Source organism: Peribacillus acanthi, assembly GCF_003073175.1.
Lineage (GTDB): Bacteria > Bacillota > Bacilli > Bacillales > DSM-1321 > Bacillus_BN > Bacillus_BN acanthi.
Window position 1 is genome coordinate 1 of record NZ_QBBX01000012.1, and the last position, 47,828, is coordinate 47,828.

A 47,828-nucleotide genomic window follows, 5' to 3' on the forward strand; every position below is an offset into this window, starting at 1 on the left:
ACTAATCATAATTATAGAACACCATAAAAAAATATCCTATACTTTCTTGAAATCATGTACAGATACTTGGCTTTTCATAACCAATGGTTGTACCAATCGCTCCACCTAGAAATGCCACTGTCCAAATCGTCCTTTCTGGTGTACGATATTGCCCTCGTTTAGCCTTTTGTTTATCCGAGTACATGATTACAATCCCAGCAATATTGATGACGATAAAATATAGTTCTAATAAGCCCATTTTTGCCTCCTACTAATGAGAAAACTTGACTAACGTCAAGCCAAGCTGCTTTCGATTGCCTAGTTACACTGATACTTTTATTTCTAACATTGGCCACTACGGATTACTTCTTTGCTGCCCATTTATAATTCATAAAGTGAAATCTAAAAAGCCATTCCCATAAATGGGAATGGCTCGATTTATTACTTATCGAATTGTTGTTTAGCAACTGTTGCTAATTCAGCGAAAGCTTTTGCATCAGCGATTGCTAATTCAGCTAACATTTTGCGGTTTACTTCGATACCAGCAAGCTTTAAGCCATGCATTAAACGGCTGTAAGAAAGACCGTTGATGCGAGCAGCTGCGTTGATACGAGTAATCCAAAGCTTACGGAAGTCGCGTTTCTTTTGGCGACGATCGCGGAAAGCATATTGTAATGATTTCATTACTTGTTGGTTAGCAACTTTATATAATGTATGTTTTGAACCGTAATAACCTTTAGCTAATTTGATAACTTTTTTACGACGTTTACGAGTAACAGTACCGCCTTTTACACGTGGCATGTTGTTTCCCTCCTATTTCTCAATTACTTAATATTGTCTAACATATGACGAATACGTTTGAAGTCACCTTTGCTTACAAGACCTGCTTTGCGAAGCTTACGCTTAGCTTTTGTAGATTTGTTAGCAAATAAATGGCTTGTGTATGCTTTTGAACGCTTTAGCTTACCAGATCCTGTCTTTTTGAAACGCTTTGCGGATCCGCGGTGAGTTTTCATTTTAGGCATCAGATGTTCCTCCTCATTACATGGTCATTGAATTACTTTTCGTTTTTCGGTGCTAAAACTAAGAACATGCTACGTCCGTCCATTTTAGGAGCCTGTTCAACAGTTGCAAGGTCGTTGCACTCTGCTGAGAAGCGATCCAATACGCGTTGACCGATTTCCTTATGGGTAATCGCACGTCCTTTAAATCGAATGGATGCTTTTACTTTGTCTCCTTTTTCAAGGAACTTACGAGCATTGCGAAGCTTTGTATTAAAGTCATGATCGTCAATAGAAGGGCTCAAGCGAACTTCTTTGATATTAATGATCTTTTGATTTTTGCGAGCTTCTTTGTCTTTCTTTTGTTGCTCAAAGCGGAACTTTCCGTAGTCCATAATTCTGGCTACAGGAGGCTTAGCAGTCGGAGCAACAAGAACAACATCAAGATTTACACGAGCGGCAATATCCAGAGCTTCGAACTTGGTCTTAATTCCTAATTGCTCACCGTTTTGGTCAATGAGACGAACCTCGCGGGCACGGATGCCCTCGTTTACCAACATGTCTTTGCTAATAGTTAGCCACCTCCAAGGTTTAATGGGCGAATACAACGTTTGGAAGGAATAGCGCATGACACTTTCGATTGCAATAAAAAAGTGTGGATGCACTCAACACCCACACTGAAAGATTAAATAACGAAAGTCAATAATCAAGTCATGAACCTGTTAACTGCATAAACGCGTCATTCAGGTGAGAAGCGGGTGCCTCTTCTTCCTCAAACTAGTATTCAATTCACCTTAGAAACTATACCATACTGTAAAACAATCTGTCAAACATCTGTTTTATCAGCAACAAAATTTATACTATCAAATCATCCGTTTAATTGCAATACTTTTTTTACATTCCCATTTTTATTCAATTCCGTATTTTACTCATGTAGTATTCATCTCTGTACATTCCGTCAATGAATAATGAATCACGTTTAGTGCCTTCGATTTCAAACCCCATTTTTTTATATAGTGATAAAGCTCGTTCGTTATGTGTCAAGACTGTCAGTTCTAGACGATGAATACCATTCTTGTCAGCCCATAGATCGGCTTCGTTAAACAATTGTCTTCCAATGCCAAGTCCTCTTTCACTCTCTTTTACACCAATAACAAAATAAGCTGAATGCCGATTTCGAGCAGTTGTATTCCCAAGAATGAACATATATCCCACCAATTCCCCGTGATTCTCCCCTACAAAAATTTGTGAATGGGTATCTTCCTGGAGTTTAGATTGATGCTTTCGAAAAGCTTCTTCTGATGTTTTTCGTTCCCCAGGTCCAAAAAGCATAAAGTTCGACATCTCCACAGTCTTCATCAAAGCCAATAATTCCCCTGCATCACTTATTCTGACTTCACGGATATCCATGATTTCTCCTCCATTTATAGAATGCGAAAGTGCCTGTTTAGCCCGCAATAACCGTGGGGTTGGAGTTGAAAAAACCGCTTCTTCCTCTCCACTGATTGCATTGGATTTCATCTCCTGGTCAAGACAGGTTCTTTCTCCAGCTATGATTCACTTTGTCCCCGTCAAGGGCATCATTGACTTCGTATGATTACCTTTTGGACTCTTTCCCTCCCAAAAAGGGAACCATTCACCTGCTATGATTACCTTTTGGATCATTTTGTCACCATCAAGGGCATCATTGGCTACGTATGATTACCTTTTGAACCCTTTCCCTTCCAAAAAGGGAACCATTCACCTGCTATGATTACCTTTTGGATCATTTTGTCCCCGTCAAGGGCATCATTGGCTACGTATGATACCTTTTGAACCCTATCCCTTCCAAAAAGGGAACCATTCACCTGCTATGATTACCTTTTGGATCATTTTGTCCCCGTCAAGGGCATCATTGGGTTCGTATGATTACCTTTTGGACTCTTTCCCTTCCAAAAAGGGAACCATTCACCTGCTATAATTACCTTTTGGATCATTTTGTCCCCATCAAGGGCACCATTGGCTACGTATGATTACCTTTTGGACTAAATCCCTTCCAAAAAGGGAACCATTCACCTAAAACGATTACCTTTTTGAACATAATTTCTCGTCAAAAGGTCCCCAACCGACCGCGGAAATCGAGTACACTAGCTGCAATAAACAGGCTAGTTAAACAGAGCCATTATATAAAGAGGCACTCTCAAAACTGAGGTGCCTCTTTAGATGAAAAATATTATTTTGAAACTTCTTCTTTGATTTTGTTTAAGAAATCAGCGAATGGCATTGTTTCAGAATTTTGTTCGCCATATTTTCTAACGTTTACAGCGTTTTCTTTAATTTCGTTATCCCCTACCACTAGCATGTAAGGGACCTTTTGCATTTGTGCTTCGCGAATCTTGTAGCCGATTTTTTCATTGCGGTGATCAAGGTCTACGCGAAGGCCCGCAGCTTGAAGCTGTTCTTTAACTTCTTTAGCATAGTCAAGGTGTACATCCGGAGAAACTGGGATGACTTGAACTTGAACAGGAGCAAGCCAAGTAGGGAATGCACCTTTGTACTCTTCAATTAAGAAGGCTACAAAACGTTCCATAGTAGAAACGACACCGCGGTGGATAACGACCGGACGATGAGGTTTACCATCCTCCCCAACATATGTTAAATCGAAGCGCTCTGGCAATAAGAAATCCAGTTGGACAGTCGATAAAGTTTCCTCTTTACCTAGTGCAGTTTTCACTTGAACGTCAAGTTTTGGACCGTAGAATGCCGCTTCGCCTTCTGCTTCAAAGTAATCCAAGCCCATTTCATCCATAGCTTCTTTTAGCATGCTTTGAGCTTTTTCCCACATTGCATCATCATCGTAATATTTTTCAGTATCCTGTGGATCACGATATGACAGACGGAAGGAATAGTCACTCATATTAAAATCTTTGTATACTTCAAGAACTAGGTTAACAACTCGTTTGAACTCTTCCTTAATTTGATCAGGTCTTACGAAAATATGAGCATCATTCAATGTCATACCACGTACACGCTGAAGTCCAGCTAGAGCTCCTGACATTTCATAACGGTGCATAGTTCCTAACTCAGCAATACGAATAGGTAATTCACGATAGCTATGAATGTCATTCTTATAAATCATCATATGATGTGGACAGTTCATAGGACGTAGAACTAACTGCTCGTTATCCATATCCATGACAGGGAACATGCCATCTTGATAGTGATCCCAATGCCCAGAAGTTTTATATAAATCTACGCTTCCCATAACAGGTGTATAAACGTGGTCATATCCTAGACGTGTTTCTTTATCTACGATGTAACGCTCAATCACTCGGCGGATAGTTGCACCTTTTGGAAGCCATAGTGGCAAGCCTTGACCAACCTTTTGGGAATTCATGAATAGGTTCAACTCTTTACCAAGCTTACGGTGATCACGTTCCTTCGCTTCTTCAAGAAGACGAAGGTGTTCAGCTAATTCTTCTTTCTTGAAGAATGCTGTTCCGTAAATACGTTGAAGCATTTTGTTATCGCTGTTGCCTCTCCAGTATGCACCGGCAATGCTTAACAATTTGAATTCTTTGATTTTTCCTGTGGATGGTACGTGGATTCCACGGCAAAGGTCAATGAAATCGCCTTGCTCATATAATGTTACTGTTTCATTTGCTGGAATCGCTTCAATCAATTCAAGCTTATACTCATCATCAAGCTCTTTGAAAAGTTGAACCGCTTCATCGCGAGAAACTTCTTTACGAATAACAGCAATGTTTTCGTTCACAATTTTTTTCATTTCTTTTTCAATCGCTGGCAGGTCCTCAGCCGAAATCGCTTCATCTAAATCGATATCGTAATAGAAGCCACCTTCGATGACTGGTCCAACCCCTAGTTTTACGTTCTTATACAGACGTTTAATCGCTTGAGCCATTAAATGCGCTGTACTGTGACGTAGGATTTCCAAAGCCTCTTTGGAATCTTGAGTGATGATTTCAATCGAAGAATCCTCTTCAATCGCTTTTGTTAAATCAAATAATTCACCGTTTACTTTACCGGCTAATGATTTCTTCTTTAATCCCGGACTGATACTAGCAGCTATATCTTCAGTCGTCGTGCCTTTAACATACTCCTTTACTGCTCCGTCAGGGAAAGTGATTTTGATCATTTCAGACACACAGACTCAACTCCTTCAATTTGTAAAAAAATGGATAATAAAATATAAAAAGCCCGCCCCTGTATAACAGGGACGAGCTTAATTATCAAAAGTAACCCGCGGTTCCACCCATGTTTTATTTTTCAAAAAAGAAAAATAACACTTAGAAACTGATAACGGCAGCATCCGTCAGCCAATACTCGAGATTCTTTCATAGCTGAAGTTCAAAGGTGGTAAGCAATCTGCCTGGATGGAAAGCTTGCAGCCTTGGCTTTCCTCTCTGTGAACCATACCCAGAATACCCATATCCTTATCATGACATTTCAATATAAATGTATTATGTAGGATATTATAGATGGTTATTCAAGGAAAATCAAGAGGGCAAAAGCGGAACTTTTTTTCTAAAGAACTCGGTCTTTTTCGTTTATTTTTTCGTATTGCATCGAATAAAATTGGGCTATCGTCTTGATGGATGCCCTTTCTTCAAAAATCCTCATTACCGTTTGTATCACTCCATGATCCGTCCGATCCGCATAGAGAAAAAGCCTTTCTGGAGCGATTGAAATCAATGGAGCTATTAAATTCGAGTCGATATACATTGGATTTTCCGCAAGGAGCTTCCGGTCTATTAGCTTGATAATCTCCCTTTTTTCCAATTTTTCAAATGTCTCTGAATAGAATTCCACGCTATCTTTATGTAAAACATGCAATACATTTGCCTTCGGTTTCTGTGAATGCATGAATTCCCTTAGAAAATGGATAAAGTTTTGATAATCTTGTTCAAGCTTATATTCATCTATGGCCATTTCAACAAATTCCAATAGCTTTTCATTTAGACCTTTGAGACGGAACTTCGAAAATGAGTGGAATGAAAAGGATGTATTTGCTTGTAGAATCGGATGCATACCATTCTTTACGACAACTTTTTCATTTTGCCAAAAACAATCCGGTGAATTTGTATTGTTCTGGCCTTCAATAATTGATATAGCAATATCCACAATATCAGCAATTTCTTCACTTTCTTGATAATAAAACTTCTCTCGGACTATTTGTTCAAGCCACTGTATCATCAGTTCATTTTTCATATAAGCAAACAAGCTATCACTAATCCATTCTAGCATTGGAAAAAAGTTCTGTTCTTCAATGAATAAATAAATGCTTTCTCCGTTTTCATACTTCATATATGTGTGAAGCTCCGCACTTAAAGGATGTGCAAAAGCATATTTCGTGATTGAAGCTGCTTCTTTCTCAGAAGCAAAATGAATGTATACCAACGATACCCCCCCTTGCCATGCTTCCTATTTCATATATATGGGATAAGCTATAAGAATAGAATTAGAAAACATACAAAACTCGCAGATTGGCAAGCCATCGTCCACTAGGAGGAACATTTTCACATCAAAAACCACTTTAACAATTGGATTCAGCGCTTCAAACTCCAAAATAAAAAACCACCTCTAAAGTGAATAGAGGCGGTTTGATTGTTAATCTCTTAAATTTTTCCCTTTTAACAACACCGGTTTTGCAAGAGTACGAATCCTTTCCATCAGCCTCTTAGCTTTCACTTGCTCAACTTCCCCTCTTTGTGAAGTTGTCATATGAGCCTCTAATCCTTGGAAATCGAAATTAGAGGTGAAAAAGGTCGGTAAGCTCTCAAGCATACGAAATTGAAGTATCGGTCCTAAAACTTCATCACGAGCCCAACTGGACATCGTTTCGGCACCAATATCATCTAACATTAAAATATTGGCTTTTTTAATCGTATCGATTTTATCATTCAATGAATGGTCTTGTATGGAAGCCTTCATCTCTCTGAAAAAGTCGGGGACATACACAATCATGGTAGGAATTTTTCTATCTGCCAGTTCATTGGCGATTCCTCCAAGTAAATAAGATTTTCCGACTCCAAAGCTACCGTGGATATACAATCCTTTCGCTTTCCTTCCTTGATCTAAATCCTCGATAAACTGCATCGCTTCAGCAACAGCAAATAGTCTTTCTTCCGTAACATTCGTGCTGTTAAAATCCGCCATTGAAGCGGATAGAATATCTTTTGGAACGTATAGGCTTTTGATAAAGCTTTCGTGACGCTTTCTATCATCTGCTGCCATTTTTCTTGGACAGCGATCATATTGAAGGTCAATTCTATTTCTTTGGATGATCAATTCCGGATGGTATCCTTCCATCATATTAACGCAACCTTCAAGACTAGGGCACTTTTCACAATTTTTACTTTGTGTACTGAACTCGTACAATTTAACTAGACTTTTATCTACCATTTCCTTAGTAACGGATGTGCTATGTTTGTTCAAGAAAACGGCAATATCAGGATCATTTAACACTTCATTTCTAATGCTCTCGTATCGTTCGTTAAACTGCGATGTATTCGTTAACTTACTTAGCCTTTTCGTTATTTTCTCCATAACAGGCTTCACCTCTTTTTAAGCCTTTTAATTTTTTCCTCTAGCTCTTTCCGCTTCTGTTCGAGCTCAGGAGATAATTCCTCTCCAGCAGAGGATGGTTCAGATATGTTGTTCTCGCTCATCCAATCTGGGATGTACTCTTGACGCACAACCTTTTTTTGTCTTGATGATTTGTCTTGCTTTGTTTTCTTTTCTTCTTGCCAAGAAAGATACTGTTGATTTTCTTTTTTTGCAAGATCCATAGCTTCTTTAACCGTTTTGATATTCTTTCTTGCCCAATGGCCTGCTATTTTATCTACATACCCTTTTGTCAATTTCATATCCGTTTTGATCATGACATATTCAATTAGGACATTGACAACACCTGGAGGAAGCTGCTGATTCATCATGATGCCTTCCACTATCGTGATATCTGATTTGGATGGTTCTGCACCGCCAGAAAGCTCTTTTAAACGTTTTAATGGCGAAACAGTCTCAAGATGGCGAATATGCTTTTCCTCTTCATTCTTAGGCTCTGAAGTCAAAGAATGAAGGTGAGGCGGCTGAACTCTTTCTGCTAAAGTAGGCAGGTCATCCTGATACTCAATTTGGTACCAATCTCTTGCATTTTTCCGTAACGCCTCTATATTGATTTCCTTGTTTTCATCCACTGAACGTAAAACCAGTCCCTGCATCTGCAATGGATTAATCCCATAAAGAAAGGCAATTTTTGCGATTGCTTCTTTTACCTTTGAACTGAAAGACTTTTTTGAAATAAACGTACTACTTAATCCAGCAAAGAATAAGCTGAAATCAAATGATTCCTCAAATCCGCTTGGTGATGAACCCTCTTGTCTACCGATATATTGATGAGAAGGTTCTGGACGAAGATCATCCTTGGATTCATCGGATACATACAGTGATTCCATTTGCCCCGAAATGAATACTTCTGAAAAGCTTTTCGTTACCGGTTCAAATTCCTTTTCATCCACAATCTTATCACTAAAGAATTCCTTTAGCTTTTGATAATGCTGCTTCCCCAATCTTTTATGCAAATAGATATTTAACATTCCATCTTGGAAAAATTCCTCGGGTGTCAATGGAGGCTGCAATTCATAGATAAAATGTTGATTATCTGAAGACTTCTTTCTCCAAACCTTCAATAAACCAATTCCCTCTAATTTCTTACGGGCTTCATAGATTTCACCTAAATTTAAACTCATAACATTCATTAATCCACGGTGGAAGGAATAGCCACTTGACCAAATTCTATTCTGTTCCAGTTCACTCCAAAAAGTGACATATAAGCTTAGCGGAATCGACCCAATTAATGGTTGATACAATAAAGCAATCACTTTCCGATCATAATCATGCAATAAACCATTTGAAGATATTTCATAGCTATCTACCGGCACTAATTCTTGCCAATGCTTAGACATATACTCAACCTTTCCCAAAAAACTACTGGCTAGCAAAAAAGAGCTAAAGCACCCTTTTAGCTCTTACTCACGCTCTCTATTGATTAAATCTTTCAGTTCTTCTATAAATACATTGATATCTTTAAATTGTCTGTATACCGATGCAAAGCGAACATAAGCCACTTCATCGACCTTTGCCAGTCTATCCATGACCATCTCACCAATTGCTTCACTCTTTATTTCAGAAATTCCCTGATTACGTAATTCCTTTTCCACTTCATGAGTTATGTCCTCTATCACTTTCAAAGGGACTGGACGTTTTTCACAAGCTTTAATTAGACCACGTAAAATCTTGTCACCGCTGAATTCTTCCCTTGTCCCTTCTTTTTTGACGACAATTAGAGGGGTTTCTTCAACTTTTTCAAAAGTGGTAAAGCGGAATCCACAAAGCTCGCACTCTCGTCTTCTTCTAGTAGAGCGTCCTTCATCTACAGGACGGGAATCTAATACACGAGTTCCATTATTTAAACAGCTTGGACATTTCATTTAATTTAATCAGCTCCGTTTAGTCATGCCCATTCGATTTTATTACTTACCATTATCTTATAAAAAAGGATGGGACAGCACAACTTAATTTCATTATTAATACAAAATATTGGCCATCATTTTATGACAGGAACTTTACCATCGATTTCTAAATAAAGGGAATGGATTAAATCAGCTAAAACATTATAGTTTCCCGTTATTCTTTTCATTTCAGTAGATACTGTAAAATCAAGTGCTGTTTCAAAAGGACGAACTGTTACTATGGACGCCACAACAAAAGCATTTACCGGAGTTTTTATCGTTGCAGATAATTCTCCATGCTCAGCAGAAACATTCCCTATCACAGCTCCTTTTTTCTTTAATACAGATTCAATTTCATGAAGAACTTTACGTAAGTCTGCTTTATAATAACGAGTTTTAAGTCGATCATCAGGATTATGGTCCCCTGTTTCAACTTGACTATCAAATCGTTTTAAAAATGAAGAGAAAAATCCCATTATTCTACCTCACAAAAAGATAAATTTCTTATATTTTAAACATATTAAGCCATTTATGTACAATACGTTATTAAAAATATCAATTTCCAAACAATAAAAAAAGAGGTGTAGCCTACACCTCTTGTGGTTTCACATATTATAATGCTTTTACTTGTGATTTATTGACTTGAACTGGACCCATACCACGTGGAAGCTCGATGTTTTCACGAGTTTGAGCACCAAGAGCTTCAGCAATGTAATCTGCAGCAATGTTAGGATCTAATTCCCCACACGTATAAACGTCAATGCTAGCATAACCGTGTTCTGGGAAGCTGTGAATAGTTAAGTGAGATTCAGAGATGATAACAACTCCACTAACACCTTGTGGCGCAAATTTATGGAACGCAACTTCGCGTACTTCAGCACCTGATTTAAGTGCAGCATCAACAAAAATTTGCTCAATTTTTACCACATCGTTTAACTTTTCAAAATCACAACCCCAAAGTTCTGAAATTACATGTCTACCCATAGTTTCCATGTTAATTTTCCCCCTTTAACATGATAAGATTTCCGTGATTTTTACAACAAAGAAATGGCGACTACCACGGGGGAAAGTTAGTCCGAAGAGGTCCTAACCCTTTAAGTAGTACCAATGCTGTCTTCCGAAGAAGTTCACGAATCATAGTATACTTCGTTTATTTTTGTTTTGCAATATACATTTACAAAAAAAATACAAGCTATATTAATCCATGACTTTTAAACCTTGATATTACTAGGATTCATTCCACAAAGACATTTTATTGTGTATGTGTGTATGGAATGAACAATACCATTATTATATCGAAAAAAATCCATTTGTGTGTTGAAAATATTTGGTAATTTCCACACTAGATTTGTTGAACTATTGTGACACACGAAAAAGAGGCTTGCCATTTTAGACAAGCCAAAGAGTAAGGGTAATTTTTAAAAAATACTATGATAATCAGTAACCAATTTTAGCTAAGTACTTCTGATTGTGTTAAAAGCTGTTCTGCAACGTATTTAGTCAAATCTACAACACGGCAAGAATAGCCCCACTCATTGTCGTACCAAGCTAAAACTTTCACTTTATTGTCTCCAATAACCATTGTGGACAATCCATCTATGATTGCTGAGTTTGGATTTGTGTTAAAGTCTACGGATACTAATGGTTCTTCTGTGTAATGAAGAATTCCATTTAGTGAACCATTTGCTGCTGTGATGAAAGCATCGTTAATGGATTCAGCTGTTACATCCGTTTTCAAATCTACAACCAAGTCCACTAAAGAAACGTTTGGAGTCGGTACACGTAAAGCCATTCCATGTAATTTCCCTTTAAGGTGTGGCAACACAAGTGATAATGCTTTTGCTGCACCCGTTGTTGTTGGGATAATACTTTGACCACATGCACGAGCTCTACGCAAATCTTTATGTGGGTTGTCTATATTTTTTTGATCATTTGTATATGCATGAACTGTAGTCATTAATCCGTTTTCAATACCGAATTGGTCATCTAGAACTTTTACTACAGGAGCTAAACAGTTTGTCGTACATGAAGCATTAGAGATGATGGAGTGATTTTGGATATCAAGATCTCCGTCATTTACACCCATAACGATTGTTACATCCTCATTCTTCCCTGGTGCTGTTAAGATTACTTTCTTAGCTCCAGCTTCTAAATGAAGGGCTGCTTTGTCTCTTGAGTTAAACTTCCCAGTCGCTTCAATTACAATATCGATACCCATTTCTTTCCAAGGAAGTTCTTTTGGATCACGTTGGCTAACTAATTGTATGCGCTTACCATTTACAACTAAAGCATTATCTTCAGGAATCACTTCACCTGCAAAAGTGCCATGATTAGTATCATATTTAATTAAATGTGCTAACGTTTCAGACGGATAGCTAGCATTAATTGCGACAATCTCCAATTGATCTTCAAGAATTGCCTTTCTAAATACCATTCTACCGATACGGCCAAATCCATTGATTGCAATTTTTGCTTTCATTTATGGGTACCCCCTGAATTAGTGTTATACTTTATTAACCTCTTGATGTAATTAGTATAACATATTCAAACATAATTGTGATGAGAAAAATGCGGATTTTAAAATGTTTAATAATTTTGAATTTACAATTTTATTATGGTTATTGGCTCTGTTAAATTTGCCTGTTGTTTCGTTCCAGACGTTTGCTTTCGGGAGGGGCGTTCGCTGAGCTTCCCCGTCGTTAGTGCTCCTGCGGGGTCTCGTCTGTAACGCTAATCTCCCAGGAGTCAATCGTCTTCTTCTTTAATCAACAAATCGCTAAAAACCACAATGGACTTTAACACAGCCTATAAATAAAAAAGCCTGCACGTAAATGCAAGCTTTCCAGTCCATAATTAATTTTATTATGCATCGTATCCCTAATTGCCGATAATGTCCCATTCCCTCAGAATGGATAGTAGTTGCCTTTTTGTTTCTTCGATCGTACCGTTGTTATTGATTACTGCATCCGATCTCTCAATCTTATCTTTTAATGGCCATTGAGATTTAATTCGATTCATGGCCTCAAATTCTGAGAAACCATTTCTTTTCATTAAACGTTCTAATTGAATTTTCTCATCTACATACACTAAAATGACCTTTTCAACCATATGAGTTAAATCGCTCTCAAACAATAACGGGATGTCCAAAAAAACAATCTTCTCTCCATTGAGGAAAGCAATTTCTTGTTGATCTTTCATATATTTGCGTACTGCAGGATGGACAATACTGTTCAAAATCTGTCTTTTTTCATCATCTTGAAACACAATGCTCCCAAGTTTTACACGTTCCAGCTCTCCAACTTCATTAACAATATCATTTCCAAATGCTTTTATGATTTTGGAAAGTGCAGGCTGGCCAGGCTGTACAACCATTTTAGCAGCGACATCTGCATCAATTACTACAAAACCTAAATGTTTGATCATTTCACTTACTGTACTCTTTCCACTGGCTATTCCGCCGGTTAACCCAATGACTCTACCCATTATTAACCTCTCATTTTGGTAATCTTTTCACCATTTCCATAATCCAATCGCGAACAACAAAATACCTGGCAAAAAGGACAATTTTGTTAGCCAGACTTTGGACGACAGTTGTTTTCCACATTTCAAACCCGCAACAATGAATAGTAAACTCATGACAGCAATAGAGGTTGCAAGAATATACGGTGAAAAATCCAACATTGCAGCTCCTATACCTGCTCCAAAGGCATCTAAGGATAGTGCAAATCCTAAAACAAACGCTTCAATCCCATTAATTGTCCCTGAACGATCAAAGTCCGCTGTTAGAGGCTTTCGTAATATATTTATTGCTACCCCAAGCGATTTAATCTCAAAAGTAAAAATGATTTTTTCGTTCGGCAATTCTTCTTCCTGCTTTTCAGGCCGAAAGAATTGAAACATGATCCAAAAACCAAGGACCATCAATATGGATCCTCCAACTCGTTCTGCTAAGTGTGGAGATAAAACACTTCCAAGAAATTGCCCTATGAACATAGCAAGAAGCAGGCTGATGGCTGAGCAACAGGAGATAATCAGAATGGACTTAAAAGGAATTTGTACTTTACGTAATCCATATGTGAATCCGACACTAAAGCTATCTAAGCTTACAGCAAAGGTTAGTGCCATGAGGGATAGAATATTTACCATGAACAAGCTCCTTCCTAACGATGACTACGATAGTATATGGAAGGAGCCCATCCAATGTTAATGAAACCTCATAATAGAAAAATAACAGAAATAGTGTGGCTTAATCCACCCTAGTTGAAAGTGGCTGGCAGATTGGACAAATATGTGTGCCTCTTCCACCGACCTTCAATTTCTCTAAAGGAGTTCCACAGTTCGTGCAATTCTCCCCTTTTCTGCCATAAACCAGTAATTGCTGTTGAAACATACCGATTTGCCCTTGTGAATTAAGGTAAGATCGAATCGTGCTACCGCCTTGTTTCACTGCTTCAGACAAAGTTTCCTTTATCTCATGAACTAATTTTTCATATTCAAAATCCGACAAAGTTGAAGCTATTTGCTCTGGATGAATCCTGGCCCGAAATAATGCTTCATCAACATAAATATTGCCGATTCCGACAACTTTTGTTTGATCCAACAAAGATGTTTTAATGGATCTCTTTGTATTTTTTAAAGTCTCTTTTAAGTATTGTGTGGTAAATTCCTCTGATAAAGGCTCCGGACCTAAATGCAAGAGTGGGAGACTATCAAATTCTTTCCCTTTTAAGAACAGGTGCATCGTACCGAACTTCCGAACGTCCTTATATCTTAGCTCTGTAGCGTCTTCGAAAGAAAAAATGACATGTGTATGCTTCTCAACCGAGTCTGCCTTTGAGAAAACTCCATATTTCCCTTCCATTCTCAAATGAGAAATGAGAGCGAACTTCGTCGTGTAAATGATAAGAAATTTTCCTCTACGTCCAATCTCAACGATTTCCTCTCCGACCAGTGCATCTTGGAATTGTTCAATTTCTGTCGGCTCTTTGATAATCTTTGGCCAAAGAACCTCCACTTTAGTAATCGTTTTTCCGATAACAAGATGTTCCAATGTTTTTCGGACCGTTTCAACCTCAGGAAGCTCAGGCATACCTATAACCCTCCATTCCTTAATATTTATTTTGCATCGTACCAGGAAGGACCATAGGAATAATCCACTTTCAATGGTACTTTCAGTTCAAGAGCGCTTTCCATTTCCTCAGGTACGATAATCTTTAAAATTTCAATTTCTTCCTCTGGTGCTTCAAAAATCAATTCATCATGAACGGTTAATAGTAATCGTGCTTTTAAACCTTCTTTCTTTAAACGGTCATTCATTCCTATCATAGCTTGCTTGATGATGTCAGCCGCACTACCTTGTATTGGAGTATTCATTGCAGTGCGTTCTGCAAAGCTGCGTATATTGAAATTCCGACTTGTGATTTCAGGCAAGTATCTTCTCCTATGCAGCAATGTAGAAACATATCCTTTTTGCTTAGCATCTTGAATAATGTCAGACATATACTCTTTTACTCCAGGGAAACTCTCTAAGTACCTCTCAATGAAAGTAGCCGCTTCCTTCCGGGTAATTCCCAAGCTTTGGGATAGTCCATAATCACTGATTCCGTACACAATTCCGAAATTGACCGCTTTTGCTTGACGTCTCATGTTCGACGTCACTTCATCCTTTTCGACATGGAAAACGTCCATGGCTGTTTTTGTATGGATGTCCATATCGCTTTGGAAGGCTTCAATTAATCCCTTGTCTTCTGCAATATGTGCCAAGACACGCAACTCAATTTGTGAATAATCTGCTGCAAAAATGAGCCAGCCCTCTTCAGAAGGGACAAAAGCCTGACGAATTTTACGACCTTCCTCAAGACGAATTGGTATGTTTTGAAGATTGGGATCGATGGAACTTAAGCGCCCAGTTTGAGTTAGCGCTTGATTGAATCGAGTATGAACTTTCCCAGTGTCTCGGTCTATAACCTTCAATAATCCTTCAATATAGGTGGATTGCAATTTTCCAATCTGACGATAATCCAGGATTTGTCGGACAATCTCATGCTTGTCCTCTAACTGCTCCAATACATCTGCGGAAGTGGAATATCCTGTTTTGGTTTTCTTAACAACTGGAAGCTTCAACTTATCAAATAAGATTGCCCCCAGTTGCTTCGGTGAATTAATATTGAAATTCTCACCTGCTAATTCATGGATTCGCTCTTCCATTTCCTTTAATCGTTCCGTCATCATTTTCCCCATATCCTGGAGATATTCGACGTCTACCTTTACCCCTTGATGTTCCATTTCCGCAAGTATTAAAGAAAGTGGCATCTCTAGTTCTTTTAATAAACTATATTGGTTGTTATCCAAAAGGGTAGCACTCATTACTTCTTCAAGCCTATATAAAGCATCTGCTTTTCTACCAAGGAACTCGCCTAATTCACTTTCTTCAGGCACAGATTGTTTCGCACCTTTTCCGTAAAAGCTTTCATCTGACGGAAGGTGTAAATTTAGTTGCTGCTTTGCAATGGCAGATACATCATCACCTGATTCAGAAGGGTTCAATATGTAGGACGCGATAAAGATATCAAAATCGATTCCTTGAAGATCCATACCATGTCGCTTTAATGCAACCCAGGACTTCTTCGCATCGTAAACTGCTTTTTTTCTAGAAGGGTCTTCAATCCATTTTTTGAACAAGTCGGATTTTAAGGCCACTTCTGTTGGAATATAATAAATTCCAGTTTCATTGGCTATGGAAAAACCGATAATATTTTCACGATGATAATTTTCGTTTAACATTTCAATATAGAAGGCATTTTCATTAGCGAAAAATCCTTCCTCAACTGAAGTAACGTACTGTACTGTAATATCTTCCATTTGGTCGGACATGTCACTATCATCACTGTAATCCAATTTATCAAGTAAAGAATTGAATCCTAGCTCTTTATATAGAGGAGCTACCTTAGCTGGTTCAAAGCCACTATATGAGATTGCATCTAAACTAATATCAATAGGTGCTTCTCGAGTAATAGTTGCTAATTGTTTACTCAATACAGCCATTTCTTTATGTTCTTCAAGCTTCTCCTTTAACTTATTCCCAGAAACGTTTGGAATGTTCTCTAAGAGAGCCTCTAATGTTCCAAATTGATGAAGGAGCTTAAGTGCGGTTTTCTCCCCGACACCTGGAACACCTGGGATATTATCAGATGAATCTCCCATTAACCCCTTCATGTCGATGATTTGCTCCGGTGTGATCCCATATTTTTCTTGTATATGGTCTGGAGTATATTCTTCTATGTCTGTGATACCTTTCCGAGTTATACATACTGTAGTCTTTGGTGAAGAAAGCTGTGTCAAATCTTTGTCTCCAGAAATGACTTTTACTTCAAATCCTTCCTTTTCAGCCTCCAAAGATAAGGTACCGATAATATCATCTGCTTCATAATTTTCCAATTCATATCTTGAAATGCCATAGGCGTCAAGAAGTTCACGAATGAAAGGAAATTGCTCTGAGAGCTCTGGTGGAGTTTTTTGTCTGCCACCTTTGTATTCTTTAAAAGTTGCATGACGAAAAGTGGTCTTTCCTGCGTCGAATGCCACTAATACGTGAGTCGGTTTCTCATCTTCTAAAATTTTTGACAACATCATGGTAAAACCATAAATCGCATTCGTATGTATCCCTTTATCATTGTTCAAAAGTGGCAAAGCAAAAAAAGCACGGTATGCAATACTATTCCCATCTATTAAAACGACTTTTTTGGTCAAGTTGAACCCTCCTTGTGAACTTACTGTTACATGCAAGCTTCTATTAGTTACGTCTATTTTATCATGTCTATTAGGAGAAAGAAAAATAGGGAGTTAAAGTACTTCATCTTCAAAAAAATAAAAAGGTACTTAAGAAGCCCATCATGACATGATCTTCCTGAGTACCTTTTAAGTATGAGTTATTGTCCACCCATTAGTAAGTTTGCATAAGGTGAATCGGATGGTAATACGATTACAGTTTCTCCATTGATTGTTTTCTTGTAGGATTCAAGGGTGCGATATAGGTTATAGAAGTCCGCATCTTTTGAGAATGATTGGTTATATACACGCGCTGCTTCCCCTTCCCCTTGGGCACGTATGACTTGTGCGTCCGCTTGGGCCTTTGAGATTATCTCCTTTACCTGACGATCTGTCTCGGCAACGATACGATTTTTCTCAGCATCCCCCATCGAAAGATATTCTTGGGCTTTAGATTCACGCTCAGAAATCATTCTTTTGAAAACAGATTGTTCATTCTCAGGAGGAAGATCGGTACGTTTCATGCGTACATCGGTTACGACAATCCCATAATTATCTTTAGACAACATTTCATTCACCAGCTCTGTAACACGGTCATTGACACTGCCTCGAGATGATTTTTCATCATTGATGATTTCGTCATAATTTAATTGTCCAAGTTCGGATCGAACAACGGAATAAATGAACTCTTCCATTTTGGATTCAGCTTTTTCCACCGTTCTAGCATTTGAAATCATCTTTTTGGGATCTTCGATACGCCACACAGAGTAATTATCGATAAGCATTCTTTTTTTATCCTTTGTGTTAATTTCCGCTTCTGAAACATCATAAGTCATTTGATATTTTGGCAGAGTTGTTACACTTTGGATAAATGGGAACTTGAATTTCAAACCTGGCGTACTATCAATCCTAACTACTTCACCGAATTGGCGGACCACTTTGTATTCGCCTTCTTTTACGATATATATATTGCGGATTATTAATAGGAAGATGAGGATTAAAACAAGGAAGAATACACCAAGTCTCATATATCCTTTCCACTGAAAACCATTAGCTTTAGCGTCTTTAATATCAATAACTGTTCCATTGTTGTTGCCCGTTTCATTATTCATTGGAGTTCTTCCCCTCCTCTTGAACTTTTGGCTGTTCCTTATCCAATGGTCGGATAGGGAAATATTTCATAGTATTTCCATCGTCATTCATAATATAAATCTCTGTTTTCGGAAGCACTTGTTCTAACGTTTCAATGACTAGGCGGTCTTTTGTGACTTCAGGACTCTTCTTGTATTCTTCATATAATTTATTAAAAACTGCTACATCCCCACGAGCTTGTTCTATACGAGCAGCTTTGTCACCATTTGCTTGAGAAATGATTGCGTCTTTTTCTCCTAACGCTTCATTCATTTGTTTATTTTCATATTTCCTAGCTTCATTGATTTTTGTATTCATCGTCTCACGGGCATCCGTAACATCCGTGAATGCCTTCCGTACATCTTGATTTGGCAATTCTACATCCTGTAATTTGACTGCAAGCACTGATATTCCAATATCATACTTTGTAATTAACTCAGACAGTAAATCTCTCACATCTGCCTCTATTTCTGCTTTTCCGGATGTCAAGGCATCGTCAATTTTTGCACTACCTATCGTACTACGAAGAGCAGATGATGTCGCATTATATAAGATTTTGTCAGGAGCATCTGAGTTATATAAAAATTTTGGCGGATCTGTTATTTTCCATTGGACCACTAGATCTGCCAAAACAATATTTTCATCACCCGTTATCATTTTTGTATCCCTAGGAAACTCTTTGATCTCCCCATCTTCTCCTTGTTGATACCCAAATTGCAGAGAAAATGTTTCTTTCGATAACTTTTCTACTGACTGGATGGGCCATGGTAGCTTGAAGTGTAAACCTGGGTCAGTAATTGTATCCTGCACATCCCCAAAAGTCATGACTACCGCTTGGTCAGATTCATCGACTGTATACCAAGTAGTAATGGCAACATTGATAATAAGTAAGGATAATAATACTGTTCCTGTGATAATATAAATTCTTTTTAGACTTACCATCCTATTTCTCCCTTCTGGATTAAAGTTTGGACAATTGGCTATGATACTTGCACTCAAACTTATCCATCTTCTATTTTTCGCATCTCTTTCATCCACATTCATTAGATGCAATGATATTCCTATAATGTATTTACGTAGAAGCGAAGAAAAAGTTTCGATTTTTCAGGAAAACATCTACGGGAGAAAAAGAGATTCACACTAGATAATTATGGAGTAGTTTTAGGAAGAAAAAAGCATTATCCAAAAAAGCGAAAAGACAAGGACGGGGTCGTGTCCTTGTCTTTTCTAGGCTCCTTGGATGAAGGGGTCTTCACTACACATTGTATTTGCTGGTTATTAAGCAAAGATGAATGAAGTGTAAATTATTTGTTAAGATTACCCTTTATTTCCTAAGATTGATTTTTGTAGCTTAACAAAAAATGATGTCCCTTTTCCAGGTGTGCTTTTCACTGATATATCTCCTTTATGGGCTTCCAGTAAATGCTTGACAATAGCAAGTCCGAGACCTGTTCCCCCAGAGTTCCTACTTCTTGCTTTATCCACTCTATAAAATCTCTCAAAAATCCTAGGAAGCTCATCTGCTTGAATTCCCATACCTGTATCCTTCACTTCTACACATACCGTTTCTTCCTCTTCACGGACAAAAACTCCCACTTCTCCCCGTGAAGGTGTATAAGCTATAGCGTTGCTAATTAAATTGATGAAGATTTGCTTCAAACGCAATGTATCTCCTTCGATAATCACAGGTAGTGGATAAGGGTGAACCTTAAACTTTATTCCTTTTTTTTCTGCCTTTCTTTCGAAAATCAAACTGGTTTCCTCAAGAAGATTGATTAAATCAAGTTTTTGGAAATTTATTAAAAAGCCTTGCTGTTCGATTTTTGAAAGGTCTAATAAATCTTGAATAAGTGATTGTAATCGATCGCTTTCTTTTAATATTATTGTAAGAAAATGTTCGAGTGTTTCCTTATCTTCCATCGCACCATCAAGTAAAGTTTCAGAAAATCCCTTAATGGAGGTAATAGGTGTTTTTAATTCATGAGAAACATTCGCTACGAAATCTTTCCGCATCTGTTCAAGCTTTTTTATTTCAGTAATATCATGAAATACAAGAACAATACCTTTCCATTCGTCATTAGTTCCAATGATAGGGGCACCATACACTTCAAAATGCCTTCTTTCGAATTTCATAGGCAGAATGAATTGTTTTTTGACGGTCTTTTCAGTCATGAATATATCTTCAATTAATCGGATTACTTCCTTATAGGGAATGACTTCATAATAAAGCCTATAAAGAAATTCATGACTCTCTATTTTAAATATTTGTTTATATGATTTATTAAACAATGTGATATAACCTTGACTGTCAATTAATAGTACTCCAGAACCGATATTTTCTATCAATGTCGCCAGTCTATCTTGTTGCATTTCCCTTGCTGTTTCCATCTCTTGAAGATTCCTTGCAAGTATGTTTATTGAAGTACTTAACATTGCCGTTACGCTACCGGTTTCCTCATATGTCCGTGCTCGAAAATTCCCCTTCGCTAATTCTATCGCAGTATTTGTTGCGGCTTCTATTGGTTTCGTGTACTTAGTCGCAATTCTACTCCCGATAATTAAAATGATGATTAGAGCCGCACTGAGACTAACAAACAGAATCCACCACATTTGAAAATTAATTTGCTTCATCCCCGCCAATTGACTGCTCACTACAGCAAATCCTTCAACCTCACCCTTTACCTTGATGGGCATCCAGAAATAGTGATAATCAAAATTTCCTTTAACCACTTGATACCCATCATGATCGGAGGTATTGACTATTTCTTTTAAAATAGCTTTATGTTTTGCTAAGGAAAAATCTTCATAATGATATGTATGATACAAAATTTGTTGTTTTGGTGAAAGTATTGCAAGACTAGTATCAAAAGATGAGAAAATTTCCAAGGCTTTTTTATCTTCAAGGAACGCCTCGACCCCACCATTTTCCTCAATATAATTCACTAGCACATTCAATTCATGTTTGATTCCATTATTAAAAGCATTAAAATAGTACGATTTAAAAAGCTGGCCAAGCAAAATACCTAGTCCCAGCATAACAATTAGAATCAGCAAAACGAGCGTAACGAAAAGCTTAGAGCGAAACTTCATCATTCCACTTTAGGCTCCTCAAATTTATACCCCAATCCCCGGATTGTCTTAATATATTTAGGCTTCTTTGTATCGACTTCTATTTTTTCACGTAAGTGGCTTATATGGACATCCACTATTCTCGTATCACCAGCGAAATCATAATTCCAAACTGAACTTAATAACTGATCCCTAGTCAATACTCGCCCTTTATTACGCGTTAAGAATAATAAGAGTTCAAATTCCTTTGGAGTCAATTCAAGCTTTTCTTCAGAAAAATAAGCTTCATATCTATCAGGAAATACAAGAAGGTGACCAATTTTGATTTGCTCATCTTGCTCTTCGTTCTTTTCTACTGGAGATTGTTCTGGTGATATTGATGATCTGCGTAAGATGGCTTTAACACGTGCAACAACTTCCCTTGGACTAAACGGTTTTGTCATATAGTCGTCAGCACCTAGCTCCAATCCAAGTACCTTATCAAATTCATCGTCCTTAGCAGTCAGCATGATGATAGGAACCATCATTTTATGCTGCCGAAGTTGCTTACAGACTTCAATTCCATCCAATTTCGGAAGCATTAAATCGAGAACGATAATATCCGGTTTTTCTTCCATTGCCCGATTTCTACCTTCTTCACCGTCACAAGCTGTGATGACTTCGTATCCTGCCTGCTTTAAGTTATACTCTAGCAAGGTTACGATTGACTGTTCATCATCCACGACTAATACTTTTTTAAGCATAAAATCCTCCCAAGAAAAGTGTATTAACCCCAAAGACCACATCCAATTTCATTATAATAATAATTTATACAAAAAACCATCCTCAACCGAGTCATTACAGATTGTGACTCAAAGAAGGTGGTATGAACGCAGCTGACCATTACTAATCTCACCGTGAAATCAGAAAAAAATTCTTATATGCATTAGCGTAGCTCTGCCCCTTGTCCAATAAAAAAAGCAAAACATCAAAAATGACATTCTGCTTGATTACTTGTTATTAAAAATTCTCTAAAGCATGTCCGTCTGATCCATCAACTGATTTTGGTGGACAAACAACCATGGAACCATCAAGGACCGTTTGCTCTTCTTCATTTTTTCCTTCAATTTTGATTGTAACAGTATGTCCAACTACATTCACTTCTGTTACTTCAAAAAGGAATTTTACAGTCCCATAATGATAGACAGGCTTAACAAAATTAATATCCTGCTTTAGGATATTACTTCCAGGTCCAGGTAAATACTTAGATACTGCAGATGTAATGATTCCTAACAACATAATATTTGGTACAATAGGCTTTTTGAACGATGTCATGGATGCGTAATCATGTTGTATGTATAAAGGATTGGCATCATTCGTTAACCCTAAGTATAATAATAAATCTTTGTCCTCAATTTTTTCTGTGAGACTAAGCTTCTCACCAGGTTTAATTTCTTCAATGATTCTTCCGAGTTTTCGTTTTTTACCTAATAGCATGATCAACACCTCCGAAAGTATTGTAGAACTACCACAAAAATGTAAAGGCTTACATTGCATTGGTCAAAAAAATAATATCTTACGAATCAACTATAAACTTCAAACTTATTCTATTTTGAAAAAAATTCGGGGAAAGCGTCCCCGAATTTTTTTCATATTGTTGGTTATGCAAGTACATTCATTACATTACGAACTGAATCCGCTGATTTTGCAAGTGCAGCTTTTTCATCTTCTGTAAGTTCCAATTCAATAACCTGTTCGATTCCGTTTGCACCAAGGATTGTAGGAACACCAAGGTAAATGCCCTCCATTCCATATTCTCCTTCAAGGTAAGCAATTGCAGGAAGTACACGTCGTTGATCTTTAAGGATTGCTTCCGCCATTTCAACCAAGGAAGCAGCTGGCGCATAATACGCACTACCATTTCCAAGTAGGTTTACGATTTCAGCTCCACCTTTACGAGTACGTTCTACAATAGAATCTAAACGATCTTTTGGAATTAATGTTTCTAATGGAATTCCACCTGCATAAGAATAGCGCACTAAAGGAACCATGTCATCACCATGACCACCAAGTACAAAACCAGTAATGTCTTTCACAGACATTTTCAATTCTTGTGCAACGAATGTACGGAAACGTGCAGAATCAAGCACACCTGATTGTCCGATAACTCGATTTTTAGGGAAGCCACTCTCTTTAAAGATTGTGTACGTCATAGCATCAACTGGATTAGTCAATACAATGATAAAACTGTTTGGAGAATGCTTAGCCACTTCTTGAGCAACTGATTTCATAATTTTTTGGTTAGTTTGAACCAAATCATCACGGCTCATTCCAGGCTTACGTGCGATTCCAGCTGTGATGATTACGATGTCAGAATCCTTAGTATCTTCATAACTTGAAGTACCAGTGATGTTTGCATCGAATCCTTGAACCGGTCCAGCCTCAAGCATATCTAACGCTTTTCCTTTTGTAGGGTTTTCCATTTGAGGGATATCAACTAGCACTACATCTCCAAGTTCTTTTTGAGCTAATAAAAATGCAGTGGTTGCTCCAGTAAATCCTCCACCGATAACGGAAATTTTTTTGCGTGTTAATGCTGCCATTGTTTTATTCCTCCCTTGTCATCTTTCCAATCAAGTATAAGTAGACTGATAAATAGCGATTGCCAATTATCAGTCTACGAAAAAGATATAGGAATTATGCTAAGTTTTTGATTAACTCATCAGCAAATTCAGAGCATTTCACTTCTGTAGCTCCATCCATTAGACGAGCAAAGTCATAAGTTACTACTTTAGAAGAAATCGTCTTTTCAACTGAATTGATAATCATTTTAGCAGCTTCGTTCCATCCAAGGTGTTCAAGCATTAATACACCAGAAAGTAACACTGAAGATGGGTTAACTTTATCTAATCCAGCATACTTCGGTGCAGTTCCATGTGTAGCTTCAAAGATTGCATGGCCTGTTTCATAGTTAATGTTTGCTCCTGGAGCAATACCAATACCACCAACTTGTGCTGCTAGGGCATCAGAGATGTAATCACCATTTAAGTTCATTGTAGCTACAACATCAAACTCTTTTGGACGAGTTAGGATTTGTTGTAAGAAGATGTCCGCAATGGAATCCTTCACGATGATTTTGCCTTCTGCTTCAGCTGCTGCTTGTGCATTGTTAGCAGCTTCGGAACCTTGTTCAGCCTTGATGCGGTCATATTGAGCCCAAGTGAATACTTTATCACCGAATTCTCTTTCAGCAAGCTCATAACCCCAAGTTTTGAAAGCTCCTTCAGTAAATTTCATGATATTTCCTTTATGTACTAAAGTAAGGGATTTACGACCTTCTTTAATTGCATAATTTAAAGCTGCACGTACTAGACGTTCTGTACCTTCTTGTGAAACTGGTTTAATTCCAATTCCAGAAGTTTCAGGGAAACGGATTTTTGAAACTCCCATTTCATTTTGAAGGAAGTCAATTAACTTCTTAACTTCATCAGAGCCCTTAGCATACTCGATACCAGCATAGATATCTTCTGTGTTCTCGCGGAAGATAACCATATCAGTATCTTCTGGACGCTTAACTGGTGAAGGAACACCATCAAAATATCTAACTGGACGTAAGCATACAAACAGATCTAACTCTTGACGAAGTGCTACGTTTAGAGAACGAATTCCACCACCAACTGGAGTCGTAAGAGGACCTTTGATTGCGATTAAGTATTCGTTGATTAGATCTAAAGTTTCTTGTGGTAACCACTCACCAGTTTGGTTGAATGCCTTTTCACCTGCTAAAACTTCTTTCCAAACGATTTTCTTTTCCCCGTTATATGCTTTTTCAACTGCTGCTTCGATAACTTTTGAAGCTGCAGCCCAAATATCAGGACCAATTCCGTCACCTTCAATGAAAGGGATCACCGGATTATTAGGTACATTTAAAACCCCATTAGAAACTGTAATTTTTTCACCTTGACTCATACTAAACCCTCCAATTCCAATATCAAAGGTTAGAAGGCATAAACACGCTTATGCCCCTAACCTTTTTATCTACAATTATTAATTTACTATATTACAATGGTTTTGAACAATCTGTAGTCTTATCTTTCATCCACTGGAACGTATTTTTGCATACCAGGACCTGTATATTCTGCACGTGGACGGATGAGACGATTGTTATCATATTGCTCTAGAATATGAGCTAACCAACCAGAAGTACGGCTGACTGCAAAAATTGGTGTGAATAGATCGTGATCGATTCCTAGGCTATGATATACAGACGCAGAATAAAAATCTACGTTTGGAGGAAGTGGCTTCTGTGAAGTCACAAGCTCTTCGATTTTCACTGACATCTCATAATACTGTGATTGTCCAGTCAATTTTGTAAGCTTCTCTGACATAGCTCTTAAATGTTTAGCACGTGGATCTCCATTACGGTATACACGGTGACCAAAGCCCATGATTTTTTCTTTATTATCGAGTTTGTTTTTTACGTAGGATTCTACATTTTCAACAGACCCAATCTCAGTTAACATTTTCATTACCGCTTCATTTGCTCCCCCATGAAGAGGACCTTTTAAAGCACCGATTGCAGCGGTAATACCAGAATAAACATCTGAAAGTGTAGCCACACAAACACGTGCAGTAAAGGTAGAAGCGTTTAATTCGTGATCCGCATGTAGGACTAGAGCTTTGTTGAATGCTTCTTCTTCAATGGCAGAAGGATCTTTCCCGCTTAGCATATAAAGGAAATTAGCTGCAAAGCTTAAATCTTTCTTAGGGGACACAGGCTCTAAACCTTTACGGATTCTAGCGAATGCAGTAACGATTGTAGAAATTTGAGCTTGTAAACGGATTGCTTTTTTATAGTTTGCTTCTTTATCCATTACATCTGCTTCTGCATCATACAAGCCAAGGTTTGAAATAGCAGAACGTAAAGCAGCCATTGGGTGTACGCTTTGAATTGGGAAAGTCTTAAAGTGATCTAAAACTTCCTTTGGAACATCCATATTTTCAGCAAGCTGTGCTGTTAGCTCCTTTAATTCTTCCTTATTAGGAAGGCGACGATGCCATAATAAGTAAATAACCTCTTCAAAAGTTGCGTTTTCAGCTAAATCATCAATGTCATAGCCTACATAAGTTAGTGTGTCATCAATAATTGAGCTAATTGATGAAGTTGTTGCAACAATACCTTCGAGACCTTTCGTCACTGTCATAGTAGAATCTCTCCTTTTCTAAAAATCCCCTTACCCACTTCATTTTTTTATCTATTATTTAAGTAATGCGACAGGCAGTGGATAATAGGCCTGACCATTATATATATGAGCGAACTAATGTCCGCTAACTGAAAGCGTTAACAATATAAGAATACTAATCCACTTGAATTAGATTACTGCATAACTCTTTCATTTTTACCCATAAGCGCTCAATCATAAACAACATCCCTGAGCGATTGCTCATTCATTTCAAATGGCTTTAAGACCAAATCATAATAATAATTAGACCTTTTTCTAAATCTTGTAAAAGGATACCGCTTACATGTCCTATTATAAACAATTATCTGATTTTTGTGAATGAAAAGAACTTAAAATGTGAAAAAATTATTATTTTACCAGAAAAACATCTTTATGGTTTATTAATTTAATGAAAAAAAGCGTAAAGATTCATCCTACTGAATAATTCCTAACGTATTAACAAGCTAATTAAGGTTTTATGTTATAAAAGATTGCAAAATGATGTAAATTGAAAAAAATATATAATAGAAGAAAGAAAGAAAAAGTCTATACCAGCAAAGCTTTAACACTATGGTTAAGTTAAAAATATGACTTGAAAAATTCAAATCCTTTCATGGCTAAATAAGCAATTCCCGCTCCTATTAACGGGCCGACAGCCACTCCATTGAATAAAGCAACAGCTAGTATAGTACCAAATACTAAAGCAGTCGTAATATGTGGATCATCCACTAATAATGTTAGGCCACTTTTAGCTATAAGAGCTACAGCTATTCCAGCCCCTAAAGCTATCCATGCATAAGGTGATTTGATAGCATCAACTAATTGTTTGAATCCAATGCTTCCTGTGGCAATTGGAACAAGAACAGCAATCGTTATGACTGTTACTCCAAGATTTATTCCTTTTGCTTGAAGGAAAGGAAAAATCTTATCACCAAGCCCAATCACCTTCACTATTAGTAGAAATCCAGATGCCACCATTAAAGAAGGATTCTTCGCAATCCACCCCACTACCAATAAAAGAGTCAAAAATAATAAAGAACCACTCATGAACGGCCCTTCCCTCCCTAGATAAAATTCAGAATTTATTTTCAAAAGAAACTTTTTTTCTTTATATACGTAGTACAATAAATAAAAGGAATCAAAAAGGAGGCACTGCTTTGAACCCTACATACATTTATCGGTTCGTACGCTTGTTCTTAGTCATTGGTATAGTGGCTTTATGTGCCATTACCATATATTATACTTCTAAAGTTACCTACCCATTTATTATTGGTTTGATTATCGCATTTATGATTAATCCCCTCGTTGATTTTTTTGAGAAAAAAACTAGAATGCCAAGATCTCTCTCAGTGTTTGCAGCACTCATACTGATTATTGCCATCTTTACTGGTTTAATCGTACTATTAGTCTCCGAAATTGTTTCAGGTGCCAATTATCTGGCAAGGGTTGTACCTCAACATATTGAAGTCCTCATAGATTATACAGAGCAATTTATAGGCACACAAATCATTCCTATGTATCATCAATTTACCACGCTGTTTAATAACCTTGAAGCTGGACAACAAGATACTATTATGGAAAATGTCCAAAACGCAGGCAAGAACATTGGAACGACTGTTGGTGATTTTATTCAAAACTTTTTTTCAAATATCCCAATTATCATAGGATGGTTTCCAAGTGCAGCAACGGTTTTGATTTTTTCCCTCCTAGCAACATTTTTCATAAGTAAAGACTGGTATCGTTTACGTAGATTAGCAAGTCGTTTTACTCCAAACAAAATGAAGCAAAGTGGCTCAAAAATCTTCGAAGATTTGAGAAAAGCTTTGTTTGGCTTTATAAAGGCACAATTAACTCTTATTTCTATCACAACAATCATCGTATTAATAGGGTTGCTTGTCTTACGGGTGGAGTACGCCATTACCATTGCATTAGTTGCGGGATTTGTTGATATACTACCATACTTGGGAACAGGAGCTGTATTTGTCCCGTGGATTATATATGAAGTTATAGCAGGGGAAATGAATTTGGCAGTTGGTCTGGGAGTCCTATATATCGTTGTACTCGTTCAAAGGCAGATCATGGAACCGAAGATTCTTTCATCGAGTATTGGTTTAGATCCATTAGCTACCTTAGTCGCTTTATTCGTTGGATTTAAACTGATAGGTTTCCTCGGCCTGATTGTTGGTCCAGTGACACTAGTAATAATCAATACGCTTCATAAAAGTAACGTTTTCACTGATATTTGGAGTTTCATTTTAGGAAAAAACAAAGAGTATTAAATAGACTTTACATCCATTCAAAAGGCTGACCTGAGGTCAGCCTTTTATCGTATGATTTTTATATTACCTTTATTAATCATATTCCGGAATGTCCGTATAATGAAGGGTCTTATCATGGCTCGAGTAGGTGGTAGCAAAAGGATGAAACCAATCGAATCAGTAATGAAACCGGGTGTTAATAGTAGTACTCCACCTACTAAGATACAAATCCCGTCTATTATGGTGTTTTCTGGCATCTGACCATATTGCATTTGTCTCTGTGCCTGTCGGATTACTTCAAGACCTTGTTGTTTTGCAAGATAGGCACCTGTAATACCGGTCGCAATAATTAAGAGAATGGTAGGGAAGACTCCGATCGTTTTACCTGCTGTTAGAAGAATTGCAATTTCTCCAGCAGGTATAATAATTAAAAATAATAACAAGTATCTCATTTTTAGACTCTCCCCTGTAAGATTTCTTTCTCATTATACATGTACGAGCCAGAAGATAAAAAGATACAAGAATCTTTAAAGTACAGAAAAAAATGCCTGAATCATGTATCGATTCAGGCATTTTTTTAATTTATAAAACGCTTGCCTTGCCTTCATTAATGAAGCCACGTAAAGCATCAACCGTCACTTCTTGGCCTTCCTTAAGTAATGTCATCGCTTCGCTAGCTCCGACAATAACTGGGATACCTAAACTTAGCCCTACGACAGCGGCATGGCTTGTTAAACCACCTTCAACAGTTACCAATGCTGCACACTTTTCTATTGCAGGCATCATTTCTTTATCCGAACCTAACGTGACAAGCACACTTTCTGGAGTGACTTTTTTAATAGCCTCTTCAGCATTTTTTGCAAGGACAACTTTTCCTGTTGCAGATTTTCTACCGATTCCTTGTGCTTTAAGGATTGTATTTCCTAGTACATGGATTTTCATTAAGTTTGTTGTACCTGTTTCTCCAACTGGCACACCAGCAGTAATTACTACAAGATCCCCATGTGAAACGAGCCCAGAATTTAAGCTTTCTTGAATGGCGATATCCAACATATCGTCAGTAGAATTTGCTCTCGGTCCAATTTGAGGATAGACTCCCCACACTAGTGCCAATCGTCGTGAAACACGTTCGTTTGAAGTAACAGCCACAATCGGAGCTTTAGGACGATATTTTGAAATCATGCGTGCAGTATGACCACTTTCTGTAGGAGTGATGATGGCTCCTGCATCTAAATTCAATGTTGTATGTGCAACCGATTGCCCAATGGCATCCGTAATATTACACTCATTGTCTTTACTACGCATTGATAAAATTTCTTTATGATTCAAAGCTGTTTCAGCGCGTGAAGCAATGTTGTTCATCGTTTGGACAGCCTCAACAGGGTAACTTCCTGCAGCTGTTTCACCCGATAACATGATTGCATCCGTTCCATCAAAAATCGCATTCGCAACATCTGAAGCTTCTGCACGTGTTGGTCTAGGATTTCTTTGCATAGAATCAAGCATTTGGGTAGCTGTTATAACAGGCTTGCCCAAGGCATTACATTTCTTGATTAAGTCTTTTTGAACCAATGGAACTTCTTCAGCAGGAATTTCTACACCTAAATCCCCACGTGCGACCATTAGACCATCGGAAACTTCAAGAATTTCATCAATTTTATCTACGCCTTCTTGGTTTTCAATCTTAGGAATGATTTGGATGTGAGATGCATTATTTTTTTCTAGTAGTTCACGAATTTCCAATACATCCGAAGCGCGTCGTACGAAAGAAGCAGCTATGAAGTCAATATCTTGGCTAATACCAAAAATAATGTCCTGTGCATCCTTTTCTGTTATACCTGGAAGATTTACCGCTACTCCTGGTACGTTCACGCCTTTTTTATTCTTTAAAGTTCCGCTATTCAATACATTTGTATGGATTTCTCTAGCATCACGATCAATCTTTGTGACTTCTAATCCAATTAATCCATCATCAAGCAAGATTCTTGTACCTACGTGAATATCCTCAATCAATCCATCATATGTAATGGAAAATTTCTCTGCTGTACCTAAAACTTCTTTCATAGAAATAATGACTTGAGAACCAGTTTTCAATTCAATCGCGTCATTTTCCATATTATGTGTCCGAATTTCAGGACCTTTTGTATCTAGTAGGATGGCAACATTTTTGCCGGTCTTTTCAGATGCCTTTCTAATATTTTGAATTCTTGCAGCATGCTCTTCGTGACTTCCATGAGAAAAATTCAGTCTTGATACATTCATTCCAGCTTCAATTAAACTGCAAAGTTTTTCAACCGTTTCACTTGCTGGCCCAATTGTACAAACAATTTTCGTTTTGCGCATGAATAGTATTCCTCCTTTAACTAAATTAGATTAAATGGACAATTCTTGAGATAATTTATACATTTCCATATCAATCAGATGTTTTTTTGATAATGCTTCAATGATGTCATAGTCAACCAACTGATTTTTTTCAATTCCAACGGCACGGCCACCTTGACCTTCAATCAGGAGTTCCACTGCTCTTGCACCTAATCGGCTTGCTAATACTCTGTCGACCGCTGTGGGAGATCCTCCTCGCTGAACATGGCCCAAAACAGATATTCGAGATTCAATATTTAAAAGTTCATCAATTTGTTTTCCGATTTCGATACCACTACCTACACCCTCGGCAACTACGATGATACTATGTTTTTTCCCACGCTCATGTCCACGCTTTAATTTTGAGACAATGTCATCAATATTGAAATTTTCTTCTGGGATAATGATAGTTTCCGCACCACCAGCTAAACCTGCCCAAAGAGCCAAGTCCCCAGCATTACGACCCATAACCTCGATGATAAAAGTTCTTTCATGAGATGTCGCTGTATCTCTTATTTTATCGATTGCATCAATGACAGTGTTCAGTGCTGTATCAAAACCAATTGTAAATTCAGTGCCGGGTATGTCATTATCAATAGTTCCGGGTACACCGACACATGGATATCCATGTTCAGTCAAAGCTTTTGCTCCCATATAAGACCCATCTCCACCAATAACGACAATTCCTTCTATCCCGTGTTTCTTTAATTGCTCAATCCCTTTAAGTTGACCTTCCTTTGTTTTGAATTCTAGACATCGAGCTGAATGGAGCATTGTGCCCCCACGCTGGATGATGTCCCCTACAGATCCTAATTCTAGTTTTCGGATATCACCATTAATCAACCCTTGGTATCCGTGGTAAATCCCAAATACTTCTAGATTGTGATAAATCGCTTTACGTACGACCGCCCTTACAGCCGCGTTCATTCCTGGAGAGTCTCCCCCACTAGTCAAAACACCAATACGTTTCAATATCTTCACCCCTAGTTACATTCCTTCCTTAAAAAAGGTTGGAGGAATTCGCTTTATGTACATATACCCAAAATCAATCCTATTATATCCTTTGCAAAAACTAGAGATTTTATTTTGTTCTTTTTTACTGAACAAGTCATATGTACCTCTAGATTTTACAGTTCTCGATGTTGTAATTCCGATTCTCGCGTTTCTCATTCTAAGGTACTTGAACCTATTCGTAAAGCATATTTATTCATCTTTTAACAAAATTTTAATTGTCTTTAAATTGAAAGCGTTTCACTTACTAAAATGTTCTAAATAGATAAAACGTGTTGCCGGTAAAGGCAACACGCAAATAATATATTATGGTATTATTTCACTTCTGAATATTCTTTGGACTCCGAAAATTTACCAATTTGTTTAAACTTTTGATAACGGTCTTGAATTAGTTTTCGCTCATCCTTTTTCATGAGATCTTTTAAGGATGCCATAATTACTTCACCCATTAGTATAGATTGAAGTTTAGGATCCTTATGAGCCCCACCCTTTACTTCAGGAATGATTTCATCCACTACTCCAAGCTCTTTTAAATCTGGTGCAGTGATTTTCATACTTTCGGCTGCTTTTTTGGCTAATGTAGCATCTTTCCAAAGGATTGTTGCTGCGCCTTCTGGTGAAATTACAGAATAAGTAGAGTTTTCCAACATATAGATTTTATCAGTTACTCCAAGTGCAAGAGCTCCACCGCTTCCACCTTCCCCGATAACAATCGAGATAACTGGCACCTTCAGTCCTGCCATTTCAAAAAGATTTTTTGCAATGGCTTCACTTTGACCTCTTTGTTCTGCTGCTTTACCAGGATAAGCCCCTTTAGTATCGATAAAGCAAATGATAGGTCGGTTAAACTTTTCAGCCTGCTTCATAAGTCTCAATGCTTTTCTATAACCTTCAGGGTGTGGCATGCCAAAGTTACGTCGAATATTTTCTTTCGTATCCTTACCACGCTGATGACCAATGATCGTTACCGGCAGACCTTTAAATTTTGCAATTCCACCAACAATAGCAGCATCATCAGCAAAACCACGGTCACCATGACACTCAAAAAAGTCAGTGAACAAATAGGAAATATAATCTAATGTGGTTGGCCTTCCAGGGTGTCTAGCTACCTGAACACGGTCCCAAGGTTTCATATTGTCATAAATTTCGTTTTCAAGTTTTTCGAGTCTACCTTCAAGCTTTTCGATCTCAGAAGATAAATCAACCTCAGCTTCTTCTGTCAAACTTTTCAATTCATCGATTTTCTTACGAAGCTCTATGATTGGACGTTCAAACTCTAATTCTCCTACCATTGAATGTCACCACCCGGGGTATGGATTTCTAAAATCGTTACTAGCTTTTCTTTTAGTTCAGTTCTTGGTATAACTGCATCTAATTGACCGTGCTTTAATAGGAACTCGGAAGTCTGGAAATCTTCTGGGAGTTCTTCACGAATGGTTTGCTCAATAACACTTCTTCCTGCAAAACCAATAAGAGCACCAGGCTCTGCAAGGTTATAGTCACCAAGTGAAGCGAAACTCGCTGAAACTCCTCCAGTTGTTGGATGGGTCATGACTGATATAATCAAACCACCATCTTCACTGAATAGTTTAAGCGCTGCACTTGTTTTTGCCATTTGCATCAAGCTAAGTATTCCTTCTTGCATTCTTGCACCACCAGAAGCTGTGAAAATAATAAACGGAACCATTAATTCATGGGCTTTTTCAATGGCACGAGTGATTTTTTCTCCGACAACTGAACCCATACTTCCCATACGGAAATTGGCATCCATAATTGCCACAACCACTTTCATGCCTTCCATAGTGCCTGTTCCTGTCATTACCGCTTCGTTTAAGTTCGCCTTCACCTTATCCTTTTCAAGCTTTTCCAAATAATCAGGAAAACCAAGTGGATTTTCAGAAACCATTTCTGAATCCAATTCGACAAAGGTGTCCAGATCAAACAAGCTGTCTATTCTTTCAAAAGCATTCATTCGATGGTGGTAACCACAATGAGAACATACCTTCAGATTTTTTAAAAGTTCTTTCGTATACATGATTTTTTTACAGTTTGGACATTTTGTCATGATTCCTTCGGGCACATCCTGCTTATCACGCTCAGAAGGAATAGTTGCATACTTTTTCTTTTTAGATTTTGAAAATAGCTCTTTAAGCAAGAGGAATCCTCCCTTTGTCGTTAAATCTCCAGATCATGCCTGTCCTATTACTTTACACGACAGAAAATAAAAAGATTGTAAAAACGTGTCAGTGTGGTTTCGACAATTTTCTGATTCTATATAAATAGGTCTCTACCATTCTTGATTCCTCTTTAACTTGTAATGCTTCTAAAAGATCTAAATACGAATCCTTATCTGCAGTTGTAACATCCCTTTTGGTTGATCGATCATACGAATGGATCACTCGCCAAATTCGTTCTAACAACTTATTGGGAGTTTTAGTAGCAATGGCTTCAAAAAAGGAGGAATCATCGAAAGAATGACTATTGGCCCAATGAATCAATTGGTCTATTTCTTCCTTTTGAGACCTATGAATTAAAACTTTTAGGCAATCCAGTTCGATTAATTGTTTCGTTTCGGAGAGATCATCGATTGTTTTTTTATCTTGAAGAAAAAAAGCTCCAAGCAAGTCTACTAGTCGATGCTCTTGGAAGTTCTTGATGTACGTTCCTTCTCCACGTCTTGTTTCAATTAGGCCTAGCAATTCCAAGGCACGCAATGCTTCACGGACTGAAGACCGACCTACACTAAGTCGGTCCGATAACTCCCTTTCTGAGGGGATTTTATCTCCTGGTACAAGTCCGTCCGCATCAATCATTGCTCGAAGTTTTTCGACAATGTCTAAATATATTTTAGAGGAAGCATTTGAATTAGTTGTCAAAATTACATTCACTCTTTTCCGATAATGGCAAGTTTACGTGTTTTTTCTTTTATTTCTTCTGGATCTACCTTTAAACGCGCAACACCTGTTTCCATTGCTGCCTTCGCAACCGCTGCAGCCACTTCTGGTGCGACCCTAGGATCAAATGGTGCAGGAATTACATAATCTGCATTCAATTCGGATTCTTCAATTAGTCCTGCAATTGCTTCTACAGCAGCGACTTTCATTTTTTCGTTTATATGTGTTGCACGAACATCAAGAGCTCCACGGAAAATACCCGGGAATGCTAATACGTTATTTACTTGGTTAGGGAAATCCGAACGGCCAGTCCCTACAACTTTAGCTCCTGCTTCCTTTGCCTCACTCGGCATGATTTCTGGTACAGGGTTAGCCATAGCAAAAATAATCGGATCTACATTCATAGAGCGAATCATGTCCTGTGTCAGAGCACCAGCGACTGAAACACCAATAAAAACATCTGTTCCTCGCATAACTTCTTCTAAGCTTCCAGACAGTTTGTCGCGATTTGTAATTTTTGCAACTTGATCCTTGATGTCATTCATGCCAAATGGGCGACCCTCGTAGATAGCTCCTTTTGAGTCGCACATGATGATGTCTCGAACACCATAGCTATATAGAAGTTTGATAATTGCGATACCAGCAGCTCCCGCTCCGTTCGCGACAACTTTTATTTCAGACATTGATTTTCCAATAAGTTTTAATGCGTTCACTAAACCAGCTACAGTTACGATGGCTGTTCCATGCTGGTCATCGTGGAAAATTGGAATATTTGTTTCTTTTTTCAATCTTTCTTCTATAACAAAGCAGTTTGGCGCTGCTATATCCTCAAGGTTAACTCCACCAAAAGTTGGTTCCATTAACTTTACTGTTTCAATGATTTTTTCAACATCTGTCGTTTTCAAACAGATTGGAAAAGCATCGACACCAGCGAAGCTTTTAAATAAAACAGCTTTCCCTTCCATAACTGGAAGTGCTGCTTCAGGACCAATATTTCCAAGCCCTAAAACTGCTGTACCATCTGAAACTACTGCGACTGTATTGCCTTTTATTGTATAGTCATATACCGTTTCTGGTTTATCATAAATATCCTTACAAGGCTCTGCCACACCTGGAGAATAAGCTAAACTTAAGTCATTTGCATTTCGAACAGGCACCTTAGATACCGTTTCTAGCTTTCCCTTGTTGATGCGATGCATGTGCAAAGCTTCTTCTCTTAATGTCAACGTAATTCACTCCTTAGATTATCAACAATCTAACCAATAATCCTAAGTGGTCAGACCACGTCATCTTCTAATACACTATATCACAAGATTTTAGGATGTAAAGGTTAAACGTCTTTTAATAATACATTTTTTTCCCCTACAAGTGTTTGTAATTGTTTTAATAATTGACTTGTAGGATTGATCCAATCCGTCATTGGAAGCCTAACGTAACGAGCTTCCCTCTCATAATACAGCAAAATACTTGTAAATCCAGGGTAATGACGAATCGTTTGTTTTAATTTTGCTAGGATACTTTTATCTTGAATATTTTTATCAATCCGAATGAATAATCTCTTCTGATTTTCTTCTTGAATGGTTCTTAATTCATCCATTGAAAAAACCTTCTGGACAATAAGTTGTTTTTTCCCATTTCGATTTTCAATCGTTCCGTTGATAAGTAGAACCTTCCCTTTTTTCAGAAGTGGCATATGCTCTTTATAAATATTAGGAAAAACAACTGCCTCAATCTCCCCGCTATCATCACTTACCGTAAGAAAGGCCATCACTTCTCCTTTTTTAGTGCGGATGGATTTAGCATCTGTAATATAAACTCCTAGTACTGACTTTGGATCTTCATCCTGGTGAAGAATCTGAATAATGGATGTAGTGCCAAAATGGGAAAATACTTCTTTGAATGGTGTTACAGGATGATCTGATAAATAAAATCCTAATACTGCTTTTTCATAATTTAATTTATCCTCAATGCCAATTGGGTCCATTTTCATATACTTTGGCTTTAAGGTGAATTCACTTTCCTCAAAAAGATCAAATTGGTCTTCATCTGGATTGACGAGATTAACATGTTCCAGAGCAACATCCAGACTAGCCAATAAAGTGGCTCGATCTTCTCCAAATTCATCAAATGATCCCGAATGTACTAACACCTCTAGAACCTTCCTATTCACAACCTTGGTGTTTACTCTCATGCAAAAATCGAACAAATCAGAGAATGGTTTTTGCTTCCTAGCTTTAAAGATTTCTTTTAACACATTTCCTCCAACCCCTTTGATAGCAGCCAAGCTATAGCGAATAGATTGACCTTCAATACGGAAGGAATAAGTGCTTTTATTTATAGAAGGTGGTAAGAAAGCAATGTCCATCTTTTTTAATTGAATGGCATACTGTGCAATCTTGTCTTCATTACCAATTACACTAGTGAGTAAGGCTGCCATAAAGTGAAGCGGGAAGTGGGCCTTTAAATATGCCAGTTGATATGCAATAAGACTATATGCTGCAGCATGGCTTAAGTTAAAGCCATAGTTGGCAAACCGAACTATTAAATCATAAATCGTATGCGCCACATTCTCTGCATACCCTTGATTTTTAGCCCCTCGAACGAAATCCTCACGACCTGCATCTAAGTCTTCTTTCTTCTTTTTTGAGACGGCTCGTCTTAGTAAATCTGCTTGTCCTAACGAAAATCCTGAAAAACGGGATGCAATTTGCATAATTTGTTCTTGGTAGACAATGACTCCATACGTACTTTCTAGAATTGGTGCCAAATCGGGATGTGGATATTGTATTTTTTCTTCTCCATGACGGCGACGAATAAAGACCGGTATATTTTCCATCGGACCAGGACGATACAATGCATTAACAGCCACTAAATCCGAGAACCTTTCCGGCTTAAGTTGCATCAAAACTTTTCTCATTCCTTCTGATTCAAATTGAAAAATTCCAGTAGTATCCCCACTTCCTAGTAGTTGGAGGGTTTTCTCATCCTGCATTGGCAGTCGCTCTAATGAAATGATGCGACCTGTTTGTTTCTTTATGTTTTCTAGTATCGAATCCAACAAAGTAAGATTACGCAAGCCTAGGAAGTCCATCTTCAATAAGCCAATCTCCTCTAATACTTCCATTGGAAACTGTGTCAGATGTACACCATTGTGACCTTCTTGAATGGCAATATGTTCTGTTAAGGCACTATCGCAAATAACAACCCCTGCTGCATGCGTCGATGTATGCCTTGGAAGACCTTCAAGCTTGCGAGCTGTATCAATTAACTTACGATTGAAGTCATTCTCTTGATAAAATCCCTGTAAAAGCTTGGATTCTTGAAGCGCTTGATCAATCGTGATTCCAAGCTTTTGAGGAATGAACTTGGACAATGATTCAAGTTCTTTTGAATTTAAGCCAAAGACTCTCCCAGAATCACGTAAAGCTGCTTTGGCTGCAAAAGTTCCGAAGGTAATGATTTGAGCAACATGAAGTTCTCCATATCTTGAAGCAACATAGGCTATGACTTCGTCCCTTCTATTATCAGGAAAATCAATATCGATATCAGGCATGGTTACACGCTCAGGATTCAAAAACCTTTCAAATAAGAGATTATATTTCATAGGGTCGATATCTGTGATTTGTAAGACATAGGCAACCATTGATCCAGCAGCGGAACCACGTCCAGGTCCGGTTAGGATGCCATGTTCCCTAGAATATTTCATAAAATCCCATACGATTAAAAAGTAGTCGCTGAAGTTCATTCGACTAATGACCTCAAGCTCGTATTCTAGTCTTTTCTTATATGAATTTTCAGCATCACCATAGCGATTAAAAAACCCTTTTAGGCAAATTTCTTTCAATAGTTCGTGTGAACTCATCTTTGTATTATTTGGATATTTAGGGAGCAGTTTCTGCTGCAGGGGAATATCTACTTCACAAAGTTTTGAGATAGTAAGTGTATTTTCCAACGCTTCTGGTTCGTCATGAAACAATTCGTACATTTCTTTCGGTGATTTTAAATAATATTCGCTAGAAGGTAGTTTTTTTCGATTTTGATCGGATAGCTTTTGTCCCGTTTGAATGGCTAGCATTGCTTCATGGACTATATGGTCTTCCTTCAACAAATAATGAACTGGATTTGTGGCTACAATAGGACAATCATTTTCACATGCAAAGTCTTTAACTCTTTCAAAAAAACTTAGCTCATCTGGGCTACTATTCTTCTGTACCGATATGTAAAAATCTTTTCCAAAAATCTCTTTATAAATTGCCACAGTTTCAACAGCAGTTTGACGATTCTCGTTCATTAATGCAGTTTCTATGCTTCCCTCTTGACCCGGAGTTATGGCTATCAACCCTTTTGAGTAACCCTTTAGCCAACGGAATGGTAGCCCTTCCGGTGATTTTGTTTTTATAGCACTGCTAATTTTAAGTAGGTTTTTATAACCTTCAAGGTTTTTGGCTAATAAAACAAGTGGATATCCTTCCTCAGTATGGAGGATGTCTGCTGTTAGTCCTAAAATTGGTTTTATCCCTTGTTTCTTACACTCCTTATAGAAAGGAATACTTGCAAACATGACATTTCGATCTGTTAGGGCAACTGAATTCATCCCTAATTTCTTTATTTGATGTACCAATTCCTCCACTTTGACCGTACTTTGAAGAAGGCTATAAGCGCTATATGTATGCAAATGTGCAAAAGACATGATTTCCCCACCTTTTTCGTACGATTATCTTGTTATTATTATAGAACTTCACTTACAAAAAAGAAAATATGTTCTCTTTTTCATTTTTGATATCTCTTCTAATATCCTATGTTTGTCCATATACATAAAATAAAGTTGAACAAATAAGGATGATAATATGAAAGAAGCCTTTTTCCCTACTTTCTTAAATAGCTATTTCATTGCTCTAGGTGTGCTTATTGGTGGTTCTTTAATAGGTGGAATTTCAGCATTTTTTACAAACCAGCCTCCCATGACTGTTGTGTTCCGACTATCCGATAGTTTGAGGATTTGGGCTATTGTCGCGGCAATGGGTGGAACATTCGATACCGTCTATAGTTTCGAAAGGGGCATTTTCCATGGTCAGACACGAGATATCATCAAGCAAATTTTATGGATATTATCTGCATTAGGCGGGGCACAAACCGGAGCACTGATTATTAAATGGCTTACACAGGAGTATATCTCATCATGAGAATCCCTCCTTTATACCGTCAACCTCTTTGGCAACGATTTTTCGCTGGATTTGCAGTTGGAGGATTCATAAGTTGGTTCATTTTTTTCTATATGTATGGCGGAATGCAAGAAAAACAAATTCAAATGATTTCCAACCAAGAGGAAACTATTAAGGATTTAGAAAAAAAACTTGGAGTTTTAGAAGAAGACTATAAGGCCTTAAACAAGCAAAACGAGGAAAAGCTATTAGTACAGGATATATCCGTCAGTATTGAGAATTATAAATTGTATCAACTTGACCGATTAAGCGTTATAGAAGCTCAGGAATCGATAAAGGACGATCTCAATTTCCTCATTACGAAAGATATTGAATCTGTCTATGCAGGTAAGGCATTATTAAAAAAATCGATTGAAAATAAAATCATAGATATCAATAAGAAAAGATATAAAATTGAAGTTACTGAGATGATGTTTTATACAAAGGTATATATACAAGTCAAAATTAGGCGAATATAAAATAAAAAGACGGCTCATAAATGGGTAGCTCCACTAGATGTGGAGTTTTCCTTATGAGCCTTTCTTTATTTTACATTGAACAAGCAGCTTCCATATCTGTCAGGACTGATTCTACTTCGTCCCATGAATAAATGGATGCACCTGCTGCCAATGGGTGTCCTCCACCGTTATAGTTTCTCGCAACGGTATTGATAACAGGACCTTTTGAACGCAGTCGGACACGAATCACTTCCTCTTCCTCAATAAAGAAAGCCCACGCCTTTAAACCTTTTACCACTCCCAAAGAACTTACGAGCAAAGAAGCCTCTGACGGCTTAACGTTGAATTGATTTAATGTCTCTGCAGTAATAATCATGTGTCCAACTCCATTTTCCGAAACCTTAAAGTTTTGGAAGACATAGCCATTCAAACGGACAACATTCTCATTTACATCATACATCTCCTCAAATAATTTGGGACGGTCAAACCCATAATGAATTAATTCACCTGCATAAATAAAAGTTTTTTCTGTAGTGCTTGGATAAAGGAATCTCCCCGTATCCCCAACAATCCCCGCGAATAACAATCTAGCAGCTTCTTGATTAAGGACAAGTCCATCCTCTTTCCCAGCTAAATAAAAATCATAAATCATCTCACTAGTTGAACTAGCTGAAGTATCTACCCAAAGCATGTCTCCGTAAGGGTCTTCATTAGGATGATGATCAATTTTAATTAATTTATCACCTAGGTTGTATCTACCATCGCAAATTCTTTCCTCATTCGCAGTATCGCATACAATTACCAGTGCACCTTCATAGTCTTTCTCTGTGATTGTATCCAATCTTCTCATAAAGTGTAAGGATTCATCTTCCTCTCCAACCATAAAGACATTTTTTTCTGGGAAAGATTCCTTAAGCATCTCACCTAAACCACACTGTGAACCATATGCATCAGGATCTGGTCTTACATGGCGGTGAATAATGATAGTATCATATTTTTTAATTTCTGATAGAATGGCTGATTTCATAAATGATTCTCCTATCTTCCTTCTGACAGCAGTTAGTTCGAGCCTTGCAATCGAAGAGATTTTTAAAGTGGCAATCCATTGTGAAAAACGGTATAGTATGTATTGGACAAAATGTCACGTTGGGAGGTCTCTAGATGCCAGTATTCGTTATCTTTATTATTCTAGCATTCGCCTTTTATGTATATTATAAAATTAAGTTTTTCCGCACCAATCTTCCTATGGAAAGAAAATGGGTATCAGCCAAGTCTTCTATTGCTCTTGGGGTTTTCGTCTCCATGTTTGGACTTAATCAACTTTTTCTTTATTCTGGGACAGTCACATACATTGTTGCTGCAGTATTTATCATCATCGGCGCTTTAAGCATTTATGGTGGCATCAAAGCGTATAAATTCTTCCTGCCTCATGCAATCGCTGAAGCAGAACAAGCTTACAAAAAATAAGTCATTAAAAAGGGATGCCCCGGTTAATGGAGGCATCCTTTTATCATGCCAAATTTAGGGCTATTTATCACGTTCGGTCTAATAACTGGCACATCATCATCGCTTTACCAACGAGTTTGCCTTCATTAAACACTTCGATATCCACCTTTCCGAATTTCCTACCAACTTCTAAAACCTTAGGGAAAACTTCAAGCTTACTGTCGATTTGAACCGGCTTGATGAAATAAATAGTCATATTCTCCACGACTAAGTCGCCTCTTTTAAAGGTTTTCAATGCACGATTGGCTGCCTCCGTCACGATGGTCGTAAAAACTCCGTATGAAATGGTTCCTAAATAGTTCGTCATTTGTGGTGTTACTTCCACATGGTATACCTCGTCACCCTTGCCTCTTTCCCCTAGATCCACTAACTGACTAGCAATTACATCATCAATGGTTTCTCCGACTTGAGGTTGTCGTTGAATCATTTGCAAAGCTTTCAAGACATCTTGCCTGCTAATAATTCCGAGTAAGCATTGAGAATCGTCCACGACAGGTAATACTTCAATGCCTTCCCACACCATCATATGTGCAGATGAAGCTACACTAGTTTTACCATTCACGGTCATTGGGTTTTTCGTCATAACTTTCTCAATTGGGGTATTTAATTCTTCGCCCATTATGTCCTTTGAAGTGACCATTCCCTGTACTCTGAAATGCTCATCCACAACAGGAAATCTACTATGAAGAGTTTTTCTATTATGTCCCATCCAATGTTCTACCGTATCTCCCATTTTAAGATAGACGGTTTCACTAAATGGAGTAAGGATATCCTCTACCAATAGAATTTCTTTCTTAATGAGCTGGTCGTAGATTGCGCGGTTAATCATAGTCGCAACCGTAAATGTATCATAGCTACTAGAAATGATGGGAAGTTCAAGGTCATCTGCAATTTTCTTGACGGATTCATCCGTATCGAAACCACCCGTAATAAGGACAGCAGCGCCTGCTTTTAGTGCCAATTCATGAGCATTTGTACGATTCCCAACAATTAATAGGCTTCCCGCGTCCGTATATCTCATCATAGCCTCAAGCTTCATAGCGCCTATAACGAATTTGTTTAAAGTTTTATGCAAGCCTGCACGGCCACCTAGGACTTGTCCGTCTACAATATTAACAACCTCTGCAAACGTTAGTTTTTCGATATTCTCTTTTTTCTTCCGTTCAATTCGTATTGTTCCTACCCGTTCAATCGTGCTCACATAGCCTTTAATTTCAGCATCTTTGATCGCTCGATAGGCAGTTCCTTCACTGACTGCTAAATCTTTTGCAATCTGTCGGACAGATATCTTCTCACCAACAGGAAGAGTGTCAATATACTGTATAATTTGTTCATGCTTTGTAGCCAAAGCTTTTCACCCTCTACATTTGGTATCTCTTTCCTATATTATAAGGGCAAATGCTCAGCCTTACAATGTAACCGTCAAGATTGATACATTCTTCTTTTCTGAACCATTGTTTTTTCTTGTTTGATAACTTTTCTTTTTTTAGGTGAATATAGCACTCCTGATAAATTCCCCGCAATTACAAATAAAGCAAGTAAAAGCCACATACTAGAAAAAATACCAAAAGAACCTTGAGCCATAACGTCAATTCTAGGAATAGCGTAATAGAGCATCATACCGCATAAGAGTAAGCAAAGTAGAGCACGTTGTTTCATATAAAACACTCCTTCTTTAAAATAAGAATGCCTGTACCATACTACACCTTATGCAAGCCTATAATAAAATTGACAACTTGTTGGATAAATCTTTATAAACTTAAGGATTATATTGAATGGACTTTTATGGATATTACTGAATGGACTGGCATTTTCCTAGATAGACCTGGATTTTACCGAACTAACTCGGTATTTTACCGAAATGGCTCGGGATATTACCGAATCGAAGAATCTTTTTACCGAAATTCCAAATTTATTACCGAAACAGTAATCTATGTAGCAATTATGTAGCTCTACCCTTTTTAACCAAAAAGAGACTGCTCTAATATAGAGTCAGCCTCTTGAACATTCAATATTTGGTTTGTCCATTCAGAATTCCTATTTATAATTCTAAAACATCACCAGGATTCATTACTTTTCCAACTCCCGTACCTAACATATCCACAAATTGATGTGGGTCCTGTTTGATTGGAGGGAAAGTATTGTAATGAATTGGTACAGCTGTTTTAGGATTGAGGAATTCGACTGCTAATGCCGCGTCCTCAGGTCCCATCGTATAATTATCCCCTATTGGAACAAATGCAACATCAATTGGATGTCGGTCTCCAATCAATTTCATATCGGAAAACACACCCGTATCCCCTGCATGATAGATGGTCTTATTTTCAATTGTTAACAATACACCAGCTGGGTTTCCACAATACACCATGTGTCCATCTTTAGTTTGATATCCTGATCCATGAAGAGCCGGTGTCAACTTCACCTTTCCCCATTCGAAGGTATAAGCACCACCAATATGCATTGTGTGAACGTTTTCTACTCCTTCATTTAAAAGAAATTCACCTAATTCATAATTAGCAATGACAAGTGAACCGTGTTTTTTGGCTAACTCAACGGTATCGCCAACGTGGTCATCATGACCATGAGTTAGGATAATCACATCCGGTTTTACCTCATCTAATTTTAAGTCTGTTAAACCATTACCAGTAATAAATGGATCGAACAAAATCGTTTTCTTCGTTGTTTCTACTTGGATGATGGCATGTCCATGAAATGAAACCTTCATATGGTTCAGCTCCTTTAAATTCAAATTAAATACGAATAGGTGCAAATGGTGATGATTCTCTGTTTTTTCCATTATAAAGAATGATAACAATTAATTGCAAAGAAAGAACTTCACTGTTACTCTCGTGTTATAGATATTTATTGGAGGTAGCGAAATGTTAGATAAAAAAAATAAGCTACAAAATTGGTTGAAAGAAAAAGAAATAGATGTTGCGTTCGTAACTTCTACAGATAATGTATTTTATTTAAGTGGGTTTCACAGCAATCCTCATGAAAGACTTCTTGGATTAATGACCTTCCAAGAGGGTGAATCCATTTTGATTTGCCCTAAAATGGAGATCGAAGAAGCAAGGCATGCAGGATGGAACGAGGAAATCATTGGATATACAGATATCGAAGACCCTTGGGAATTCATTCAAGCCGCAGTGAAAAAACGTGGTTTCACAATTCGTCAAGCTGCAATTGAAAAAGAGCATATGAATGTGGAACGCTATGAAAAATTACAAGCAACATTTTCATCTCCTCAATTATTCTCTGTTGAGGAAGTTCTACGAGAGCTTCGCATGGTAAAGAGTGAAGATGAAATGAAGCTGATTCGTGAAGCTTGTAAACTTGCAGATTTCGCAATTGAAGTCGGAGTGTCTGAAATTAAAGAAGGCAAGACAGAAATGGATATCCTGGCTGCGATTGAATTTGAATTAAAGAAAAAAGGCGTTAACCAAATGGCATTTTCCACTATGGTTTTAACAGGTGCAAATGCGGCATCTCCACATGGAACTCCTGGTCAAACTAAAATCCAAAAAGGTGATTTAGTCCTATTTGATTTAGGGGTTGTTTACAATGGGTATTGCTCTGATATTACAAGAACGGTTGCTTTCCATGATATTAGCGAAAAGCAACACGAAATCTATAATACTGTTCTCAAAGCTGAATTGGCAGCTGTAGCAGCAACAAAACCTGGAAAAACTGCGGCTGAAATTGACTTGACTGCCCGAAACATCATTCGTGAAGCTGGATACGGAGAATATTTCCCTCACCGACTAGGGCATGGTTTGGGAATTAGTGTACACGAATATCCATCCATGACAGAAACCAATGAGCTTGTGATGAAAGAAGGAATGGTATTTACGATTGAACCAGGAATTTATGTACCTTCTGTAGCTGGAGTACGTATTGAGGATGATGTGCTCGTAACTAAAGATGGTTGTGAAATTCTCACTCAATATCCAAAAGAGCTACAAATTATTAAATAACCTAAGCTCCTGAAATCTCTAATAAGTTAAACCCACAAAAACGACCCGAGATAAATCATCTCAGGTCGTTTTTTGCTTATAAATAATTGAAAATGAAGTGGAAATGAATATATGAAATAACAATTAATTCTTGATAATTACGGATTGCCTCCTAATCATGCTTATGCTTGCCTTTCCCCTTTCTCTTATCTTTACCTTTTTTTGCTTTATGTTTCTCTTTATGTTTCTCTCTACCTTTATGTCCCCAGTAGCTCGGATTCGTTTTTTCTTTTTGTATGGTTGGTTTTGGTGGAACCTCTGCAGATTCTACACCTTTTATATAAAGCTCATTATTCACTCTGTAGACACTGCTAGGTTGCTTGAAACTGGATTTGTCTGTTCCTATTGCTTGCATCATCTCTTTAAACATGAGTTGTGAGATTTTCGTTGTATCTCCAATCATATAGTTTCCTGATCCATTTTGAGTATAACCAGTCCAAACAGCCATAGTGTATTGTGGTGTATATCCCGCGAACCAACTATCATTTGTAGCAGTGTCTGGGTATCCAAATATTGCGGAGGTTTTTTCATCAAAATTGGTTGTACCTGTTTTTCCCGCGACATCTAGTGTTGGTACATTGGCCTTTATTCCTGTTCCCGCATCTACGACTGTGCGTAACATATCAGTTACCATATAGGCAGTATAATCATTCATAATTCGCTTTGGTTTATGGTCAAAGCTCACTTCTTTTCCATTTGGAAATTTCACTTTTTTCACAAAATGTGGTTGATTATAAACGCCATCATTCCCAAAAGCACTGAAGGCACCTGCCATGGCTAATGGGTTTACGGTATTACTGCCAATTGAATAAGATTCATATACTTTATCATTTATAAACGAAATACCTAGTCGCTCTGCAAATTTCTTTGCTTGATCCATCCCAACCTCTCTCATTGTAAGAAGGGCTGGGATGTTATAAGAATATTGCAATGCCGTACGTATCGATAATATTCCATGGTATTGATGATCCCAGTTTGAAATAGGTTGACCGGTTGAGTATGACGTTTCTTTATCATGGATTAAATGTCCAGTGGACCATTTTAAATGTTCAATCGCCGGACCATAATCAAAAATGGGCTTAAAGGTGGATCCAGGTTGTCGTTTCATATCTATTGCAAAATTGTTACCTAGAAACTCTGCTTTATAGTCGTTTCTTCCGCTTCCAATCGCCCTAACTGCTCCTGTTTTTGTATCTAAAAAGACGAAAGCCCCTTGGAATTTTGAATTTGGATAGGCAATTATTTCATTTGTATTCAACATTTTGTCTGCAAAGGTCTGTGCTTTTGGATCCAATGTAGTATAAATAGATAAACCATCTTTACTAATATCTACATTCTTCAGTTTTCTCTTTACCTCTTTTACTGCTGCATCCAAAAACGCTTCATATGGCATACTTTGATAAGAATTTTTGGGTACAATACCTTTTGTAACGGGAACTTTAGAAGCTTCCTGCATTTGCTTTTC

44 protein-coding genes and 2 other annotated features are annotated in these 47,828 nt (G+C 37.7%); of the genes, 5 read left to right on the forward strand and 39 right to left on the reverse strand.

Annotated features, from left to right (window positions below; genetic code table 11):
- Positions 1-52: 52 nt before the first annotated feature.
- The 26 genes from DBX25_RS12990 to DBX25_RS13115 form a co-directional block, all read right to left on the reverse strand.
- Complete coding sequence (locus DBX25_RS12990) at positions 53-238, reverse strand: DUF1294 domain-containing protein (protein WP_108671239.1); 186 nt, start codon at positions 236-238, stop codon at positions 53-55.
- A 182-nt stretch (positions 239-420) separates the two neighbouring features.
- Positions 421-780, reverse strand: a complete 360-nt coding sequence (rplT, locus tag DBX25_RS12995; RefSeq protein ID WP_108671240.1) for a 50S ribosomal protein L20 — start codon at positions 778-780, stop codon at positions 421-423.
- A gap of 23 nt (positions 781-803) precedes the next feature.
- On the reverse strand, positions 804-1,004 hold the full coding sequence (gene rpmI / locus DBX25_RS13000) for a 50S ribosomal protein L35 (protein WP_108671241.1): 201 nt from the start codon (positions 1,002-1,004) through the stop codon (positions 804-806).
- Positions 1,005-1,036: 32 nt separating this feature from the next.
- Positions 1,037-1,540 (reverse strand): translation initiation factor IF-3, encoded by a 504-nt coding sequence (gene infC, locus DBX25_RS13005; RefSeq protein WP_240620304.1) that lies wholly within the window; start codon positions 1,538-1,540, stop codon positions 1,037-1,039.
- Positions 1,541-1,621: 81 nt separating this feature from the next.
- Positions 1,622-1,756: a sequence feature (ribosomal protein L20 leader region), on the reverse strand.
- 136 nt (positions 1,757-1,892) lie between these two features.
- Positions 1,893-2,390, reverse strand: coding sequence for a GNAT family N-acetyltransferase (locus tag DBX25_RS13010; RefSeq protein ID WP_108671346.1), 498 nt, complete (start codon positions 2,388-2,390; stop codon positions 1,893-1,895).
- Between the two features lie 802 nt (positions 2,391-3,192).
- Positions 3,193-5,124: a threonine--tRNA ligase gene (gene thrS / locus DBX25_RS13015; RefSeq protein ID WP_108671242.1), complete on the reverse strand. Its 1,932-nt coding sequence runs from the start codon at positions 5,122-5,124 to the stop codon at positions 3,193-3,195.
- Between the two features lie 65 nt (positions 5,125-5,189).
- Positions 5,190-5,429, reverse strand: a binding site (T-box leader).
- Positions 5,430-5,504: 75 nt separating this feature from the next.
- The gene (gene ytxC / locus DBX25_RS13020; RefSeq protein WP_108671243.1) at positions 5,505-6,377 is read right to left on the reverse strand and encodes a sporulation protein YtxC; all 873 of its coding nucleotides are present in this window, start codon (positions 6,375-6,377) and stop codon (positions 5,505-5,507) included.
- 210 nt (positions 6,378-6,587) lie between these two features.
- Positions 6,588-7,526, reverse strand: a complete 939-nt coding sequence (gene dnaI / locus DBX25_RS13025) for a primosomal protein DnaI (RefSeq protein ID WP_108671244.1) — start codon at positions 7,524-7,526, stop codon at positions 6,588-6,590.
- Positions 7,527-7,534: 8 nt separating this feature from the next.
- The gene (locus tag DBX25_RS13030; RefSeq protein WP_108671245.1) at positions 7,535-8,944 is read right to left on the reverse strand and encodes a replication initiation and membrane attachment family protein; all 1,410 of its coding nucleotides are present in this window, start codon (positions 8,942-8,944) and stop codon (positions 7,535-7,537) included.
- Between the two features lie 63 nt (positions 8,945-9,007).
- Complete coding sequence (gene nrdR / locus DBX25_RS13035; protein ID WP_108671246.1) at positions 9,008-9,469, reverse strand: transcriptional regulator NrdR; 462 nt, start codon at positions 9,467-9,469, stop codon at positions 9,008-9,010.
- A gap of 116 nt (positions 9,470-9,585) precedes the next feature.
- Positions 9,586-9,966 (reverse strand): cytosolic protein, encoded by a 381-nt coding sequence (locus DBX25_RS13040; protein ID WP_108671247.1) that lies wholly within the window; start codon positions 9,964-9,966, stop codon positions 9,586-9,588.
- A gap of 136 nt (positions 9,967-10,102) precedes the next feature.
- Positions 10,103-10,483 carry an adenosylmethionine decarboxylase gene (gene speD / locus DBX25_RS13045; RefSeq protein ID WP_108671248.1) on the reverse strand — a complete coding sequence of 127 codons (381 nt, stop codon included), beginning with the start codon at positions 10,481-10,483 and terminating at the stop codon, positions 10,103-10,105.
- A 457-nt stretch (positions 10,484-10,940) separates the two neighbouring features.
- Positions 10,941-11,969 carry a glyceraldehyde-3-phosphate dehydrogenase gene (locus DBX25_RS13050; protein WP_108671249.1) on the reverse strand — a complete coding sequence of 343 codons (1,029 nt, stop codon included), beginning with the start codon at positions 11,967-11,969 and terminating at the stop codon, positions 10,941-10,943.
- A 398-nt stretch (positions 11,970-12,367) separates the two neighbouring features.
- On the reverse strand, positions 12,368-12,973 hold the full coding sequence (gene coaE / locus DBX25_RS13055) for a dephospho-CoA kinase (RefSeq protein WP_108671250.1): 606 nt from the start codon (positions 12,971-12,973) through the stop codon (positions 12,368-12,370).
- 27 nt (positions 12,974-13,000) lie between these two features.
- Positions 13,001-13,636: a sporulation membrane protein YtaF gene (ytaF, locus tag DBX25_RS13060; RefSeq protein WP_108671251.1), complete on the reverse strand. Its 636-nt coding sequence runs from the start codon at positions 13,634-13,636 to the stop codon at positions 13,001-13,003.
- Between the two features lie 100 nt (positions 13,637-13,736).
- The gene (gene mutM, locus DBX25_RS13065; protein WP_108671252.1) at positions 13,737-14,579 is read right to left on the reverse strand and encodes a DNA-formamidopyrimidine glycosylase; all 843 of its coding nucleotides are present in this window, start codon (positions 14,577-14,579) and stop codon (positions 13,737-13,739) included.
- A 26-nt stretch (positions 14,580-14,605) separates the two neighbouring features.
- Positions 14,606-17,239 carry a DNA polymerase I gene (gene polA, locus DBX25_RS13070; RefSeq protein WP_108671253.1) on the reverse strand — a complete coding sequence of 878 codons (2,634 nt, stop codon included), beginning with the start codon at positions 17,237-17,239 and terminating at the stop codon, positions 14,606-14,608.
- A 179-nt stretch (positions 17,240-17,418) separates the two neighbouring features.
- Positions 17,419-18,285 (reverse strand): protease modulator HflC, encoded by an 867-nt coding sequence (gene hflC / locus DBX25_RS13075; RefSeq protein WP_420812953.1) that lies wholly within the window; start codon positions 18,283-18,285, stop codon positions 17,419-17,421.
- 76 nt (positions 18,286-18,361) lie between these two features.
- Positions 18,362-19,330 (reverse strand): FtsH protease activity modulator HflK, encoded by a 969-nt coding sequence (gene hflK / locus DBX25_RS13080; RefSeq protein ID WP_108671255.1) that lies wholly within the window; start codon positions 19,328-19,330, stop codon positions 18,362-18,364.
- Between the two features lie 375 nt (positions 19,331-19,705).
- Positions 19,706-21,481, reverse strand: coding sequence for a two-component system histidine kinase PnpS (pnpS, locus tag DBX25_RS13085; RefSeq protein WP_108671256.1), 1,776 nt, complete (start codon positions 21,479-21,481; stop codon positions 19,706-19,708).
- Complete coding sequence (locus DBX25_RS13090; RefSeq protein ID WP_108671257.1) at positions 21,478-22,200, reverse strand: response regulator transcription factor; 723 nt, start codon at positions 22,198-22,200, stop codon at positions 21,478-21,480. Before DBX25_RS13090 ends, pnpS begins: the two co-directional genes overlap by 4 nt.
- Before the next feature lie 256 nt (positions 22,201-22,456).
- Positions 22,457-22,933 carry a MaoC/PaaZ C-terminal domain-containing protein gene (locus tag DBX25_RS13095; protein WP_108671258.1) on the reverse strand — a complete coding sequence of 159 codons (477 nt, stop codon included), beginning with the start codon at positions 22,931-22,933 and terminating at the stop codon, positions 22,457-22,459.
- Between the two features lie 164 nt (positions 22,934-23,097).
- Positions 23,098-24,039 (reverse strand): malate dehydrogenase, encoded by a 942-nt coding sequence (gene mdh / locus DBX25_RS13100; RefSeq protein WP_108671259.1) that lies wholly within the window; start codon positions 24,037-24,039, stop codon positions 23,098-23,100.
- Positions 24,040-24,133: 94 nt separating this feature from the next.
- On the reverse strand, positions 24,134-25,405 hold the full coding sequence (icd, locus tag DBX25_RS13105) for an NADP-dependent isocitrate dehydrogenase (RefSeq protein WP_108671260.1): 1,272 nt from the start codon (positions 25,403-25,405) through the stop codon (positions 24,134-24,136).
- 119 nt (positions 25,406-25,524) lie between these two features.
- On the reverse strand, positions 25,525-26,640 hold the full coding sequence (citZ, locus tag DBX25_RS13110; RefSeq protein ID WP_108671261.1) for a citrate synthase: 1,116 nt from the start codon (positions 26,638-26,640) through the stop codon (positions 25,525-25,527).
- A gap of 597 nt (positions 26,641-27,237) precedes the next feature.
- On the reverse strand, positions 27,238-27,705 hold the full coding sequence (locus DBX25_RS13115; RefSeq protein ID WP_108671262.1) for a DUF441 domain-containing protein: 468 nt from the start codon (positions 27,703-27,705) through the stop codon (positions 27,238-27,240).
- 110 nt (positions 27,706-27,815) lie between these two features.
- On the opposite strand from DBX25_RS13115, the gene ytvI reads away from it, so the two are divergent.
- Complete coding sequence (ytvI, locus tag DBX25_RS13120) at positions 27,816-28,937, forward strand: sporulation integral membrane protein YtvI (protein ID WP_108671263.1); 1,122 nt, start codon at positions 27,816-27,818, stop codon at positions 28,935-28,937.
- 44 nt (positions 28,938-28,981) lie between these two features.
- Here the strand turns inward: ytvI and DBX25_RS13125 are convergent, their stop codons facing one another.
- The 8 genes from DBX25_RS13125 to dnaE all read right to left on the reverse strand — a co-directional run bounded on the left by DBX25_RS13125 (position 28,982) and on the right by dnaE (position 39,872).
- Complete coding sequence (locus DBX25_RS13125; RefSeq protein WP_108671264.1) at positions 28,982-29,368, reverse strand: FxsA family protein; 387 nt, start codon at positions 29,366-29,368, stop codon at positions 28,982-28,984.
- Positions 29,369-29,498: 130 nt separating this feature from the next.
- Positions 29,499-31,259, reverse strand: coding sequence for a pyruvate kinase (gene pyk, locus DBX25_RS13130; RefSeq protein ID WP_108671265.1), 1,761 nt, complete (start codon positions 31,257-31,259; stop codon positions 29,499-29,501).
- Positions 31,260-31,289: 30 nt separating this feature from the next.
- On the reverse strand, positions 31,290-32,249 hold the full coding sequence (pfkA, locus tag DBX25_RS13135) for a 6-phosphofructokinase (RefSeq protein WP_108671266.1): 960 nt from the start codon (positions 32,247-32,249) through the stop codon (positions 31,290-31,292).
- A 353-nt stretch (positions 32,250-32,602) separates the two neighbouring features.
- Positions 32,603-33,580 carry an acetyl-CoA carboxylase carboxyl transferase subunit alpha gene (accA, locus tag DBX25_RS13140; RefSeq protein WP_108671267.1) on the reverse strand — a complete coding sequence of 326 codons (978 nt, stop codon included), beginning with the start codon at positions 33,578-33,580 and terminating at the stop codon, positions 32,603-32,605.
- Positions 33,574-34,443, reverse strand: a complete 870-nt coding sequence (gene accD, locus DBX25_RS13145; RefSeq protein ID WP_108671268.1) for an acetyl-CoA carboxylase, carboxyltransferase subunit beta — start codon at positions 34,441-34,443, stop codon at positions 33,574-33,576. Before accD ends, accA begins: the two co-directional genes overlap by 7 nt.
- An 88-nt stretch (positions 34,444-34,531) precedes the next feature.
- Positions 34,532-35,164 (reverse strand): FadR/GntR family transcriptional regulator, encoded by a 633-nt coding sequence (locus DBX25_RS13150; protein WP_240620300.1) that lies wholly within the window; start codon positions 35,162-35,164, stop codon positions 34,532-34,534.
- Between the two features lie 8 nt (positions 35,165-35,172).
- Positions 35,173-36,408, reverse strand: a complete 1,236-nt coding sequence (ystJ, locus tag DBX25_RS13155; RefSeq protein WP_108671269.1) for an NADP-dependent malic enzyme — start codon at positions 36,406-36,408, stop codon at positions 35,173-35,175.
- A 104-nt stretch (positions 36,409-36,512) separates the two neighbouring features.
- Positions 36,513-39,872 (reverse strand): DNA polymerase III subunit alpha, encoded by a 3,360-nt coding sequence (gene dnaE / locus DBX25_RS13160; RefSeq protein WP_108671270.1) that lies wholly within the window; start codon positions 39,870-39,872, stop codon positions 36,513-36,515.
- Positions 39,873-40,029: 157 nt separating this feature from the next.
- Here dnaE and ytrH point away from each other — a divergent pair, with 157 nt between their 5' ends.
- Complete coding sequence (gene ytrH, locus DBX25_RS13165; protein ID WP_108671271.1) at positions 40,030-40,365, forward strand: sporulation membrane protein YtrH; 336 nt, start codon at positions 40,030-40,032, stop codon at positions 40,363-40,365.
- Positions 40,362-40,862 carry a sporulation membrane protein YtrI gene (ytrI, locus tag DBX25_RS13170; protein ID WP_108671272.1) on the forward strand — a complete coding sequence of 167 codons (501 nt, stop codon included), beginning with the start codon at positions 40,362-40,364 and terminating at the stop codon, positions 40,860-40,862. Before ytrH ends, ytrI begins: the two co-directional genes overlap by 4 nt.
- A gap of 70 nt (positions 40,863-40,932) precedes the next feature.
- Here the strand turns inward: ytrI and DBX25_RS13175 are convergent, their stop codons facing one another.
- Positions 40,933-41,868: a DHH family phosphoesterase gene (locus tag DBX25_RS13175; RefSeq protein ID WP_108671273.1), complete on the reverse strand. Its 936-nt coding sequence runs from the start codon at positions 41,866-41,868 to the stop codon at positions 40,933-40,935.
- Between the two features lie 134 nt (positions 41,869-42,002).
- On the opposite strand from DBX25_RS13175, the gene DBX25_RS13180 reads away from it, so the two are divergent.
- Complete coding sequence (locus DBX25_RS13180) at positions 42,003-42,308, forward strand: YtpI family protein (protein WP_108671274.1); 306 nt, start codon at positions 42,003-42,005, stop codon at positions 42,306-42,308.
- Positions 42,309-42,375: 67 nt separating this feature from the next.
- On the opposite strand, the gene DBX25_RS13185 is transcribed toward DBX25_RS13180, so the two are convergent.
- The 3 genes from DBX25_RS13185 to DBX25_RS13195 form a co-directional block, all read right to left on the reverse strand.
- On the reverse strand, positions 42,376-43,695 hold the full coding sequence (locus tag DBX25_RS13185; RefSeq protein ID WP_108671275.1) for a CBS domain-containing protein: 1,320 nt from the start codon (positions 43,693-43,695) through the stop codon (positions 42,376-42,378).
- Positions 43,696-43,769: 74 nt separating this feature from the next.
- Positions 43,770-44,006 carry a hypothetical protein gene (locus DBX25_RS13190; RefSeq protein WP_108671276.1) on the reverse strand — a complete coding sequence of 79 codons (237 nt, stop codon included), beginning with the start codon at positions 44,004-44,006 and terminating at the stop codon, positions 43,770-43,772.
- 382 nt (positions 44,007-44,388) lie between these two features.
- Positions 44,389-45,072, reverse strand: a complete 684-nt coding sequence (locus DBX25_RS13195; RefSeq protein ID WP_108671277.1) for a metal-dependent hydrolase — start codon at positions 45,070-45,072, stop codon at positions 44,389-44,391.
- Positions 45,073-45,226: 154 nt separating this feature from the next.
- On the opposite strand from DBX25_RS13195, the gene DBX25_RS13200 reads away from it, so the two are divergent.
- On the forward strand, positions 45,227-46,324 hold the full coding sequence (locus DBX25_RS13200; protein WP_108671278.1) for a M24 family metallopeptidase: 1,098 nt from the start codon (positions 45,227-45,229) through the stop codon (positions 46,322-46,324).
- 151 nt (positions 46,325-46,475) lie between these two features.
- Here the strand turns inward: DBX25_RS13200 and DBX25_RS21380 are convergent.
- Positions 46,476-47,828, reverse strand: a 1,353-nt coding sequence (locus DBX25_RS21380; protein ID WP_276309610.1) for a transglycosylase domain-containing protein, incomplete at its 5' end; no start/stop codon positions are given.

Excerpts from the sequence above, each read along its gene's own strand:
- mutM (WP_108671252.1), bottom strand. The coding sequence starts at position 14,579 with ATGCCTGAGCTTCCTGAGGTTGAAACGGTCCGAAAAACATTGGAACAT.
- DBX25_RS13040 (WP_108671247.1), bottom strand. The coding sequence starts at position 9,966 with ATGGGATTTTTCTCTTCATTTTTAAAACGATTTGATAGTCAAGTTGAA.
- DBX25_RS13180 (WP_108671274.1), top strand. The coding sequence starts at position 42,003 with ATGCCAGTATTCGTTATCTTTATTATTCTAGCATTCGCCTTTTATGTA.
- DBX25_RS13090 (WP_108671257.1), bottom strand. The coding sequence starts at position 22,200 with ATGCTTAAAAAAGTATTAGTCGTGGATGATGAACAGTCAATCGTAACC.
- icd (WP_108671260.1), bottom strand. The coding sequence starts at position 25,405 with ATGAGTCAAGGTGAAAAAATTACAGTTTCTAATGGGGTTTTAAATGTA.
- hflC (WP_420812953.1), bottom strand. The coding sequence starts at position 18,285 with ATGAGACTTGGTGTATTCTTCCTTGTTTTAATCCTCATCTTCCTATTA.
- pyk (WP_108671265.1), bottom strand. The coding sequence starts at position 31,259 with ATGCGCAAAACGAAAATTGTTTGTACAATTGGGCCAGCAAGTGAAACG.
- mdh (WP_108671259.1), bottom strand. The coding sequence starts at position 24,039 with ATGGCAGCATTAACACGCAAAAAAATTTCCGTTATCGGTGGAGGATTT.
- infC (WP_240620304.1), bottom strand. The coding sequence starts at position 1,540 with ATGTTGGTAAACGAGGGCATCCGTGCCCGCGAGGTTCGTCTCATTGAC.
- DBX25_RS13200 (WP_108671278.1), top strand. The coding sequence starts at position 45,227 with ATGTTAGATAAAAAAAATAAGCTACAAAATTGGTTGAAAGAAAAAGAA.
- ytrH (WP_108671271.1), top strand. The coding sequence starts at position 40,030 with ATGAAAGAAGCCTTTTTCCCTACTTTCTTAAATAGCTATTTCATTGCT.
- ytrI (WP_108671272.1), top strand. The coding sequence starts at position 40,362 with ATGAGAATCCCTCCTTTATACCGTCAACCTCTTTGGCAACGATTTTTC.
- DBX25_RS13125 (WP_108671264.1), bottom strand. The coding sequence starts at position 29,368 with ATGAGATACTTGTTATTATTTTTAATTATTATACCTGCTGGAGAAATT.
- DBX25_RS13115 (WP_108671262.1), bottom strand. The coding sequence starts at position 27,705 with ATGAGTGGTTCTTTATTATTTTTGACTCTTTTATTGGTAGTGGGGTGG.
- DBX25_RS13050 (WP_108671249.1), bottom strand. The coding sequence starts at position 11,969 with ATGAAAGCAAAAATTGCAATCAATGGATTTGGCCGTATCGGTAGAATG.
- DBX25_RS13195 (WP_108671277.1), bottom strand. The coding sequence starts at position 45,072 with ATGAAGGTTTCATTTCATGGACATGCCATCATCCAAGTAGAAACAACG.
- speD (WP_108671248.1), bottom strand. The coding sequence starts at position 10,483 with ATGGAAACTATGGGTAGACATGTAATTTCAGAACTTTGGGGTTGTGAT.
- DBX25_RS13190 (WP_108671276.1), bottom strand. The coding sequence starts at position 44,006 with ATGAAACAACGTGCTCTACTTTGCTTACTCTTATGCGGTATGATGCTC.
- DBX25_RS13095 (WP_108671258.1), bottom strand. The coding sequence starts at position 22,933 with ATGCTATTAGGTAAAAAACGAAAACTCGGAAGAATCATTGAAGAAATT.
- ytaF (WP_108671251.1), bottom strand. The coding sequence starts at position 13,636 with ATGGTAAATATTCTATCCCTCATGGCACTAACCTTTGCTGTAAGCTTA.
- dnaI (WP_108671244.1), bottom strand. The coding sequence starts at position 7,526 with ATGGAGAAAATAACGAAAAGGCTAAGTAAGTTAACGAATACATCGCAG.
- hflK (WP_108671255.1), bottom strand. The coding sequence starts at position 19,330 with ATGGTAAGTCTAAAAAGAATTTATATTATCACAGGAACAGTATTATTA.
- pnpS (WP_108671256.1), bottom strand. The coding sequence starts at position 21,481 with ATGATGAAGTTTCGCTCTAAGCTTTTCGTTACGCTCGTTTTGCTGATT.
- accA (WP_108671267.1), bottom strand. The coding sequence starts at position 33,580 with ATGGTAGGAGAATTAGAGTTTGAACGTCCAATCATAGAGCTTCGTAAG.
- coaE (WP_108671250.1), bottom strand. The coding sequence starts at position 12,973 with ATGGGTAGAGTCATTGGGTTAACCGGCGGAATAGCCAGTGGAAAGAGT.
- DBX25_RS13175 (WP_108671273.1), bottom strand. The coding sequence starts at position 41,868 with ATGAAATCAGCCATTCTATCAGAAATTAAAAAATATGATACTATCATT.
- nrdR (WP_108671246.1), bottom strand. The coding sequence starts at position 9,469 with ATGAAATGTCCAAGCTGTTTAAATAATGGAACTCGTGTATTAGATTCC.
- DBX25_RS13030 (WP_108671245.1), bottom strand. The coding sequence starts at position 8,944 with ATGTCTAAGCATTGGCAAGAATTAGTGCCGGTAGATAGCTATGAAATA.
- DBX25_RS13010 (WP_108671346.1), bottom strand. The coding sequence starts at position 2,390 with ATGGATATCCGTGAAGTCAGAATAAGTGATGCAGGGGAATTATTGGCT.
- dnaE (WP_108671270.1), bottom strand. The coding sequence starts at position 39,872 with ATGTCTTTTGCACATTTGCATACATATAGCGCTTATAGCCTTCTTCAA.
- rplT (WP_108671240.1), bottom strand. The coding sequence starts at position 780 with ATGCCACGTGTAAAAGGCGGTACTGTTACTCGTAAACGTCGTAAAAAA.
- citZ (WP_108671261.1), bottom strand. The coding sequence starts at position 26,640 with ATGACAGTGACGAAAGGTCTCGAAGGTATTGTTGCAACAACTTCATCA.
- DBX25_RS12990 (WP_108671239.1), bottom strand. The coding sequence starts at position 238 with ATGGGCTTATTAGAACTATATTTTATCGTCATCAATATTGCTGGGATT.
- rpmI (WP_108671241.1), bottom strand. The coding sequence starts at position 1,004 with ATGCCTAAAATGAAAACTCACCGCGGATCCGCAAAGCGTTTCAAAAAG.